We start from the raw sequence: 57,671 nt of genomic DNA, 5'->3' as shown, positions 1-57,671 counted from the left end.
CCAGCGAGCTGCGCGCGTCCACCGGTCTGTCGTTCCGCTGGCAGGCACCGGTCGGCCCGATCGTGATCAACCTGGCGCGCCCCCTGCGCAAGAAGGACGGCGATCAGACCGAGACCATCCAGTTCACGTTCGGTACCATGTTCTAAGTTCGTGGGGCGCGGGAGTGCCCGTCCGCAATGACTTGACCCGGGGGGACGGCAGGTGAGGCAGCGCGCAAATCGGTTTCTTCCGGCGCACGCGCTGCTGGCCGCATTGGCGATAGGCGCCGTCGCGGCCCAGGCCCAGGCCCCTGCTTCGCCTCCCGCCGCCGCGCGGATCGGCTATCTCGACACCAAGCGGCTGATCGACAACATGCCTCAGACCGTCGCCGCGCGCGAGAAGCTCGAGCGGGAGTTCGCCCAGCGCGATGCCGCGCTGCGCGCCGACGAGACGCGCCTGGAGGAACTGCGTTCGCGGCAGAACCGCGACGCGCCGATCCTGACGCTCGACGCCGCCGACGCGCTGCAGCGCGAGATCGACGCGCTCGAGCGGCTGATCCGGCGCAGCCGCGACAACCTGCGCAACGAGCTCAAGACGCGCACCGACCAGGAGACCGACCGCAACTGGCGCGAGATCGAGAACACGATCGTGGAGTTCGCGCGCAGCGAGAGTTACGACCTGATCGTCAGCAGCCCGGTCGTCTACGCCAACCCGCGCATCGACGTGACCGACCGCGTGCTGGAACGGCTGCGCCGCCAGTATCAGACGCGCGAGGCCGGCCGATGAGGCCGCGCTACGCGCTGGCCGAGCTGGCCGAGCGGTTCGATCTGGCGCTGCACGGCGACGGGCGGGGCTCCATCGAGGGCGTCGGCACGCTCGGCGCCGCCGGGCCCGAGCAGCTGAGCTTCCTGGCCTCGGCGCAGTACCGCGGCCAGCTCGCATCGACGCGCGCCGGCGCGGTGATCGTGCGCGAGGCCGATGCGGCGGCGTGCCCGGTGCCGGCACTGGTCGCCGCCGATCCGTACCTCGCCTACGCGCGGATCGCCGCGCTGTTCGACCATGTGCCGGCGGCGGCGCCGGGCATCCATCCCAGCGCCGTGGTCGCGGCCGAGGCGAGGATCGCCGCCGGCGCCTCGATCGGCCCGTTCTGCGTCGTCGAGGCCGGCGCCGTGGTCGAGGACGGCGCCGTCGTCGGTCCGCACTGCACGATCGGGGCCGATTGCCGCGTCGGCGCCGGCAGCCGCCTGGTCGCGCGCGTGACGCTGGTGCTGCGCGTGGAGCTCGGCCGCCGCGTGCTGGTCCATCCCGGGGCGGTGATCGGCGCGGACGGCTTCGGTCTGGCGTTCGAGCGCGACCACTGGATCAAGGTGCCGCAGCTCGGCGGCGTGCGCGTCGGCGACGACTGCGAGATCGGCGCCAACACGACGATCGACCGCGGCGCGATCGAGGACACGGTGCTCGAGGCCGACGTGCGGCTCGACAACCAGATCCAGATCGCCCACAACGTGCATATCGGCGCGCACACCGCCCTGGCCGGCTGCGCGGCCGTCGCCGGCAGTGCCCGTATCGGGCGCTACTGCCTGATCGGCGGCGGCGCTGGCATACTCGGCCACCTCGAAATCGCCGACCGGGTCACGGTCACGGCCCGCAGCCTGGTGACCCATTCGATCCGCGAGCCGGGCGAATACTCCTCCGGCACGCCGATCCAGGAGAATCGTCTCTGGCGGCGTAATGCGGCGCGCTTCAAACACCTGGACGAGCTCGCAAGGCGTGTCGCCCAGCTCGCAAACAAGGACTCGCCTCGATGAATGATGTTGTGAACACGGCCGCGGCTCCGGAGGCCCTGCCGATCGGCGTCGAACGGATCGCCGAAATCCTGCCGCACCGCTATCCGTTCCTGCTGGTGGACCGTGTGCTCGACTACACGCCCGGCAAGAAGATCACGGCGATGAAGAACGTCACGATCAACGAGCCGTTCTTCCAGGGCCATTTTCCGGGCCATCCGGTCATGCCCGGCGTGCTGATGATCGAGGCGATGGCGCAGACCTCGGGCCTGCTGGTACATCTGTCGATCAAGCACGATCCGAACCAGCCCAAGCTGTTCTACCTGGTGCGCGTCGACCAGGCCCGCTTCAGCCGCATCGTCGGCCCCGGCGACCAGCTGATCTTCCAGGTCGAGCAGAAGCGCCTGATGCGCGGCATGGGCAAGTACTGGTGCGAGGCCCTGGTCGACGGCAAGCTGGTCGCCGAGGCCGAGCTGCTGTGCGCGGAGCGGAACGGCCGATGATCCACCCGACCGCGCAGATCGATCCGTCGGCCGAACTCGGCGAGGGCGTGTCGGTCGGCGCCTACAGCATCGTCGGCGGCGGCGTCGTGATCGGCGCCGGCACCTGGATCGGTCCGCACGTCGTGATCGACGCCGGCACGCGCATCGGCCGCGACAACCGCTTCTACCAGTTCGCGTCGGTCGGCTCCGACCCGCAGGACAAGAAGTTCCACGGCGAGGACACCCGGCTCGAGATCGGCGACCGCAACCACATCCGCGAGTTCGTCACGATCAACCGCGGCACCGGCGCCGGCGGCGGCATCACGCGCCTGGGCAGCGACAACTGGATCCTCGCCTATTCGCACATCGCGCACGACTGCCAGGTCGGCAACCACGTCGTGTTCTCGAACAATGCCACGCTGGCCGGGCATGTGACGATCGGCGACCACGTCATCCTCTCGGGTTTCGCCGGCATCCACCAGTTCTGCCGGATCGGCGCGCATGCGTTCATCGGCATGGGCTGCCTCGTCAACGGCGACGTGCCGCCGTTCGTGATGATGGCCGACGACTACGGGCGCCCGCGCGGCATCAATGCCGAAGGTCTCAAGCGCCGCGGCTTCACGGCCGAGCGGATCGGCCGGATCAAGCGCGCGTATCGCACGCTGTACGTCGCCGGCACGCCGCTGGCCGAGGCGCGCCAGCAGCTGGCCGAGCAGGCCCGCGACAGCGAGGACGTCGCCGCCCTGCTCGCCTTCATCGACGCCGGCGAGCGCGGACTGGCGCGGTGATCCCGGCGTCGCCGCGGCTGCCGCGATGAAGACGCCGCCGGCCGCTCCTTCCTTCGTCCTGGTCGCCGGCGAAGCCTCCGGCGACCTGCTCGGCGCCGACCTGATCGCCGGCCTGCGCGCGCGCTTCCCCGATGCGCGCTTCGCCGGCGTCGGCGGACCGCGCATGGTCGCCGCCGGCCTGGAAGCCTGGCACCCGGCCGAGGATCTGGCCGTGATGGGCCTGGTCGAGGTGGTGCGCCATCTGCCGCGGCTGCTCGCGATCCGCCGCGACGTGCGCCGCCGCACGCTGGCGCTGCGCCCGGACGTCTTCATCGGTATCGACGCGCCGGACTTCAACCTCGGACTGGAACGCAGCCTCAAGGACGCCGGCATCCGCACCGTCCACTACGTCAGTCCGTCGGTCTGGGCCTGGCGCGAGCAACGCGCCGAAAAGATCGGCCGCAGCGCCGACCGCGTGCTGTGCCTGTTCCCGATGGAGCCGGCGATTTACGCACGGCACGGCGTGGATGCGCGCTTCGTCGGCCATCCGCTGGCCGATGCGTTCGCGATGACGCCGGACCGGGCCGCCGCGCGTGCGGCACTCGGGCTGCCTGCCGACGGCCCGGTGCTGGCCCTGCTGCCGGGCAGCCGGCTCGGCGAGATCCGCCGGCTCGGCACCGACTTCCTCGATGCGGCCGCCCTGCTCGCGCGCGAGCTGCCGGGCCTGCAGGTGCTCGCGCCGATGGCCAATGCGGCCTGCCGCGCCGCGTTCGAGGACCTCGCCGCCGCACGCGCCGGCGCGGTGAACCTGCGCATCCTCGATGGACAGGCGCATGCGGCGATGATCGCCGCCGACGCGGTACTGCTGGCCTCGGGCACCGCCGCGCTCGAAGCGCTGCTGGCCAAGCGGCCGATGACGGTCGCCTACCGGCTGGCGCCGTGGACGTACCGGCTGGTCAAGGGGCTGGGTCTGCTCAAGGTCGACCGCTACTCGCTGCCGAACCATCTGGCCGGACGCGACCTGGTACCCGAACTGATGCAGGACGCCTGCACGCCCGAGGCGCTGGCCGCCTCGCTGCGGCCGTGGCTGCTCGCCCCGGGCCTGACGCCGGAGCTGGCCGAGGCCTACGCGCGCATCCACCGCGCGCTGATCGGCGATCCGGGTCATGCGGCCGCGGCCGCGATCGCGGAGCTGATCGCAGCCCGATAGGCCATCGCGCGGGGCGGAGCCCCCGACGCACGGCGCTGCCGTCCGGTCGCGCGCGAACGGCTCGCCGGGCCGGGCCGAAGCGCGTTCCGGCCATCGGCGCAGCGGCGCGGACCGCAACGCCGCTGCGGTCTGCCGCAATGCGCATTGACGCGATGCCGCGTCCGACGCAGGATGCGCGCCCGCCATTGTGACCATTTGAAGACAGGCATGCCGCCGATCGCTCCGGGCCGCCGCCGCGCGTGGATCTGGCGCTGCTTCGCCGCGGCGGTGTTCGGCGCCGCGCTGATCCTCGGTCCGCTGACCGAGTACGGTCCGGCCGACAAGCTGTTCGCCGCCTGTCTGCTGCTGACCTGCGCCGCGGCGCTGCTGCTGGCGACCGGCCGCGTCGCGTTCTCGCTGCTGACGAGCGGCCTGGTGTTCGGCACGATCAGCCTGGCCGGCACGCTGAAGTTCGCGTATCTGACGACGCCGCTGCTGGCGCCGGATCTCAAGTATTTCGTCAACCGCGAGACGATCGAGGTCCTCGCGCGCTATCCGCCGCTGCTGGCCGCCTCGATCGCGGCGGCGGTCGCGCTTCCGCTGCTGCCGACGCTGGCACTGCTGGCCGAACGCGACGGCCTGATGCCGGACCGTCCGCGCGGCGAGCGGCGCTGCGCGCGCCTCGTCGGCACGTTCGCGGCTCTGATGCTGCTGAGCGCCTGCGCGATGCCCGAGGGGCCGTTCCGCGCGGTATTCAACAAGCCGATGTGGGTGACGATCAACGACCGCAGCTTCGTCACCAATTTCTTCACCTCGTTCAACGATACCCAGATCGCCGAGCCGGCGATTCCGGCCGGCGTCGACCGCAGCATCGACTGGCGGCTGGACCGCCCGTTGCGCGCGCCACCGCAGAAGCCCGACGTCATCGCGGTGCTCCAGGAGAGCACGTTCGATCCGCGCATCCTGCGCCTGTGCACGGTGCCGGCCTGCCGCTACCGGATGTTCGAGCGCGATCGCCGCACCCGCGCCGGCGGCCTGCTCAACGTGCACACCTTCGGCGGCGGCACCTGGACCAGCGAATTCGCGTTCCTGACCGGGCTGGCCGACAAGCTGTTCGGCAACGCCGGACTGTACGCGCCGTACAACCTCGCGCCGCGCGTCTCGTTCACGCTGCCGCGCGCGTTCGCGGCCGCCGGCTACCGGACCGTGGCGATCTATCCGGTCACCGGCGACTTCCTCAACGCGCGCAACGCCTACGCGCTGTACGGCTTCGACGCGTTCCACGACGGCAGCGACTACGGCCTGGGCTGGGAGAGCAGCGACGCGGACCTGCTGTCGGTGTTCCGCCAGGTCTACGCGAAGGAGAAGGCCGAGCATCCGGACCGCCCGCTGTTCGTCTTCATGCTGACGCTGCACCAGCACGGCCCGCATATGACGCCGCTGGCGCTGCTGCCAGCCCCGTTCGACCAGCCGCTGTTTCCGGGCGCATTCACGCCGCGCAAGCTCGACGAATGGCTGAACCTCAACATCGGCAACTATCTCGAGCGCCTGCGCCAGTCCGATGCGGTGCTGGCCGAGCTCGAGCGCTTCGTGCTGGATCGGCGCCTGCCGACCGTGCTGCTGCACTTCGGCGACCATCAGCCCTCGTTCGACGGCGCGATCCAGGTGATCCCGAAGAAGCTGCCGCGCGGTGCCGGCCCCAACAGCAGCCTGGTCACGTACTTCATGCTGAAGACCAACTACCCGATCCCGCTGCGCGCCGACCACACGGTGACCGACATCGTCTATCTGGGGTCGCTGCTGCTCGAGAGCGCCGGCGTGCCGCGCAATGCGTTCTACCAGGCCAACTCGCTGCTGCGCGAACGCTGCAAGGGACGCTATCTCGATTGCATCGACACGCGCATTCTGGCTTCCTATCACGACTACCTGTTCAACCGCCTCGACGTACTGCGCGACGAATGACGCCCGAACGACTGCTGCTGATCGCCGGTGTCGACGAAGCCGGCCGCGGACCGCTGGCCGGCCCGGTCGTGACCGCTGCGGTGATCCTCGACCCGGCGCGGCCGATCGACGGCCTGGACGACTCCAAGGTGCTGGCCGAGCCGGTCCGCGAGTCGCTGGCGGTGCTGATCCGCGCACGCGCGCTGGCATTCGCGGTCTGCGTGGTCGACCCGGTCGAGATCGACCGCATCAACATCCTGCGCGCGACCCTGGTCGGCATGACGCGCGCGCTGGCGATGCTGTCGCCGGCGCCGCTGCTGGCGCTGGTCGACGGCAACCATCTGCCCAAGGACCTGCCGTGTCCGGGCCGCGCGGTGATCGGCGGCGATGCCTCGGAGCCGGCGATCAGCGCTGCCTCGATCCTCGCCAAGACCGAGCGCGACCGCCTGATGCGCGACTGGGATGCGGTCCATCCCGGTTACGGCTTCGCGCGCCACAAGGGCTATCCGACGCCCGAGCACCTCGACGCGCTGGAGCGGCTGGGCCCCTGTCCGATCCACCGCACCAGCTTCGCGCCGGTGCGCCGGCTGATCGCGCCGGCCCTGCTGTAGCGCCGCGCCGCCCCGCGGCGCCGTCCGTCGGCCGCGGTGCAGCCAGGCGCCGGCCCGCGGCGAATTTCAAGCTTGTTGGCCCGGGGTCCGGCCGCTACCCTGGCGGACCGGATCCCGGCCCGCCGCATGTCCTCCCGATTCGTCCACCTGCACGTCCACAGCGAGTACTCGCTGGTCGACTCGACCGTTCGCATCGGCGATCTGGTCCAGGCCTGCGCGAAGCTCGGCATGCCGGCGGTCGCCGTGACCGATCAGGTCAACCTGTTCGCGCTGGTCAAGTTCCAGCAGACCGCCGAGCGCGCCGGCATCAAGCCGGTGGCCGGCAGCGACCTGTGGCTGGACGATCCGGCCGACCGCGCGCGGCCGAGCCGGCTGACGGTGCTGTGCCGCGACCGCAACGGCTACCTCAACCTCTCGCGCCTGGTCTCGCGCGCCTGGGCCGAGGGCCGTCACGGCGATCTGGCCCTGGTCGAGGCCGACTGGCTCGAGCAGGCCAATCAGGGCCTGATCGCGCTGGCCGGCCGCGACAGCGCGGTCGGCCGCCACCTGCTGGCCGGCAACGACGCCGCCGCGGCGGCGTGTCTGGCCGATCTGCGTCGCACGTTTCCGGGCCGTCTGTACCTGGAAGCGACGCGCACGCAGCGCAGCGGCGAGGACGATTTCATCGCCGGCGCGCTCGAACTGGCCGCGCGCCTGGACGTGCCGGTGGTCGCCAGCAACGACGTGCGCTTCCTCGAACGCGAGGATTTCGAGGCGCACGAGGCGCGCGTGTGCATCCACGGCGGCCGCGTGCTGGCCGACCCGAAGCGCCCGCGCGAATACTCGGCCGAGCAGTACCTGAAGTCGCCCGACGAGATGGCCGCGCTGTTCGCCGATCTGCCCGGCGCGCTCGAGAACACCGTGGAGCTGGCGCGGCGCTGCAATCTGCAGCTCTCGTTCGGCACCTACTATCTGCCGGCGTTTCCGGTGCCGGCCGAGGAGACGCTCGATTCGTGGATCCGCTCGCAGGCCCGGCGCGGCCTCGCCGCGCGCCTGGCCAAGCAGCCGCCGGCACCGGGCTTCGAGGAGGCCGACTACGTCGCGCGGCTCGAGCGCGAGGTCGACGTCATCGTGCAGATGGGCTTCCCCGGCTACTTCCTGATCGTCGCCGACTTCATCAACTGGGCCAAGGACCACGACATCCCGGTCGGCCCGGGCCGCGGCTCCGGCGCGGGCTCGCTGGTCGCCTACGCGCTGGGCATCACCGATCTGGACCCGCTGCGCTATGGCCTGCTGTTCGAGCGCTTCCTCAATCCCGAACGCGTGTCGATGCCGGACTTCGACGTCGACTTCTGCATGGACCGCCGCGACGAGGTCATCGACTACGTCGCGCGCAAGTACGGCCGCGACCGCGTCAGCCAGATCATCACCTACGGCACGATGGCGGCCAAGGCGGTGCTGCGCGACACCGGGCGCGTGCTCGGCATGCCGTACGGCCAGGTCGACCGCATCGCCAAGCTGATTCCGCCGCGGCCGCTCGACCTCTCGCTCGAGGACGCGCTCGGCCGCACCGACAAGTCGCGCATCGAGCCCGAGCGCGTCGTCGCCGACTTCTGCGCGCAGTACGCCGAGGACGAGGAAGTCCGCGAGCTGGTCGACCTGGCGCTCAAGCTCGAGGATCTGACGCGCAACGCCGGCAAGCACGCCGGCGGCGTCGTCATCGCGCCCGGTCCGCTGACCGATTTCGCGCCGCTGTACTGCGAAGACGGCGGCGCCGGCGTGGTCACGCAGTTCGACAAGGACGACGTCGAGGCGATCGGCCTGGTCAAGTTCGACTTCCTCGGCCTGCGCACGCTGACGATCATCGACTGGGCGGTCAAGGCGATCAACCAGCGCCGCGCGGCCGCCGGCGAGGCGCCGCTCGACATCACCACGCTGCCGCTCGACGACGCGGCCAGCTACGCGCTGTTCGCGCGCGGCGATACGGTCGCGGTGTTCCAGTTCGAGTCGCGCGGCATGCAGAGCCTGCTCAAGGACGCCAAGCCCGACCGCTTCGAGGACCTGATCGCGCTGGTCTCGCTGTACCGGCCGGGCCCGATGGAGCTGATCCCGAGCTTCTGCAACCGCAAGCACGGACGCGAGGAGATCGACTATCCCGACGCGCGCGTCGAGCCGATCCTGCGCGAGACCTACGGCATCATGGTCTACCAGGAACAGGTCATGCAGATGGCCCAGATCGTGGGCCACTACTCGCTCGGCGGCGCCGACCTGCTGCGCCGCGCGATGGGCAAGAAGAAGGCCGAGGAGATGGCCAAGCACCGCGCGATCTTCCGCGAGGGTGCCGCCCGGGACGGCATCGGCGAGGCCAAGGCCGACGCGATCTTCGACCTCATGGAGAAGTTCGCCGGCTACGGCTTCAACAAGTCGCACGCGGCCGCCTACGCGCTGGTCTCGTACCAGACCGCCTGGCTCAAGACGCATTACCCGGCCGAGTTCATGGCCGCGGTGCTGTCCTCGGACATGGACAATACCGACAAGGTGGTCACCTTCCTCGACGAGGCGCGCGCGCTCGGCCTGACCGTGCAGCCGCCCGACGTCAACGCCTCGCGCTACATGTTCGAGGCCGCCGACGACAAGACGATCCGCTACGGTCTGGGCGCGGTCAAGGGCGTCGGCCGCGGCGCGGTCGAGAACATCGTCGAGTCGCGCGACCGCGGCGGCGCGTTCTCCGATCTGCCCGAGTTCTGCCGCCGCGTCGATCCGCAGAAGATCAACAAGCGCGTGTTCGAGGCGCTGATCCTGTCCGGCTCGATGGACGCGCTGGCGGCCAACCGCGCCAGCCTGATGGCGCAGCTGCCCGAGGCGATCCGCGCCGCCGAGCAGCACGCGCGCGACATCGAGCACGGCCAGGGCGACATCTTCGGCTCGGCCGGACCGGCCGTGGCCGCGCCGGTCGAGCGCGTCGAAGTCGACGACTGGCCGCTCGAACAGAAGCTCGCCGGCGAGCGCGAGACGCTCGGCCACTATCTGTCGGGGCATCCGACTGACGCCTGGCGCGACCTGCTCGCCAGGATCACGACCTGCCCGATCGGCGAGATCGACAAGCACTACAAGCCACCGGCGCCCGGCGAGCGGCGCAGCCGCTTCAACGACCAGCCGTTCGTGCTGGCCGGGTCCGTGGTCGGCATCCGCAAGGCCGGCGACAGCCGCGCCTTCGTCGAGGTCGAGGACCATTCGGGCCGCTTCACGGCCAGCCTGTGGAGCGAGGTGCTGGTCCAGTACGGCGCCCTGCTGACGCGCGACGCGATCCTGGTGTTCGAGGGCGGCCTGTCGGTCGACGACTTCAGCGGCGGCTACCAGATCCGGGTGCAGCGCGTCTCGACGATCGCCTCGGCCTGCGAGGCGCAGGTGCGCCTGGTCCAGGTCCGCCTGAACGGCATCGGCCGCGATTTCGTGCCGCGCCTGCGCGCCGCGCTCGATCCGTACCGCGGCGGCACGACGCCGGTGCGGCTGACCGTCAGCACCGCGCTCGGCCAGGGCGACGTCGAGCTCGGCGCACCGTGGCGCGTCCGCGCGGGGCCGGAGCTGCAGCGTGCGCTGCAGGCGATCGACGGCGTGCTCGCGACCCAGCTCGTGCTCGGCTGAGGCCGGCGACAGGCCTGACCGACGGCCGGCGACCGGTCGAGCCGATCGGGCTATACTGCGGATCTTTTCGCTCGAACAGCGTCGAATGAACCCGAATTTCCTCGATTTCGAACAACCCATTGCCGAGCTGGACGCGAAGATCCACGAGCTTCGTCACGCCAGCCAGGGACAGGCGTTCAATATCGACGAGGAAATCAGGCGCCTGCAGGACAAGCTCAAGCTCAAGACGCACGAGATCTTCAAGGGCCTGACCTCCTGGCAGATCGCCCAGCTGGCGCGCCACCCGGCGCGTCCGTACACGCTCGACTACGTCGGCGTGATCTGCGAGGAATTCCACGAGCTCGCCGGCGACCGCGCCTATGCCGACGATGCGGCGATCGTCGGCGGCCTCGGCCGCATCGACGGCCGCAGCGTCGTCGTGATCGGCCACCAGAAGGGCCGCGACACCAAGACCAAGGTGCGCCGCAACTTCGGCATGCCGCGCCCGGAGGGTTATCGCAAGGCCTTGCGGCTGATGAAGCTGGCCGAGCGCTTTCAGCTGCCGATCCTGACGTTCATCGACACGCCCGGCGCCTACCCGGGCGTCGGTGCCGAGGAGCGCGGCCAGAGCGAGGCGATCGCGCGCAATCTGCTCGAGATGGCCGAGCTGCGCGTGCCGATCGTGTGCACGGTGATCGGCGAGGGCGGCTCCGGCGGCGCGCTGGCGATCGGCGTCGGCGACCGCACGCTGATGCTGCAGTACTCGACCTATTCGGTGATCTCGCCCGAAGGCTGCGCCTCGATCCTCTGGAAGAGCGCCGAGAAGGCGCGCGACGCCGCCGAGGCGCTCGGCCTGACCGCGCCGCGCCTGCTCGAGCTCGGCCTGATCGACAAGATCGTGCGCGAGCCGCTCGGCGGCGCGCACCGCAGCCCGCGCGCGATGGCGGTACGGCTCAAGGCCGTGCTGCTGAACGAGCTCGACGCGCTGGGCGGGATCGACGCCGACACCCTGCTCGAGAACCGCTACCAGCGCCTGCGCCGCTACGGCGCCTATACCGAGCAATAGACGCCGGACCCGCAGCGGGATCGTGCGTTCAGCGGGGCGGCGGCGCCGTCCCTGCGATGATGCGCCCACCATGCCGATGCTTCGCCGCCCGATCTCGATGGCCGTTCTGTACCGCACTGCCGTCCTGGCCTGCCTGTCGGCGCCGGTCGCCGCCGCGCACGCCGGCGAGGCGCCGCGCTACGACGAGGAACCGGTGCTCGAGGCGGCCACCCTGGTGCCGCCCGAGCGGCTGGGCGGCCCCGGCTTCACGGTCGATCCGCACGTGGAGATCCGCGGCTACATGGCGCATTTCACGCTCGACACGCCGGCCGGGCCGCTGCAGGCGCAGAGCGTGGAGATCCTCGCCGAGCGGGAGGACGAGCTGCCGGTGCTGCTGGCGCTGGAGCGGCTGACGCGATCGGACGCATTCACGCGGTCGGCCGGCGGCACGCTCGGCGGCACCGCGCGCGCGGTCGGCAACGTGATGCTGCATCCGATCCAGACCTTGCGCGGCCTGCCGGCCGGCGTCGCGCGCTTCTTCGCCGCGCCGTTCGTCAAGCTCGGGCGGCAGGCGCAGTCGCTGTCGGACCGGGTCGCGCGCGAATGGGGCACCGCCGGCAATCCGTATCCGGCGGCCGACGGTCCGATGACCGATGCGCGCCAGGCGCGCGGCGAGCGGCCCGGCCGCAGCTGGTACGCCGGCGTCGGCGCCGAGGCCGGGCGCGAACTGAAGCGGCAGGCCGAGTACGGCCAGGCCAAGCGCGAACTCGCGCGCCAGCTCGGCGTCGATCCGTACACGTCCAACCCGTATCTGCACGACCAGCTCGACCGTCTGGCCTGGGCCGGCGTCGGCGGCCGTCTGTCGGCCGCCGCCGTGCTCGGCGGCGTCGGCGGCACCGCGGCCATGGCGACGACGCTGCAGATCGACTCGGCGGTCTGGTCGCTCGACGGCGATGCGCTGCGCGCGCGCAACGAAGAGCGCTTCGGTCGCTGGTGTGCCGACGACCTGCTGGTGCGCCAGTTCCTGCGCCGCGGCACCTTCACCCCGACCTTCCACGGCCGCCTGCTCGAATCGCTCGATACGCTGCGCCCGGCCGCCGGCGGCGATGCCCTGCTCGAGCTGGCGATGAGCGCGCGCTCCGAGCTCGAGGCACGCTTCGTCGTCAACGCGCTGCGGCTGCTCGCCGCCGACCCGAGCGTCGACAGCGGCGCCGGACGCCTGCGCACGATCGGCGCCGCGCTGGCCTGGCAGCGCGCCGACGGCAGCGTGCTGCTGCCGCTGCCGGTCGACTACCTGAGCTGGACGCCGGAGGTCGAAGCCTTCTTCGACCGCGCCGAATTCCGCCTGCGCGACAAGACCGCGCTGGTCGCCGGTCAGGCGACGCCGCGCGTGCGCCGCGGCCTGACCGAGCGCGGCTGGGGCCTGGAGCTGTTCGCGCGCTGGCCCGGCGCGCCGCGGCGCGCCAGCGACAGCGAACCGGCGCCGCTGGACTGAATCGCGCCGCCGCGGCGCCGGCCGATCGGCCTGGGCGTCGTTGCAGGTCGTCGCGGCGCTCGGCCCGGCGCCGCTGGCCTTCATCCGCATGTCGCGCTGCCTGTCGATGGACCTGCGCAGGTGCGAGCGCAGGGCACGGCCGGCCGCCATCGCGAACACCCGCGCTGTGTCCGCGCAATCGGGCGGCGCGCCGTCGCGGCCGGGCGCGGCGCACCGCGCCCCGGTCAGTCGTAGTCGTTGCGGAACACCAGATCCGGCACGTGCATGACGATGCAGTGGATCGCGCCGGCCAGCTCGATGATGCCGGTGCAGTCGATCGGCACGATCTCGTGCTCGGGCAGCGCCGATCGGTAGGTCGCGATGGCCTCGGCGTTCTCGATCGGGTAGTCGTTGAACTGACAGACCAGGGCCAGGCGATTCATGATCACCGAGTTGGCATAGGTGTAGTGCGTGCCGTTGCTGTTCCAGCCCGGCGTGCGATAGACCGTATAGCCGCGCGCCTGCATCAGCGCCGCCGTGTCGTCAGTGACCGTCTTGGGCACGCCGCCGCCCTGTTCCGGCCCGTACTGGCCGATCAGCACCTTCTCGTCGGTCAGCGGCAGCATCCACATGTCGATGTGCTGGGTGCCGTCGTACCAGGACGGGAACGGATCGGTCAGCGTGACGTCCAGACCCTGATGCAGCAGGTAGTAGTCCTTGATCTGCTGCTCGCCGACGCCGGGATTGTCGCCGACGATCAGCCGCGTCATGAACGCCTCGCGGTTGCGGAACAGATGGAAGTTGCCGCCGCCGTGATAGAGCGGCAGGTCGTAGATCGCCTCGTTCCACTGCGCGGCGACCGCCTGCGGCACGCGATCGTCGTTGGGGCGGCCGGCGGCGTAGTTGTAGACGTGGTCGGAGATCGAGCGGCGGCCGGCATCGTCGATGAAGCGCGGACCGTAGTCGCGGATCCAGGCGCTGTCGGACTCGGCGGTGATGAAGTGCAGATGCGCCGGATCGGCGCCGGCACCGACCAGCACGCTGCGCGCCGAGGCTTCCTGGGTCGCGTCCGAGACGACGATCCATACGTCCGACGGCGGATCGGCCGTCGTGATCGGCACGACCATCGCCGCGTGCACGCTGTTCATCGCGCCCCAACGGATCATCATGCCCTGGCTGGCCTCGTATTCGGTCTGCGCGCGCACCGGCCCGGGCGGCGCAGCCAGCGGCGCACCGGAGCCGCCCAGCGGCGGCCGTGCGGCACGCCGCTCGTGCGCGGCACGCGCGCGCGGCAGCGGGTCGGCCTCGTCATCGACGATCGTCGCCAGATAGGCCGGATCGGCGCGCCGCGCCGGCGCGGCGTGAACGCTCGCCGCCACGGCGGCGCAGAACAGCAGGCAGCATCGGACACGGTTTCTCATCGGCATCGACTCCCCAATCCTGCCGATGCAACGGCTGCGCGGCGGCACACCCTACCCGGCGATCGCGGCCCGCGAGATCCCGCTGCGCGGCGCCGCCTCGACCGGATGCACCGCGGCACGCCGATTGCGCCGGCGCACCGCGGCTCCGCCGCCGGTGCGCCGGCAGCGCTAACTCAATCGTGATCGCTGCGGAACAGCAGGTCGGGTACGTGCATGACGATGCAGTGGATCGCGCCAGACAGGCCGATGATCGAGCTGCAGTCGACCGGTACGATCTCGTGCTCGGGCAGCGCGGACTGGAACGTGGCCACGGCCTGGGCATTCTGCGTCGCGTAGCCGTTGAACTGGCACACCAGCACCAGGCGATTCATGATCACCGAATTGGTATAGGTGTAATGCGCGCCGCCGGCGCGCCAGCCCGGCGTGCGGTAGACCGTGTAGCCGCGGTCCTGCATCTGCGCCGCGGTCGCGTCGGTGACCGTCTTGGGTACGCCGCCGCCCTCGCCGGCCGCGTATTCGCCGATCATGACCTTGCCGTCGGCCAGCGGCAGCATCCACATGTCGATGTGCTGGGTGCTGTCGTAACTCGCCGGGAACGGATCGGTCAGCGTCAGGTTCAGGCCCTGATAGGCCGCGTAATCGTCCTTGATCTGCTGCTCGCCGACGCCGGGGTTCTCGTTGACGATCAGCCGCGTCATGAACGCGTCGCGGTTGCGGAACAGATGGAAGTTGCCGCCGCCGTGCGTCAACGGCAGGTCGTACAGCGTCTCGTTCCACTGCGCGGCGATCGCCTGCGGCACGTGGTCGTCGTTGGGCCGCGGACGGTTGTAGGTATGGTCGGAAATCGCGCGGCGGCCGGCGTCGTCGATGAAGCGCGGGCCGTAGTCGCGGATCCAGACGCTGTCCGACGGCGCGATGACGAAGTGGACGTGGTCCATGTCGGCGCCGCCGCCGGCGAGCACGTCGCGCGCCGAGGTCTCCTGGTTCGCGCCCGACACCACGACCCAGACGTCCGACGGCGGATCGGCCGTCGTGATCGGCACGACCATCGAGGTGTGCAGCGCGTTGTAGGCGCCCCAGCGGATCATCAGGCCGTGATTGGCCTCGTATTCGGCCTGCGCACGCACCGGACCGGCCGGCGGTGCCAGCGGTGCGGACGGCCACTGCGGCGGCGGCCAGATCGCCCGCTCGCGCGCGCTGAGGCCGCGCGGCAGCGGGTCGGCCTCGTCGTCGACGATGCCCGCCAGATAGGCCGGATCGGCACGCCGCGCCGGTGCGGCATCGGCCACCGCGGCGGCGGCCAGGCAGGTCAGCAACACACAGAGGGATCGGAGCATCATCGCGGGCCCTGAAGGCGGTCGGAAAAGCGCCATCGTGCCATGTTCCGGCCGGCCGCGCCGCGCCAGACCGGTCCGGGTCGGCCGGCCCGGCAGCGGCCGGGCGCCGGGCCCGCGGCCGCTACTCGTCGTCGGCCGGTGCCGCGGCCGCGCCGCCGGCACCGCTCTCGAGCGCGAAGCCGTCGGCGCTCAGATCGGCCACGCGCCAGATCGCCGCGCTGCCGCCGCGGAACGCGGTCCGGTAGGCCGGCTCGGCGCGGAAGTCGAAGCGCTGCTCGAGCGCGATCACGCGGCCGTCCGGATGTGCCGCCGCCCAGGCGCGCAGGGCCTCGAGGTCCAGCACGAACGGCACCGGCCGGCTCAGCCGGCCGGCGAAGCCGTAGACGCCATGATGCCAGCCGATCTGCATCAGCGGCACGCCGCGATCCTGCAGCGCGCGCACCTCGGCCGCGATCGCACGCGGATCGTAGTGACTGCCGGTGCCCTGCACGATCGCGAGCTTGAAGATCAGCACCAGGCCGAGCATCGCCAGCGCCGGCACGGCCGCCTCGCGCAGACGTGCGCGCGCGAGCCACAGGCCCACGCCGGCGATCGCGGCGGCGATGCCCCAGCCCGGCCAGATCGCGCGCAGCCACAGCAGATGCGCTCGCGCGCCGCCCCACGACGGCAGCGCCGCGAACAGCAGGCCGGCGGCGATGATGCCGACCGCGAGCAGGCCGATGCGGACGCGCAGCCAGCCGTGCGCGAGCGCGACGCCGAGCGCGATCGCGAAACCGGGCAGCACCGGCAGCAGGTAGTGGCCCTGCTTGCCGCTGACGAACGAGAACGCGAACACTGTCGCCAGCGGCCAGACCAGGCCCAGCCGGATCGCCGGACGCGCCCAGGCCGCCCGGCAGTCGGCCCAGCGGCCACGCAAAACCAGCGGCCACGGCAGCAGCATCGGCGGCAGGATCAGCGCGTACCACCAGCCCGGCCGCCGATGCGCGAAGCTCTCGGTCACGCGTCCGAAGGTCTGCTTCAGGAAGATCGCATCGGCATAGGCCGCGCCGCCGCGCAGCGCGGCCGGTATCGCCCAGGCCAGCGCGATCGCCGCGCCGAGGCCGATCGCGAGCGCGAACGCGCCGTAATAGCGGCCCGGCCGGTCGCGCGCGGTCGCGCTCCACAGCGGCGCGCTCGCAGCGGCGAATACGATGTCGAGCAGCGCGACCGGCCCCTTCGCCAGCACGCCCAGGCCGATGCCGAATCCGGCGACCAGCACGCCGCGCGCGATCCGGCCGTCGGCCAGATCGAGCACGCCGAGCAGGGCGACCAGCACGCACGCGGCGAGCAGCACGTCGAACATGATCGCGGTCGAGAACAGCGCGAACCAGGCGATGCCGGCCATGATCCACATCGCATGGCGCGCGGCGGCTTCCGATTCGCCGAGGCGCAGCACGATGCGCCGGATCAGCACCAGGCCAAGCAGCGAACAGGCCAGCGCCAGCGCGCGCCCGGTCCAGCCCGCGACGCCGGTCACCGACCATCCGGCATTGATCAGCCAGAACAGCAGCGGCGGCTTCTGCGCGTAGAGCTCGCCGTTCAGATGCGGCACCAGGACATCGCCGCTCTGGCGCATCTCCCAGGCGACGCTCAGATAGCGCGTCTCGTCGATCGGCAGCGGCGGCAGCGCGAACACGACCGGCAGCAGCAGCAGCGCCACCGGCAGCCACGGACGGTCGAGCAGCGCGCGCACGAGCGGCTTCATGCGATGCGCGGTTCCAGCAGCAGCGGCAGCAGCTGGTCCGGCTGCGCTGCGATCGCATCGGCACCGGCCTCGCGCAGCTCCTCGACGCTGCCGAAGCCCCAGGCCGCGCCGATCGCATAGACCGCGTTGGCGCGGGCACCGAGCACGTCGAAATGGCGGTCGCCGACCATCGCGCAGGCGCTGGCGGCCACGCCGAAATCGCCGAGCGCGCGCGCAATGCGCGCGGATTTGTCGCCGCTGACCGTGCCGGGCGGCGCGCCGTAGACGGCCTCGAACGCCTCGCCGAACGGCAGGTGCGCGACGATGCGGCGCGCCTGGTCCTCGATCTTGGTCGTGACCACGGCCAGGCGGCTGCCGCCCGCGCGCAGGGCGACGATCGTCTCGGCGATGCCCGGATAGACGCTGAGCTCGCGCCAGCCCGAAGCGACGTAGCGCTCGCGATAGGCCGCAACGGCGGCGTCGACGCGCGAATCGCCGGCGCCGAGCACGGCCGCGAAGCTCTCGCGCAGCGGCGGCCCGATCCACGCGCGCAGCGCCTCGCGCGTCGGCGGCGCCAGGCCGAACCGATCGAGCGCATGCGCGACCGATGCGGCGATGCCGGGCTCCGAATCGACCAGGGTGCCGTCGAGGTCGAACAGCACCAGCGCCGGATTCACGCCGGCGCCGCTGCGGCCGCGCCGATCGCGATCAGTCACCGCGCTCGAGCAGTGCGGCGACGGCCGGCAGCGTCCTGCCTTCGAGAAACTCGAGGAACGCGCCGCCACCGGTCGAGATGTAGGACACGCGGTCGGCGATGCCGTACTTGTCGACCGCAGCCAGCGTGTCGCCGCCGCCGGCGATCGAGAACGCCGGCGAGTCGGCGATCGCCTGCGCCAGCGTGCGCGTGCCGTTGCCGAACGCGTCGAACTCGAACACGCCGACCGGACCGTTCCAGACCACGGTGCCGGCCGCGGCGATCAGCGCCGCGTAGCGCGCGGCGGTCTGCGGGCCGATGTCGAGCACCATGTCCTCCGCGGCGATCGCCTCGATCGGCTTGACGGTCGCCGGCGCGTCGGCCGCGAAGCGCGGTGCGACGACGACGTCGACCGGCAGCGGAATCGCCGTGCCGCGCGTCGCCGCGGCCGCGACGATGCGCTGTGCGGTCTCGATCAGGTCGGGCTCGTACAACGACTGGCCGACCGCGTGGCCGGCCGCCGCCAGGAAGGTGTTGGCGATGCCGCCGCCGACGATCAGCTGGTCGACCTTGCCGAGCAGGTTCTCGAGCAGGGTCAGCTTGGTCGAGACCTTGGAGCCGGCGACGATCGCCAGCAGCGGCCGCGCCGGCTGCTCCAGCGCCTTGGCCAGCGCGTCGAGCTCGGCCATCAGCAGCGGGCCGCCGGCGGCGACCTTGGCGTAGCGGATCACGCCATGCGTGGAGGCCTGGGCGCGGTGCGCGGTGCCGAACGCGTCCATCACGAACACGTCGCACAGCGCGGCATAGCGACGTGCCAGCGATTCCTCGTCCTTGGCCTCGCCGACGTTCATGCGACAGTTCTCGAGCAGCACGATGTCGCCCGGCGCGACGTCGACGCCGTCGACCCAGTCGCGGACCAGCGGTACCTCGCGGCCGAGCAGCTCGCCGAGCCGCGCGGCGACCGGCGCCAGCGAATCCTCGGCGCTCCACTGGCCTTCCTTCGGCCGCCCCAGGTGCGACATCACCAGCACCGCCGCGCCGCGCTCCAGCGCCAGGCGCAGGGTCGGCAGCGAGGCGGTGATGCGCTGCTCGGAGGTGATGCGGCCGTCCTCGACCGGCACGTTGAGATCCTGGCGGATCAGCACGCGCTTGCCGGACAGGTCGAGATCGCTCATGCGGACGATGGACATGCAACACTCCTGCGGGAATTCCGGAAAAGGACAGCGGGACGGCGGCCGCTCGTGGCCGGTCCGGGCGCGCCATTACAGCGACTGGCCGGCGCCTTTGCAAACCGCCGCCGCGTGCCCGGCACGCGCTGCGGCGAAGCCGGTGCCGCGGCCGGCGACGGTGCCGTCGCGGTATCCGGCGAGCACTGCGAACACCGTTCGGAACGCGTGCGCACGGGCACGTGGATGCCGCTTCGGAGATCCCGCTCAGACCTCGAACGTCAGCGCCAGCAGCAGGCCCTCGCCGACGTCGCGCGCGAGCGAAGGTTCGGTCGCGACGTACGGCTGCGCCGCCACGGCCTGCGCGAGGATCCAGTCCGCCAGCCAGGCAATCGCCTCGGGCGAGCGGATCAGCAGCATCGACTCGTAATTCAGCAGCAGGCTGCGCGTATCGAGATTGACCGAACCGGCCAGCGCGAGCCCGGCATCGAAGACGATCGCCTTGGCGTGCACCATGCCGGCGCTCAGATGGATGCGCGCACCGGCCGCGGCCAGACTGCGCAGCGCACGGCTGCGCGCGAGATCGGCGATGCGGTGATTGGAGCGCGCCGGCACGACCAGATCGAGCGTCACGCCGCGCAGACAGGCCAGCCGCAGCGCCTGCAGCAGGCCGGGATCGGGCACGAAGTACGGTGTCACCGCGACGATGCGCTGCCGCGCGCGCGAACAGGCCGCCTCGAGCAGGGCCAGCACGGTGTCCTCGGCCTGGTCGGGGCCGCTCGGCACGAACAGCAGGCCGGCCGCGCCGGCATCGGATGCGATCGCGCCGGACCCGATGGAAGCCGATCCGGTCCGATCGGCCGGGACGTCGGCGGACACGCTCCCGCCAGGCCCGGCGGTCTGTGCTGCCGGCCCACGCGGAACGCGCGCGCTCGAACCGGCAGCGGCCAGGTTCGCATCGGAAGCGGTCGCCGCCACCACGGCCGGTTCGCCTCGCGATGCAGCCGCGACCGCGCCGCCACCGCCGCGCGCCCAGTCGCGCTCGAACTGGCGCGCGACGACCGCACCGATCGCACCGTCGAGCTCGAACGTCAGATCGATCCACGGCGGGCCGCCGCGGTCGCTCGAGAAATACTCCGCGGCCAGATTGCGCCCGCCCATCCAGACGCGCTCGCCGTCGGCGATCGTCCATTTGCGATGGTTGCGCAGGTTGCGCGCCTGCCCCAGGCGCGGCACCCACGGCGGCTGGAACACGCGCACGCCGACACCGGCCCGGCGCAGCCGCGCGACGATGCCGCGCCGCGCCAGCAGCAGGCCGGCACCGTCGATCAGCACGCGTACGCGCACGCCGGCATGCTGCCGTTCGATCAGCGCCGCGGCGACGCGCTCGCCGTCGGCATCGGCCGCGAATACGAACGTCGCCAGATCCAGCGTCGAGCGCGCGCTGCCGATCAGCGCGATCAGCGCGCGCAGCGAAGCCGTACTGTCGGCATGGAAGCGAACCGCGCCGGTCGCGGGTCCGGCCAGGCCGAAGCCGCGCGCATAGGCCGCGGTCCAGTGCTCATCGGCCGGTACGGACCGCGCCGGCCGCGGCGTGACGGGCCGCTGCTTGCGGCCGCCGAAGATCAGATACAGCGGCAGGGCCAGGTACGGCGCAAGCAGCAGCGCCAGCACCCAGGCGATCGCCGCGACCGGAGGGCGCCGGTCGCGGCGCAGCCGCGTCACCATGACGTAGACCAGCAGAGCGCCGATCACGGCCAGCGCGTGCCAGGACAGCCACGGTGTCGCCATTGCGCCCCGCCCTTCCGCACCGGCGGTCGCCGGCGCGTGCAGCGTCCCAGCCGTCGGCCGGCCGGTCAACCGGGGCGCGCGGCCGCCACACCCGGCCGGACGCCGGAGCGCGGCGTGCTGCATGCCATTTCCGCGCGCGTCAAGCGCGATCGAAGACCGCCCGGAATATCCGGACGCAGCGCCGGGAACGCGCCTACAGCCGAACGATCAGCACCACCAGCGCCAGCAGCAGCCCCCACTTCAATGCGTAGTACAGCGTCTTGTTGCGCTTGCGCAGCTCCTTGGCACGCAGACGCAGCGCATAGAACGAGCCGAACGCGCGATTCAGCGCGCCGGTGCGGTCGCCGGTCTCGTTCGGCGAGGCCGCGGCCGCGACGAAATGACGGCCGACCCAGCGGTTGAGCGCCTGCGCCCAGCGATAACGCATCGGCCGCTCGACGTCGCAGAACAGGATGACGCGCTGCTCGCGCGTCTCGTTCTTCGCCGTATGGATGTAGGTCTCGTCGAACATCACGCTCTGGCCGTCGCGCCAGCTGTAGCGCGTGCCGTCGACCTCGATCCAGCAGCCGTCGTCGTTCGGCGTCTGCAGGCCGATGTGCAGCCGCAGCGAACCGGCGAACGGATCGCGGTGCGGATGCAGGTGGCCGTCCGGCGGCAGCTCGGCGAACATCGCGGCCTTGACGCTGGGGATCTCGCGCAGCAGCGCCGTGGTGACCGGGCACAGCGTACTCGCCGACGGATGCGCCTCGTCGTACCACTTGAGGTAGAAGCGCTTCCAGCCGCGGCGGAAGAACGAGTTGAAGCCGACGTCGTTGTAGCCGTCGGCGGCCTTGATCTTCTGCAGGTCGCGCAGGTGCAGCGCCTCGTCGCGGATCTCGCGCCAACGCGCGCGCAGCGGGGCGAGCTCCGGGAACAGATCCGGATCGACGAACGGCGTGGTCGGCACGCGCGAGAACGCGTACATCACGACGTTGATCGGCGCCATGAAGGTCGAATGGTCGGTGATCTGCCGCGACAGGCGATGGCGCACGCGGCCGCGCAGATGCACGTAGAGCGCCGCGGCGAGAAACGCGGCGATGAGGGTCCACTTGATCACGAGCGCTCCATCGGGGGCGGCCCGCGAAGGGAATGGCGCGGGCTCGATACACGATAACGCATCCGCGGCCGCCCGCCGATGACCGCGGCCGCGCAATACGGGCCCGATCATGGCACCCCGCGGCCCGTCCCCCGGCCGGAGGCCGCGCTCAGAGCGATGCGACGACGCGGGCGGCGGTCGCCGCGCCGTCGTAGCCGGCCAGCAGCCGCGCGAAGCGCGCGGCGCGCTCGCGATAGCCGGCATCGTCGATCACCGCGGTCACGGCCTCGGCGAACGCCGCGTAGCCGTCGCGCCGCGTCGACAGCCGGCGGCCGAGGCCGAGCCGCTCGATCGCCGCGAGGTTCCACTCCTGCTCGCCCTGGTTCGGCAGGCCGATCAGCGGCACGCCGTGGCCGAGCGCCGAGTAGATCGAGCCGCGGCCGCCATGCGTGACCATCGCCGCGCAGCCGTCGGCGAGCACGGCGCTGGCCGGCACGTAGTCGGTCACGACGACGTTGCCCGGCAGCGGCGCCCCTGCGTAGCCGTACAGGCCGCCGGTCGCCGCGATCACCCGATAGTCATCGCGGCCGCCGAACAGGTGTGCCAGATAGCCGACGACGCGCGTGAACTGCTCGCCGTACGAACCCAGATAGACGAACAGCGTGCGCCGGCCGGCCGCGGCGCCGATCGCCGCCGGCCGCGCCGCCGCCGACTCGTGCAGCAGCGGCCCGACCGCGTGGACGTGTGCGGGCAGACCGTCCACCGGCATCAGCTCGCGCGCGTCCATCAGGATCGTCGCGTCGCCCTCGAACAGGTCCTGCAGCGAATCGATCGGCGCCTGCCCCCGCGCGCGCAGGACGGCGTTGTACGGCCGCGCCCAGGCGCGGAACAGCTGGCGCTCGGCCCAATGGCTGAGCGGCCGCAGCCAGCGCTGCGGCAGCGGCCGGGCCCAGGCCGCCAGCGGGTGCGACTCGGGCAGCAGGCGCTCGCCGCGGTAGTAGCGCGTCAGCACGGTGTTGCAGAGCACCGCGCGCGGCGTGCGCGTCAGCCGCGCCGACAGGCCGAGCGTCGGCCGGTGCAGGTCGACCACCGCATCCGGCGCGAAGCGGCCGATCAGCGCGCACTCGGCGTCGACGAAGGCGGCGACGCTCTCGGGCGTGTGGTAGTCGAGATTGGAACGGTTGAAATGGGCGACCGCCCGGCACGAGTCCAGCTCGATCAGGTCCTCGGCGTCGAAGCCGGCGGCCTCGACGAAGGACAGGCAGCGGCCGCGCCCGGCGAACACGACGCGGTGACCGGCCGCGCGCAATCCCTCGCCGATCGCGATCAGCGGCTGCGTGCCGCCGAGGTGATGGGCGTACGGAAACATCAGGATCGTCTTCATCGGCGGCCGCCCCCTTCCCCGGCCTCGTGACGGCCGTCCCCCGACGGCGCGGCGCACTGTACCGGAACGCGGCCGGGCGCAGCGGTGCGCTGCGGCATCGCGACGGCGCGCGCACGCGGCCCGGCCTGCGACAGATGTCGCAGGCGCCCCTCGACACCTGTCGCCGCTGTCGCTGCTGTCGCAGCGCCCGCGCTCTGCGGCATCGCACCACATTCCCAACCGAACCGGACCCGTATCAGACGCTTGCCATTCGCGGCTGCGCACCACGGACGAAGCTGGCACGGCGTGGAACGGGACTTGCACTTCATCAGCGCGTCAGCCGAACGGCGCCCTCGGGACCGCTCGCCGACCAAGACAAGCCGACGCTCGGATCGCGCCCTCGGGGCCGTCGAGAGCGCCGGCACACAAAAACCGGGAGGACAATCATGAATCCGATCCAAGGGACGCCGCGCGCGCCCCGCCGCCATCTGGCCCTTCGCATCGCCTGCGTGCTGGCGCTGGTCCACGCCGGCCATGCCGCCGCGCAGATCACGTTCGACGTGATCGGTCCGCACGAATACGACCTGCCGGTCGACTTCGATCCGTTCAACGTGTTCGTGCAGTACGGCATGGTCCAGGAGGACGACCGTTTCTTCAATCGCGACGGCGACCGCATCGACGGCTCCGGCGCCCAGCGCATCGTCGGCATGTCCAAGTACGTGCGCTTCTGGTCGCCGGAGTCCAACCGCAACATCGGCGTGGCCTGGGAGGTGATCGTGCCGGAAGTGGCGATCCGCAACCGCAGCCTGGCCGACGGCGACCGCCACGTCAGCGGCATCGGCGACCCGTTGACCGGCTTTGCGATCTGGTACAAGCCCAGCGCCAACGCGACCCTCGGCTTCCAGTCGTTCCTGCAGATTCCGGTCGGCACCGATCGCGTCAGCGACACCAACTGGAAGAACCTCTCGAGCTTCTTCTGGGATTGGCGCATCGGCGAGAAGTTCGGCTGGACCGGCGACGCCGGCATCGTCTACCAGACGCGGCGCGACGACGGCACCCGGCCCGGCATGGTCTGGCACACCAACAACCGCTTCGGCTGGCGCGCGTCCAAGCGCCTGGAGCCGTTCCTGGCGATCGACGCGGAATACCTCGAATCGCGCGACGGCGCGCCGAGCGCGCACGTGGTCGACGCCGGCCCGGGCCTGATGTTCCACACCTTCGACAACCAGTCGATCACGCTGCGCTACTCGACCTCGGTCGACGGCCGCAACCACAGCGTCAACGACAGCTTCAACATCAAGTACGCCTACGTCTGGTAAGCGGCCGCGCACGATCCGCGCAGCCTCGCGCTGCGCGGATCCGCGGCTCCCGATCCCTCAACGAGAGAGGCTGACATGAAACCCTTGATTGCTCTGGCCGTATCGATCGCCGTGCTGGTCGCGGTGTGGGTGTATCTGAGCATCGGCCTGCCGGCGCTCAAGCTGATCCCGTGGATCGGCTTCGTCGCCTGGGCGACCTTCTTCGCCGCCGGCGGCGGCAGGGCCGCGATCGCACGCACGCTGCCGCCAGCGATCGCCGCGGTGCTGCTGACCGCGCTGACGATGTTCGCGGTCGGCCACGCCGGCGGCGGACTGGCCGCGCTGATCGTGCTGATCGCGGTCCTGGCTTTCGTGCTGGTCTTCATGGCCGGCCATCGCTTCCTGGCCTATACGCCGGCCGCCTTCCTGGGCGCGGCGACCTACTTCGGCACCGGCGGCAAGATCGACGACAGCATCGGCTTCGTCATCGTGTCGTGGATCGTCGGCGTGGCCTTCGGCTATGTATCGGAGCGGTTCGGAGCCCGGCTCAGCAAGCCGGCCGCCGCGAACGGATAACTGCAAGAACGTCATCTCGAGGAAACGCAATGACCACCGAGTACACCAACTACATCGACGGCGCCTTCACCGCGCGCTCCGCGGCGACGCTGGAGGTGACCAATCCGGCGACCGGCGCGCTGCTGGCCCTGGTCCCCGACAGCGATGCGACCGCGGTCGACGCGGCGGTCGCCGCCGCCAAGCGCGCCCAGCCGGCCTGGGAGAAGCTGCCGGCGATCCAGCGCGCCGGCTACCTGCGCGCGATCGCGGCCAAGCTGCGCGAGCACCGCACCGAACTGGCGCGCATCATCGTGCGCGAGCAGGGCAAGGTGCAGGGCCTAGCGCAGGTCGAGGTCGACTTCACCGCCGACTACATGGACTACATGGCCGAGTGGGCGCGCCGCCTCGAAGGCGAGGTGCTGACCAGCGACCGTCCGAACGAGAGCATCTTCCTGCTGCGCAAGCCGGTCGGCGTGGTCGCCGGCATCCTGCCGTGGAACTTCCCGTTCTTCCTGATCGCGCGCAAGCTGGCGCCGGCTTTGGTGACCGGCAATACGATCGTCATCAAGCCCAGCGAAGAAACGCCGATCAATGCCTACGAGTTCGCCAGGCTGGTCGCCGAGACCGACCTGCCGGCGGGCGTGTTCAACCTGGTCGGCGGCCGCGGCGCGATCGCCGGCGACGCGCTGGTCTCGCATCCGGACGTCAACCTGATCACGTTCACCGGCTCGGTCGCGACCGGCAGCCGCATCATGCAGACCGCCGGCAAGAACCTCACGCGCGTCAATCTCGAGCTCGGCGGCAAGGCGCCGGCGATCGTGCTGGCCGACGCCGACCTCGATCTTGCGGCCAAGGCCATCTACGATTCGCGCGTGATCAACACCGGACAGGTCTGCAACTGCGCCGAGCGCGTCTATGTCGAACGCAGCGTGCACGACGCCTTCGTCGAGCGCCTGACCGCGCTGTTCAAGGCCACCCGCTACGGCGACCCGTCGGTCGACGCCGACCTGCATATGGGTCCGCTGGTCAATCAGATCGGCCTGGACAAGGTCGAGGCGATGGTCGAGCAGGCCAAGCGCGACGGCGCCACCGTCGTGACCGGCGGCAAGCGCGCCGACCTCGGCCAGGGCTTCCACTACGAGCCGACCCTGATCACCGGCGCGCGTGCCGAGATGGACATCATGCGCAAGGAGATCTTCGGACCGGTGCTGCCGATCCAGGCGGTCGACAGCCTGGACGAGGCGATCGCGCTGGCCAACGATTCGGACTATGGTCTGACTTCCTCGATCTTCACGCGCAACATCAATTCGGCGATGAAGGCCGTACGCGAGCTGCGCTTCGGCGAGACCTACATCAACCGCGAGCACTTCGAGGCGATGCAGGGCTTCCATGCCGGCCGCAAGAAATCGGGCATCGGCGGCGCGGACGGCAAGCACGGCCTGTACGAGTTCACCGAAACCCACGTGGTCTATCTGCAGACGCCCTGACCGCGCCCCCGTCACCCCCAAGCCCCAACGAACCACCGGCCCCACGCGCGCCGCCCGTCCCCCGGACGGCCGCCAGGCACCGCGAGATACCGCATGACCGACAAGACTCCACCGTGCGCCTGTGCGTGCGCGACCCACGACCCGGCCCGGCGCAGCGTGCTGACCGGCGCCCTCGCCCTGGCCCTGGCCCCGCTCGGCGCACCCGCGCTCGCGCAGGCTCCGGGCCGCACCCAGAAGCCCGAGCCGGGCGACCGCCTGGCCTACATGATGGGCGACAAGAAGGATCAGGAGATCAAGCCCGGCGACCTCCTCGCCGGTGAGGCGCCGACGCTGGCCTATCCCCTCGATCCGGCGACCGGCAAGGTCCTGGTCTCGCGCGTCAACCTGCTGACCGTGGTCAAGCTCAAGGCAGAGGACCTCAAGCCGGCCAGCCAGAAGAACGCCGCCGACGGCATCGTGGCGTTCTCGGCGATCTGCACGCACTACGGCTGTCCGATCACGACGCTGCACCCGAGCCAGAGCCAGATCGTCTGCAACTGCCACGGGTCGGTGTTCAACGCGGCCGATCGCGGCGTCGTCACCAACGGGCCGGCCACGCGCCGGCTCGCGATGCTGCCGCTGGCGATCAAGGACGGGGCGCTGGTGGTGGCAGGCAAGTTCGACGGCCCGCTCGGGCCACCGACGTGACCGGCGCGGCATATGCCGTACCGGCCCATAACCACAAGAAACCTACGAGACACCGGGAGGAGACATCCATGAAGCTGCAAACGATCGTCGTCGCACTGACCGCGGCACTCGCCTCGGGCATCGGCGCCGCCGCCGAGTACAAGCCGGTCACCGCCGAGCGCCTGGCCAATCCGGAACCGGAGAACTGGCTGCTGACCAAGGGCAACTACGCCGGCTGGAGCTACAGCACGCTGAACCAGATCACCACGTCCAACGTCACCAAGCTGCGTCCGGTCTGGTCGGCCGCGACCGGCGTCAACTCCGGCCACGAGGCGCCGGCCATCGTCAACGGCGAGTACATGTTCGTCGCCACGCCGCACAACCACGTGTTCGCGTACAACGCCAAGACCGGCAAGCCGCTGTGGCACTTCCAGCGCGAAGTGCCCGAGGGCATCGGCGCGCTCCACCGCACCAACCGCGGCGTCGCGCTATGGAACGACAAGGTCTACGTCGGCAGCGTCGACTGCATGCTGAGCGCGCTCGACGCCAAGACCGGTAAGCTGATCTGGGAAGCGCAGGTCTGCGACTGGGAGACCGAGAGCGCGTACATCACCTCCGCGCCGCTGGTCGTCAAGGGCAAGGTCATGATCGGCCCGTCCGGCGGCGAGTTCGGCGTGCGCGGCTTCCTCAAGGCGTTCGACGCCGAGACCGGCAAGCTGGCCTGGACGCGCTACAGCGTGCCGGCGCCGGGCGAGCCGGGTTCGGAGACCTGGCCGCAGACCGGCGAGTGGAAGGACGCGTGGAAGAACGGCGGCGGCACGATGTGGATGCCCGGCAACTACGACGCCAAGAACGACGTGATCTACTGGGGCGTCGGCAACGGCGCGCCGTGGCTCGGCGACCAGCGCCCCGGCGACAACCTGTACCTGGCCTCGGTGCTCTCGCTCAATCCGGCCAACGGCAACATCATTGGCCACTTCCAGTACCACTGGAACGACTCGTGGGACTGGGCCGGCATGAACGCGCCGACCCTGGTCGAGTTCGACCGCGGCGGCAAGAAGGTCAGCGGCCTGATCAGCGCGCAGCGCAACGGCCGCCTGTACTGGCTGGACCGTGACGCCAAGGGCAAGATCACCTACAACAAGTCCGAGCCGTACGTCACCAACACGGTCTTCACGAGCATCGACCCGAAGACCGGCCGTCCGACCTACGACGAGAACGCCAAGCCGGCCACCGGCAAGACGCGCACCTACTGCCCGAGCCTGTGGGGCGGCAAGGACTGGCCGTACGAGGCCTACAACCCGCAGACCGGGATGCTCTACATCCCGTACAACGACAACCACTGCCTGACCCTGACCGGCATGGTCCAGGAGCGCATCCCGGGCCAGTGGTCGGCCGGCGTGGACATCAACCGCCTCGATCTCTCGGTCAAGGAAGGCTTCGACCACATCGGCGGCATCCAGGCCTGGGACATCAACACCGGCAAGGAAGTGTGGCGCGAGAAGTATCCGCACTCGTGGAACTGGGGCTCGATCATGACCACGGCCGGCGGCGTGCTGTTCGCCGGCGGCACCAACGACAAGATGTTCCGCGCCTACGACGCCAAGAGCGGCAAGCTGCTGTGGGAGTTCCCGACCCCGTCGGGCATCATCTCGCCGCCGTCCACGTTCTCGATCGACGGCAAGCAGTACGTCGCGATCGTGTCCGGCTACGGTGTCGACGCCCAGTGGATCCAGGGCAAGATGCACACGCTGGCCGGCTGGGACGAGAAGGTGCCCGAAGGCGGTTCGGTCTGGGTGTTCGCACTCGGCGACTGATCCCTCGCTTCAAGACGGCGGCCGCGCCCGCCGCCGTCGCTCCACTTCGATCCGCGCCGTCGGCATGAGGCGCGGATCTGTTTTTTGGGATGTCGCGCTCCTTGGGTCGCTCGCTGAGTTCGGCCTTCAGCCGGGCATGAGCCGGCGCGGCAACGGCTGGATGCGCGCGCCCCTTGCTGGGGCACAATGCAATTGCCGAGTCGTTCTTCAGCAGCTTGGCGAAGGAGCGCAGCCGCAAGCGCGTCTATAAGACCCGAGAATGGGCGCGCGCCGACGTCTTCGACGACGTCCAGGCCTTCTGCAATCGAACCCGCCGTTACAGCCCTCTGGGCGGCATCAGTCCCGAGGCTTTCGAACAGGCCGGGGGGGTGAGGCTGGAAAGTGTCTTTGAGACTCGGAGCAACCCAGGACATTTCGTACCGAGAAGAAGGGACTCGCGACTGCATGCGCGGCGCACTCGGAAGCGCCACGGCGGGCAGACATGGAGCGAGCCGGCCGGAACTGCCGTATCGGCCAAAGCCGCCGGACGATCCGACGAAACCGCACGGGCCGCCGCTCCTTTCCGTGGATCGAGGCGCGGACGAGCGCCGCGCCGAGCCGGGCTCAGGCCATGTCCAGCGGCGAGACGATGCCGTAGCGCTTCATGCGCCGGTAGATCGTCGCGCGGCACAGGCCGAGGTCGCGGGCCGCGTCGCTGACGTTCCAGCGGCGGCGGCGCAGCGCCTCGAGCAGGACGCCGGCGTCGCCACGCGCGCTGCCGATCGGCACGACCGTCGCGCCGCGCGCAGCGGCCGACGCCTCGTCCGTGCCGAACGGAATCTCTGCACCGGCATCGGCGATCTCCGGCGGCAGATGGCCGACGTCGACACACTCGCCGTCGGCGATCGACAGCGCGAAGCGGATCACGTTGCGCAGCTGGCGCACGTTGCCGGGCCAGTCGTGGCCGAGCAGCAGCGCCTGCGCCGCCTCGCTGATCGCCGGCGCGGTGTCCTGCGCGGCGGCTTCCTCGCGCAGGATCAGGTCGATCAGATAGGTCTGGTCCTGACGCTCGCGCAGCGGCGGCAGCAGCAGCGTCGCGCCGCAGAGCCGGTAGTACAGATCCTCGCGGAACGTGCCGGCGACGATCTGCTTGCGCAGGTCGCGGTGCGAGGCGGCGATCACGTTGAGATCGACGCGGATCGGCCGGTCGGCGCCGAGCGGCAGGATTTCGCGCTCGGACAGGACGCGCAGCAGTCGCGTCTGCAGCGTCAGCGGCATGTCGCCGATCTCGTCGAGGAACAGCGTGCCGCCGTCGGAGCGCTGGATCAGGCCCTTCATGCCCTTGCTGCGCGCGCCGGTGAACGTGCCGGGCGTGTAGCCGAACAGCTCGCTCTCGATCAGCGATTCGGGGATCGACGCGCAGTTGACCGCGACGAAGGCGTTGCCGGCGCGGCGGCTCGACTCGTGCAGCGCACGCGCCAGCACTTCCTTGCCGGTACCGGTCTCGCCCTGGATCAGGATGCTGACCGGCTTGTCGACGAGGCGCGCGGCGCGGTCGAGCAGCTGACCCATGCGCGGGTCGTTGCCGGCCAGCCGCGCCAGCACCTCGCCGCGGGCCGGGACGGGTTCGGCCTCGGCGGCGATGCGCGCCGCCGGTGCGATCCGCGGCGCGATCACCGAGGCGTGATAGCCGTGGCCGTCCCAGGTGGTCACGATCGCCGGATCGTCGCGGCCGCCGCCGCGCGTCAGGCGCCAGATGTCGTCGATGCGCGTGCCGAATACGCCGCTGAGATGGCTGCCGACCAGCTTCGCGCGCTGCGCCTCGTCGAGCCGCGCGCAGTCGAGCAGGCGCAGATGGCGGCGCGCACCGGCGTTGGCGCCGACGATGACGCCGTCGCGATCGAACGCGAGCATCAGCTCGCCGCTGACGTCGACCAGCGGACCGACCGTGCCGAGCCGCAGGATCCAGCGGTCGCGGAACTGCTGCATGAAGTTCGCGTCCTCGATCATGCGGCCGTAGAGCATGGTGAGATGGCGCACCAGGTGCTGGCTCTCGCGCTCGGCCGGCGAGGACAGCGCCGAGACGTCGAGCGCGCCGAGCAGGTTGCCGTGCGGATCGTACAGCGGCGTGGTCGTGCAGCTCAGGCCGACGTTGCCGATGTAGAAGTGGTCGTCGCGATGGCAGGTCAGCGTGGTGCGCTCGGCCAGGCAGGTGCCGATGCCGTTGGTGCCGGCGTAGAGCTCGCTCCAGTTCGCGCCGAGCGTCAGGCCGGCGCGACGCAGCGCGATGTCCCAGGTGTCGTTGCCGATGTAGTCCACGCCGATGCCTTCGGCGTCGGTCAGCAGCAGCACGTAGCCCAGATCGGACACGTGCTTGTAGAGCTGCTCCATGCCGGCGCGCGCGACGCGCAGGTATTCCTCGTTCTGCTGGATGCACTCGCGAACCCGGCTCGGGTTCTCGATGCGGATATCCGGCCGGCGCGCGGGGTCGAGGCCGTAGCGCTCGACGCAGCGCAGCCACGAGCGCTGAATCAGGGACGTGCCTTCGCCGCCGGCGGCCGGCAGCGTGCCGGCGACGACGCCCAGAACGGTGTCGACATGGTGCTGCGACAGGGTCATCGGGTTACCTCCTGCGTATCCGCCCGCCTTCAGCATGCGGCGGCATTCGTTGTAGGGGGGCCGGCATCACCGGTCCGGCGGCGCCAGCGCCGCGTACACACTGCCGCCGGCCCTCCGGCGACACTCCGATCGTCCCTGTCAGCGCGACGTTCCCGTTGCCGGCCACCGCCGCTGCTCACGGCCTGCGCGATGTCCGCCCGGCCCGCCGCTGCGCCAGCTGCTCGCGCAGCGAACGGCGCGCCGGCCGCAGCGGCGCGCGCGACCGGGTCCATCCTGCCTGGTTGCGGGGGGCCAGACCGCGCAGACGGGGCGCGATCCATGCAAAAAAACGATACAGCGCGGGGTGCGCGTAGAGCAGCCGCCAGCCTTTCCAGGCCAGCGTCTCGCCGATCGTACGCGCTGCGCCCTGCCCCTTCAACGCGGGCGCGCCGGCCGCCGACGGCGCCTCGTGCCGCGCCGCCTCGCGCAGCCGCATCAGCATGTCCGGAATCGGGATCCGCACCGGGCAGACCTCGCCGCAGGCGCCGCACAGGCTGGAGGCGGTCGGCAGGTCGCGGGTGGAGGCCAGCCCGAGCAGGTGCGGCTCGATGATCGCGCCGATCGGGCCGGGATAGGTCGTGCCGTAGGACAGGCCGCCGACGCGCGCGTAGACCGGGCAGTGATTCATGCAGGCGCCGCAGCGGATGCACTGCAGCGTCGCGCGGAAGCGCTCGTCGCGGTAGGCCTGGGTGCGCCCGTTGTCGAGCAGGATCAGGTGCACCTCGCGCGGGCCGTCCTTCTCGCCGCTGCGGCGCGGGCCGGAGATCACGTTGAGATAGGTCGTCACCGCCTGCCCGGTCGCCGAGCGCGTCAGCAGCGCGAACAGCGGTACCACGTGCTCGAGCTTCTCGACGACCTTCTCCAGGCCGGTGATCGCGATGTGCACGTCCGGCACGGTCGTGCTCATGCGGCCGTTGCCCTCATTCTCGACCAGCACCAGCGAACCGGTCTCGGCGACCAGGAAATTGACGCCGGAGACGCCGATCGGCGTGTCGCGGAACAGATTGCGCAGCGCCTGGCGGCCGATCGCGATCAGCGCGTTGACGTCCTCGGTGTACGGCGCGCCGTCGATGCGGTCGGCGAAGATCCGCGCCACGTCCTCCTTGGTCTTGTGGATCGCCGGCATGATGATGTGGCTGGGCCGGTCGTCGTCGAGCTGCAGGATGTACTCGCCCATGTCGGTCTCGACGCACTCGACGCCGGCCTCGGCCATGCGGTGGTTGAGCTCGATCTCCTCGCTGACCATCGACTTGCCCTTGACCATGCGTGTGGCGCCGTGGCTGCGCGCGATCGACAGGAAGATCCGGTTGGCGTCCTCGGCGTTCTCGGCCCAGTGCACGCGGATGCCGTTGGCGGTCAGGTTGGCTTCCAGCCGTTCGAGCAGGTCCGGCAGCTGCGCCAGCGCGTGCTGGCGCACGCGCTCGCCGAGGCCGCGCAGCCGCTCGAACGCCTCGGTGTCCGGAAATTGCGCGCTGCGCTTGTCCATCAGGAAGTCCATCGCGCCGCGGAAGCTGCGGCGCAGCACCGGATCGGCCAGCACGAGGCGCGCGTTGTCCTTGAAGGCGGTCGGATCGGCGACCGGGCGTGTCGCGCTCACGGGCTCACCTCGTCGCGGATCAGCACGATGATCAGCTCCTTGGGTCCGTGCGCGCCGTAGACCAGCAGGCGCTGGATGTCGGCGGTCTTGGACGGGCCGGTCACCAGCAGCGCATTGGTCGGCAGGCTGCCGGCCCAGCGCTGGGCGTCCATCGCGGCGAACAGGTCCGCAAACAATGTGCTCGCACGCAGCACCGCGATGTGCACCGGCGGCACCAGCGACAGCGTGCGCGGCTCGTGCCGGTCGGGCCAGACGATCAGCGTGCCGGTCTCGACGATGCCGCCGCGCGTCGTGGTGATGCCCGCGTCGACGCCGTCGAACAGCATTTCGCGGCAGCGCTCGATCGGCGCGTCGTACCAGGCCAGCCGCGCCGCATCGATGCGCGCGGCGAGTCCAGCCGAGAGTGCGGTGTCGCGCCCGGCCAGCACGCGGCGCAGGCCCTTGGCGCGGACCACCTCGGCCACCGCATCGGCCCAGTCGTCGGGACCGGTCTCGACGACCTCGGCGCGCCAGCCGCGCGCGCGCTCGGCGAACGTCGCGGCCAGTCCGGCCGCATCGGCATTCGCGAGGCGGACGCGGAAATGCGTGGCGACGTCCGGCACCGGCGGCACCGCGGCCGGGCCGGCCGCGCGCAGGCGGCCAAAGATCGCGGCACGCGCGCGCCGGCTGGCCTCGTCGATCGTCGCGTTCATCGTGCCGGCTCCTCGCCGGCCGCGAGCCGGCGCAGCAGGAAGCTCGCGATGTGCTCGCCGCGCACCGCCGCGCCACGTTTCTCGAGCGTCAGATTGAGATTCATCAGGCAGCCGCAGTCGGCGCTGACGAAGCGGTCGCAGCCGGTCGCGAGGATCGCCTCGACCTTGTCGGCGGCCATCGCCGCGGAGATGTCCGGCTGCTTGACCGAGAACGTGCCGCCGAAGCCGCAGCATTCCGGCTCGTGGTCGTGGACCGCCAGCGTCACGCCGGGCAGGCGCGCCAGCAGGTCGCGACCGACCATGTGCGTGCCCATCTCGCGGCGGGCGCTGCACGAGGTATGCAGGCACAGCGTCTCTTCGGTTCCAGCGGATGCGATCTCCTCGCCGAGCAGACCGGCGACGAACTCGGTGAACTCGACCGTGCGTGCGGCGATCGCGGCGGCCTTCGCCGAGCGCAGCGGATCGCCGGCGAACAGCCGCGGCCAGTGGTGGCGGATCATGCCGGCGCAGGAGCCGGACGGTACGACGATCGGCCAGGGCTGCGGAAAGAGGTCGAGCTGCGCCGCCGCGACCGCGCGCGCATCGTCCGGAAAGCCGCTGGTATAGGCCGGCTGGCCGCAGCAGGTCTGGCCTTCGGGAAAGCTCACGCGCACGCCGAGCCGCTCGATCACCTCGATCGCGTCGAGTCCGGCCTGCGGCGCGAACAGGTCGAGCAGGCAGGTCGCGAACAGGTAGACGTCCGCCGGGGGCGCCGGGTCGGGCTGCGTCGCTGGGGCCGGGATCGTTGCCATGTGCATCCGGTGACCTTGAGTGCGCGCCGGAGTGTGCGCGCGGTCACGCCGGCCGGTATATTGGTCAGACCAATTTTGCGGATCAGGCCATGTCGCGCCGCGTCGAAACGGTGGTCGACCATCTGGAGTCGGCGATCGTCCAGGGTGTCTATGCGCCGGGCACGCGCCTGCCCGGCGAACGCGCGCTCGGCACTGCGCTCGGCGTCTCGCGCGCGACCGTGCGCGATGCGCTGGCCGCCCTGGTCAGCCGCGGCCTGCTGCAGCGCCGCCACGGTGACGGCACCTACGTCAACGACCAGGCCGAGCGGCAGATGGCCGAGGTCTGGGTCGACATGGCCGAGCGCCATCCGGCGCTGCAGGGCGATCTGATCGAATTTCGCGAGATGCTCGAGAGCCGCGCCGCCGAGCTGGCCGCGACGCGCCACGACGCGGCCGACCGCGAGCGATTGCTGGCGGCGCTCGCCGCGGTCGACGCGGCCTACAACGGCGAGGATCGCGCCGCGCAGATCCGCAGCGACGTGGCGTTCCATCGCGCGATCGCCGAGGCGACGCACAATCCGCTGTTCGCATACCTGATGAACTCGCTGCTGCGCCTGCTGCACGAGCATGTGCAGCTGAGCCTGGCCGGCGTCGCACCGCATTCGGACACGGCGCGCCAGCTGCGCGTGCAGCACCGCGCGCTGGCCGAGGCGATCCTCGCGCGCGACGCCGAGCGCGCCCGCCGCCAGGCCGGCGGCCACATCGACTTCGTCGGCGTGCGCCTCAACGCGATGCGCCGGCCGCCGGCGCGGCGCTGATGGCGCCCCGCAGCGGCCGGCGCGTGCGGCAAGGCGCGCGATGGAACGGCGAGTACGCCGCCGATCAGGCCGGCAGCGCGGCCGCAGTGCCGGGCCGCAGATAGCGCGCGCGCTTGCGCGCCCTCAGGCGATCCAGATCGAGCAGGATCAGGCCGTCGACGCTGTTGCGGAACGCCGGATCGACGCCGAACGCGAGAAAGCGCGCACCGCCGGGATCACACAGCTCGGTGTACTGGCGATACAGGATCGGCAGCCGCGCACCGGCCTGGTCGAGCCGGGCGCGCAGCAGCACCATCGCCTGGTCGGCATCGCAGTCGCCGAACGACGGCGCGTCGCCGGCGTAGCGGAACGGATGATGCGCGCGCGCCAGACCGCCGGCATCGCCGAAGTAGCGCTGGTAGTACGCGACGATCTGCTCGCGCGCGGGCAGCGGCAGCTCGGCGCTGATCGAGACCGGGCCATACAGATGGCGCACCTGCGGATGCGTGCGCAGCCAGGCCCCGATGCCCTGCCACAGCCAGTCCAGGCTGCGCGTGTTGCGGTAGCGCGGCTGGACGAAGCTGCGGCCGAGCTCGGCGCTGGATTCGAGGACCGGCCGCAGCCGTTCGTCGAGGTCGAACAGGCTGCGCACGTAGAGGCCGGCCGGTCCGCGCTCGGCCAGCACGCGTGCGCAGTCGGCGATCCGGTAGGCGCCGGCCACCTCGCCGGCCGCGCCGTCCCAGACCACGATGTGGTCGTACCAGCTGTCGTAGACGTCGGTGTCGAGCCGCCGGCCGGTGCCCTCGCCGACGCTGCGGAAGGTCAGCTCGCGCAGGCGTGCGATCTCGCGCAGCAGCGGCGAGTCGCTGACCAGGCGGCCGGCATGGATGCGCAGGCCCTCGGCGTTCTCGCCGATCAGCGGCAGCCGTTCCAGGTCCCTGCGGATCGCCGCCGGCGCCGGCCGGTGCGCGAGCGGCGCCTGCAGCGCCGACCAGCGGTCGCCGCGGCGGCCGATCGCGTAGACGGCGCGGCGCACCTCGCGCGAGATGCGCCGCCGATCGGCGAAGCCCTGCATGACCTCGCCGATCGGACGCGGCGCCCCGACGCGGATCACCAGGCGGCTGCGCTGGCGCGCGAACATCTCGCGCGGCAGCAGGCCGGTGCCGAGCGGCCGGAACAAGGCCGACATGCCGTAGAACAGCGCCGAGTTGCGGCCCTCGATGCGCACCGGCACCACCGGTGCGGCGGCCTGTTCGGCGAAGCGCAGGAAGCCGTGCCGCCAGGCCGCGTCGCGCACACCGATCGGCGTCAGCCGCGACACCTCGCCGGCCGGGAACACGATCACCGCCTGCTCGGCGTCGAGCGCCCGGTCGACCTGGCGCAGGCTGTCGGCACCGGCGCGCCCGCCGAACACGCGCAGCGGAATCAGCAAGTCCGACAGACCCTCGAACGCGGACAGGAAATCGTTGGCGACGACGCGCACGTCGCGGCGCACGCTGCCGACGAAGGCCAGCAGCGCCAGCGCGTCGAGCGCGCCCATCGGATGATTGGCGACGATCACCACGCGCCCGGTCTCGGGGATGCGTTCGCGTTCGACCTGATCGACCAGGAAGCGGCAGTCGAGCCGCTCGAGCGCGGCCTCGACGAACGCGAATCCGCGCAGATGCGCATGTTCGCGCATGAAGGCGTCGATGTCGTCGAGGCGCGCGATGCGCGCGAGCGAACGGATCAGCTGGCGCGAGAACGGCGCGCGGCGGCCGGTGAACCACTGCGGGAATCGCGCCTCGATCCTGCCTTCCAGATCGAGCATGGACACGGCCTCCTGGTCGCCTGAGTGCCGGCACGCTAGGACCGGCTCGTTGCAGGCACGTGACGACGGGCATCACGCCGGTGTCATCTGCGCCGGCCACGATGGCGGCGAACGATCGGACCGGACTTCCGGAATGCCCGCCATCCAGCCCGCCCACCGGACCGCCACGCGGCCGAGCCTGCGCGATCGCGTCGACCAGCGGATCTTCGACGCGATCTGGTCGCGCAGCCTGGTCTACAACACCTGCTGGGAAGACCCGGCGGTCGACCGCGTCGTGCTCGGCCTCGGTGCCGACGACCATGTACTGGTCATCACCAGCGCCGGCTGCAATGCGCTGGACTATGCGCTGGCCGGCCCGCGCCGCATCGACTGCGTCGACGCCAATCCGCGCCAGAACGCGCTGCTCGAACTCAAGCTCGCCGGCATCGCCGCGCTCGGATTCGAGGACTTCTACGCGATCTTCGGCGACGGCCACCATCCGGACTTCGCGCGGCTGTACCGGACGCATCTGCGCGAGCGGCTGTCGCCGTTCGCGCGCGAATGGTGGGACCGCCATACGCAGTGGTTCGCCAGCGCGCGCGGCAGCTTCTACTTCCACGGCCTCTCCGGCCTGGTCGCGCGCGGCGTGCGCACCTGGTTCCGCGCGCAGCCGCGCCTGCGCGTGGCGATGTTCGACCTGCTCGCGGCCGGCGACCTGGAAAGCCAGCGCCACATCTACGACCGGCAGGTCGCGCCGCTGCTGTGGAACCGCGCGGTCAACTGGACGATCTCGCGGCAGCTGGTCATGAACCTGCTCGGCGTGCCGCATCCGCAGCGGCGGCTGGTCCAGGCCGAGCATGCCGACGGCGTGTCCGGATTCATCCGGGCAGCGCTGGAATACGTGTTCCGCGAGCTGCCGCTGGCCGACAACTATTTCTATCGCGTCTATCTGACCGGCCGCTACGCGCCGGACTGCTGTCCGGAATACCTCAAGCGCGAGAACTTCCTGCGCCTCAAGGGCGGCCTCGCCGAGTCGATCCGCGTGCACACAGGGACCGTCACCGCATTCCTGCAGAGCGGCCACGCGCCGATCTCGCGCTTCGTGCTGCTCGACCACATGGACTGGATGGGCTCCTACCATCCGGCGGCGCTCGACGCGGAGTGGCAGGCGATCCTGAAGCGGGCCGCGCCGCGGGCGCGGATCCTGCTGCGCAGCGCGCAGACGCGGCCGGCCTGGCTCGATCAGGTCCGCCTGGCCGACGGCGCGACGCTGCAGCAGCGTCTGCGCTTCGACGGCGCACTGGCCGCGGCGCTGCAGCCGCGCGACCGCGTGCATACCTATCCCGGCCTGGTGATCGCCGATGCACCGGCTTGAGACGCTGCGTGCCGACTTCTCCGTGCTGCGCGCGATGACGCGCGGCATGCCGACCGGCGACAGCGCAGCGGCGCGGCTGGCCGCGTTCTATGCCCCGCAGGCCGAGCACTACGACCGCTTCCGCGAGCGGCTGCTGCATGGACGCCAGGCGCTGATCGACATGATTCCGCTGCCGCGCCGCGCCCGCGTCGTCGATCTCGGCGGCGGCACCGGCCGCAACCTCGAACACTTCGGCGCGCGCGCCGCCGACATCGCACGCTACGAGGTCGTCGATCTGTGCGCGCCGCTGCTCGAACGGGCACGGGCGCGGGCGGCGCGCTTTGCGCAGCTGCGCGCGATCGAGGCCGACGCGACGCAATGGCGGCCGGACCGTCCGGTCGACGTCGTGATCCTGTCCTACGCGCTGACGATGATGCCCGACTGGCGCGCCGCGATTCGCTCGGCGATCGCGATGCTCGCTTCCGGCGGCACGCTGGCCGTGGTCGATTTCTACGTCTCGGCCGAGTCCCCGCCCGACGGCTGCCAGCGTCACGGCTGGGCGACGCGGCGCTTCTGGCCGGCCTGGTTCGGCCACGACGGGGTCCGGCTCGATCCGGAGCACCTGCCGACGCTGTGCAGCGTCCTGCCCGACCACGTGCGGGTCGAGTCGCGCGGCCAGGTGCCATACCTGCCGCTGCTGCGCGTGCCCTATTACCGCTTCTTGGGGACCAAGCCGTGAACGTCCATCGGGTGCGCTCGGTCTTCATCTCGGACGTGCACCTGGGCACGCGTGCCTGCCAGGCCGAGCGCCTGCTCGCGTTCCTGCGCGCCTATCCGGCCGAATATCTCTATCTGGTCGGCGACATCGTCGACTTCTGGGCGATGCGGCGCGACGTGCGCTGGACGCCGGCGCAGAACACCGTCGTGCAGAAGATCCTGCGCCGTGCGCGCCACGGCGAGCAGGTGGTCTTCATCCCCGGCAACCACGACGAGGCACTGCGCGAATACACCGGCATCCGCTTCGGCGACATCCGGCTCGAACGCGAATGGGTTCACACCACCGCCGAAGGCAAGCGCTATCTGGTGCTGCACGGCGACGAGTTCGATCAGGTCACGCGCTACCACCGCTGGCTCGCGGTGCTCGGCGACGTCGGCTACACCTGGCTCGTACACGCCAACGGCTGGCTGTCGTGGCTGCGCCGCAAGCTCGGCATCGCCGGCTACTGGTCGCTGGCCGGCTATGCCAAGCGCAAGGTCAAGGTGGCGGTCAGCTTCGTCGGCGACTTCGAAGGTTCGGTCGCGCGCGCGGTGCGCGAGCGCGGCCTGGACGGCGTGATCTGCGGGCACATCCACGTCGCCGCGATGCACGACATCGAGGGCATTCGCTACGTCAACTGCGGCGACTGGGTCGACAGCTGCACGGCGATCGTCGAGCACCACGACGGCCAGCTCGAACTGATCCACTGGAGCGCCGAGGAAGCCGACGCGCATACGGCCGAGGCATTCGCCGAGGACATGCTGCTGCGGCCGCGCGCGCCCGGCCGCAAGATCGCCGCCTGATCGAACGACGGCGCGGCGCGATCGGCCCGGCCGCCGGCGCGGCGTGCCGGGCGGTGCCGCTGTCCCGTCCCTGCCGCTGCGCGCCCGCGCGGAACGCTCAGGCCGTGCCGGGCACGTCGGGCTGATTCTCCGGCCGCGCCGCATCGAATGCCGGCAGCGCCAGACAGGCCTGCTCGATCCGGGCGATCGTCGGATACGGTGCCAGATCGACGCGGAAGCGATGCGCGTTGTAGACCTGCGGAATCAGGCAGGCGTCGGCGAGGCCGGGCTGGTCGCCTTCGCAATAGCGGCCGGTCGACGGATGCTCGGCGAGCATCTCCTCGAATGCGCGCAGGCCTTCGCGTATCCAGTGCTGGGTCCAGCGCTGGCGCTGCTCGGCATCGACCGCGAGCTCGCGCTCCAGATACTGCATGACGCGCAGATTGTTCAGCGGATGCACGTCGCAGCCGATCAGCTGCGCGAGCGCGCGCACGCGCGCACGGTCGCGGATCATCGCCGGCAGCAGCTTGATCGCGCCGTCGTAAGCCTCGTCGAGGTATTCGATGATCGCCATCGACTGGCGCACCACGCGGCGGCCGTCGATCAGCACCGGCACCAGCTCCTGCGGATTGAGCTCGTGGTAGATCGGGTCGTGCTGCTCGCCGCCGTTGTTGACCAGATGGACCGGTACCTGGTCGTACGGCAGCATCTTGAGATTGAGCGCGATGCGCACGCGATAGGCCGCGCTCGATCGCCAGTAGCTGTAGAGGGTCAAACGCTCGCTCATGACGGTGCCTCCCCTGCGCCCTTCACGTGAACGGCCGGCCCGATTATCTCAGCGAATCGCCGCGATGTTGAGCGCCGGCCCTCGTCCGGCCGCGGTCCGGTCCGCGTCGGCGCCGCAGCGGCGGCCGTGCGGCCGAGGGCCGTCCGGGTTGCGACGGCTGCCCCGGAGGGTCATGGGCTCGGTGGCCGCCGGGGGCCGCAGCGGCGACGGCCCGCGCCTGCACGCCGCTGCGCCGCGCCCCCTCAGCCCTGCGGCCGATAGCGCTCGATGCGCTGCTCGATCGCGCCGAAGAGGCTGGCGCCCTGCGCGTCGGTCATCTCGATGCGGACCGTGTCGCCGAACGCCAGGAACGGCGTCGCCGGCTTGCCGTCACGCAGCGTCTCGACCGTGCGCTGCTCGGCCAGGCAGGAGGCGCCCTTGGCAGTGTCCTCGTTGGCGATCGTGCCCGAGCCGACCAGGGTGCCGGCGGTCAGCGGCCGCGTCTTGGCCGCGTGCGCGATCAGCTCGGCGAAGCTGAACTGCATGTCGACGCCGGCCTCGGCCTCGCCGAACCAGCGGCCGTTGATCCAGGTGCGCATCGGCAGGTGCAGCTTGCTGTCCCGCCAGGCGTCGCCGAGCTCGTCGGGCGTGACCAGCACCGGCGACAGCGCCGAGCGCGGCTTGCTCTGCAGGAAGCCGAAGCCCTTGGCCAGTTCCGGCGGAATCAGCCCGCGCAGCGAGACGTCGTTGACCAGGCCGACCAGCTGGATGTGACGCGCGGCCTCGGCCGGCGTGACGCCCATCGGCACGTCGTCGGTCACGACCAGAACCTCGGCCTCGAGGTCGATGCCGTAGTCCTCGCTGGCGACCAGGACCGGATCGCGCGGCGCAAGGAAGCCGGCGCTGGTCGCCTGGTACATCAGCGGATCGGTGTAGAAGCTGGCCGGCACTTCGGCGCCGCGCGCGCGCCGCACGCGCTCGACGTGCGGCAGATAGGCGCTGCCGTCGACGAACTCGTAGGCGCGCGGCAGCGGCGCGGCGAGCGCGTCGACGTCGAGGTCGAACGCATCGGCGGCGCGGCCGTCCGAGAGCGCCTCGTACAGCGCGTTGAGTCGCGGTGCGACCGCTTCCCAGCCGTCGAGCGCGGCCTGCAGCGTGGCGGCGATGCCGGTCGCGCGCACGGCGCGGGTCAACGCGCGGTCGACGACGATCAGCGTGCCGTCGCGGCCGCCTTCCTTGAGACTTGCAAGCTTCATGTGGGTCGCTTCCGGTTGAGTGGTCGGCCGGCGCTCAGCGCCGGCCCGGGTCGAAATGCTTGGCCAGGCCCTGCCAGCAGGCATAGTAGTCGCGCTGCAGCTGCGGCGATTCGAGCGCCTGCCGGGTCGGATGGATGACCGCGCGGGTCTCGAACATGAAGGCCATGGTATCGACGATGTGGTCGGGCCTGGACGTGTCGGCCGCCGAGGCCTTCTCGAAACTGGCCGCATCGGGTCCGTGGCCGCTCATGCAGTTGTGCAGGCTGCTGCCGCCGGGCACGAAGCCGCCGGCCTTGGCGTCGTAGGCGCCGTGCACGAGGCCCATGAACTCGCTGGCGACGTTGCGGTGGAACCACGGCGGACGGAACGTGTCCTCGGCGCACAGCCAGCGCGGCGGAAAGATCACGAAATCCAGATTCGCAGTGCCCGGCGTGTCGCTCGGCGAGGTCAGCACCGTGAAGATCGAGGGATCGGGATGGTCGTAGCTGATCGAGCCGATCGTGTTGAAGCGGCGCAGATCGTAACGGTACGGCGCATGGTTGCCGTGCCAGGCGACCACGTCCAGCGGCGAATGGCCGATCGCGGCGCGCCACAGCCGGCCCTGGAACTTGGCGATCAGCTCGAACGCGCCTTCGACGTCTTCGTAGGCCGCGTGCGGCGTTTCGAAGTCGCGCGGATTGGCCAGGCCGTTGGAGCCGATCGGGCCCAGATCGGGCAGGCGCAGCGCAGCGCCGAAATTCTCGGCGACGTAGCCGCGCGCCTCGCCGTCCGGCAGGTCGACGCGGAAGCGAATGCCGCGCGGAATCACTGCGATTTGCTGCGGCTCGACCTCGACGACGCCGAGTTCGGTCGCGATGTGGAGCCGTCCGCGCTCGGGCACGATCAGCAGCTCGCCGTCGGCGCTGTAGAAATAGCGCCCCTGCATCGACCGGTTGGCCGCGTAGAGATAGATGCCGATGCCGGCCTGCGAAGCGGCGCCGCCGTTGCCGGCGACCGAGACCAGGCCGTCGACGAAGTCGGTCGGCGCATCCGGCAGCGGCAGCGGATCCCAGCGCAGCTGGTTCGGCGTCGCCGGCACCTCGTCGAAGCGGTTGTGGAAATGCGGATGCGCCAGCGCCTCGAACGGCCGGTGCATCGACGCGGGCCGGATCCGGTACAGCCAGCTGCGCCGGTTGGCATGGCGCGGCGCGGTGAACGCGGTACCGGAGATCTGTTCGGCGTACAGCCCGTACGCGGCGCGCTGCGGCGAATTGCGCGCCTCGGGCAGCGCGCCCGGCAGGGCCTCGCTCGCGAACTCGTTGCCGAAGCCGGTCTGGTAGCCGCTGGATCGAGAAGAAGACATGCCGACACCTCGGAGCGCCGCGACCGCGGCGCACTGCCGTTGAACGGCGGGCCGGACATCAGTGCCGGCCCGCCTCCTGGATCGTCCGCCGTGGAGCGGTCAGAGCACGCCGCGGCGCATCTGGTCGCGTTCGATGCTCTCGAACAGCGCCTGGAAGTTGCCGTTGCCGAAGCCCTCGTTGCCCTTGCGCTGGATGATCTCGAAGAAGATCGGACCGATGCAGTTCTGCGTGAAGATCTGCAGCAGCAGCTTCTTCTTGGTCTCCGGGTCGGCGTCGATCAGCAGCTTGTTGCGCTGCATGCGCGGCAGATCCTCGCCGTGGCCGGGGATGCGCTGATCGACGACCTCGTAGTAGGTCTCCGGCGTGTCGAGGAAGGCCACGCCGCGCGCGCGCATCGCCTCGACCGTGGCGTAGATGTCGTCGGTGAAGCAGGCGATGTGCTGGATGCCCTCGCCCTTGTACTCGTCCAGATACTCGTTGATCTGCGACTTGGCGTCCGAGGACTCGTTGAGCGGGATGCGCACCATGCCGTCCGGCGCGGTCATCGCCTTGGACACCAGGCCGGTCTTGGCGCCCTTGATGTCGAAGTAGCGGATCTCGCGGAAGTTGAACAGCCGCTCGTAATAGTCCGCCCAGCGCTCCATGTTGCCGAAATAGAGATTGTGGGTCAGGTGGTCGATGAAGGTCAGACCGAAGCCCTTCGGGTGGCGGTCCACGCCCGGCAGCCAGTCGAAGTCGGCGTCGTAGACCGAGCCGCCGGCGCCGTACCGATCGACCAGATACAGCATGCAGTCGCCGATGCCCTTGATGACCGGCACATCGACGGCGCCGGTGTCGGCCTTGTGCGTGAGCTTCTCGGCGCCGTTGGCGAGCGTGGCGGCGAGCACCTCGTCGGCCGGCTTGCGGAAGCGGATCGCGAAGCCGCAGGCGCTCGGGCCGTGCTGGGCCGCGAAGTCGGCCGCGAACGAATCGGGCTCCTCATTGACGAGGAAGTTGCAGTCGCCCTGGCGGTACAGCGTCACCTTGCGCGTGCGATGACGGGCGACCGCGGTAAAGCCGAGATTGCCGAACAGCTCGTGCAGCAGCTGCGGATCGGGCGCGGCGAATTCGACGAACTCGAAGCCGTCCACGCCCATCGGGTTCTCGAACGTGGTGACCTCGATGCCGGTATTGGGTACGGTCGGATGGGGCTGGGCGTTCATGGCGGCTCCGTGGGAACGAGGCGCCGTGCGGGCGGCGCAATCGGCGTGTTATAGTTTCATATGAAACCAATTGCAAGAGGCAGTGCAGCATGCCCGGACGCGTCCTGTTGGAGCTGGAGGCCTTTCTCCCGTACCGGCTTTCGGTGTTGTCGAACACCGTCAGCCAGGCGATCGCCCGCATCTACGAGGCGCGCTTCGACCTGTCGGTGACCGAATGGCGTGCGATGGCCGTGCTCGGCCGCTACAGCGGCATCTCGGCACGCGAGGTCGCGCTGCGCACGGCGATGGACAAGGTGGCGGTCAGCCGCGCAGTCGCGCGCCTGCTCGACAAGGGCCTGATCGAACGCGATACCGCCGAGCACGACCGCCGCCAGTCGGTGCTGCAGCTGTCCGAGGCCGGCTGGACGATCTACGACCAGGTCGCGCCGCTCGCGCTCGAGCACGAGCAGCGGCTGCTCGATCATCTCGACGCCGAGGAGAAGCAGTGGCTGGCACGCATCCTCGACAAGCTCTGGCAGGTCGAGCGCAGCGCGCTGGAATCCTGACGCTAACATCGCCGCATCCGCCGCGGGCGCGACGCCGGTCCGGATCGGGCATGGCATCGTCTGCGCCGGCAGCGCCGGCGCAGACGAGCGAAGCCTTACTTGACGCCGTGCATCAGCCGCTGGATCAGCGGCGCGATCACGAACAGCAGCACGCCCGGGATCACCAGGGCCCAGAAGCCGAACGTGTAGCCGCTGAGCGCGGACTCCACATTCATGCCGCCCTCGCCGCTGACGTGGCTGGCGAAGATGCCCGACAGGTTGTTGCCGATCGCGGTCGACAGGAACCAGCCGCCCATGCCGAAGCCGACCAGGCGCACCGGCGCCAGCTTGGTCACCATCGACAGGCCGATCGGCGACAGGCACAGCTCGCCGACCGACTGGATCACGTAAACCATGAACAGCGTCCAGAACGGGATCTTCAGCGACTGCGGATCGACCAGGCTCGACAGCGCGAAGATCAGCAGCAGAAACGCCAGCGCATTGAAGATCAGGCCGAGGCCGAACTTGCGCGGGATCGACGGATTGTGGCGGCCCATCTTGACCCACAGCCAGGCCAGCAGCGGCGCCAGCGTGATGATCGACAGCGAGTTGACCGACTGGAACCAGCCGACCGGGAAGATCCAGCCGCTGAAGTCGCGGTCGATGATGTTCTGCGCGAGGAAATTGAACGAGCTGCCGGCCTGCTCGAAGAAGCACCAGAACAGCACGTTGAAGACGAAGATGATCAGCATCGCGACGGCCATGTCGCGCCGGATCGCGCCGTCCTTGAAGCCCTCCTTGAGGATCAGCACGCACAGTCCGACGAACAGCGCGCTCAGAATCCACTGCAGCGCACCGGCGCCGATCGAGAGCAGGAAGTAGAACACCGGAATCGCGACCAGCGCGCAGATCGCCGTCGCCAGCACGCGACCGCCGCCCTCGGCGCCTTCCGGCGGCCGGCCGATGCCGAGCAGCTGCCGGCGGCCGAACCAGAACCACACCAGGCTGATCAGCATGCCGATGCCCGAAACCAGGAATACTACCTTGTAGGCCGGCATCTGCGGCGTGCCGCCCATGACGCGCTCGGCGAGGATGCCGGTCAGCCACGGCGCCAGCATCGCGCCGAGATTGATGCCCATGTAGAACAGCGTGAAGCCCGAGTCGCGACGCTCGTCGCCGGTCGCGTAGAGCTTGCCGACCATCGTCGAGATGTTCGGCTTGAACAGGCCGTTGCCGACGATCACGGTCGCCAGGCCGAGTTTGAACAGTGCCTCGTTCGGCATCATGATCAGGAACAGGCCGGCCGCCATGATCACCGCGCCGAGCAGGATCGAGCGCTGATAGCCGATCACGCGGTCGGCCACGTAACCGCCGAACAGCGCCGCCGCATAGACCAGCGCCAGATAGGCGCCGTAGAGCCGGCTGGCCGGCGCCTCGCCGGCGGCATCGCCCGCATAGAACTGCGCCACGATGTACAGGGCCAGCGCCCAGCGCATGCCGTAGAACGCGAAGCGTTCCCAGAACTCGGTCATGAACAGCATCCACAACGGACGCGGATGCCCCATCGTCTGCGGAAACTGTGGAAGCGCGTCGCCCGCGGGCGACGTGGCGGTACCGCTCATAGGCGGATTCTCCTGCTGGAAAGGGTGGAAGAAAGCGAAGCGCGCGAGCGGACGACCGGTCCCTGCCCCGGCCGACAGGTTTAACCGCAGATGAATGCGGCGTCAAATCGCGCCGCGTCAAATCCGGGCCGGCGCGTTCAGCGCGTGCCGATAACGGTGCGCACCTCGAACAGCTCCGGGAAGAACGTCAGATCCAGCGCCTTGCGCAGGAAGCCGACGCCCGACGAGCCGCCGGTGCCGCGGCGGAAACCGATGATCCGCTCGACGGTCTTCATGTGGCGGAAACGCCACAGCTGGAAGCTCTCCTCGACGTCGACCAGCTTCTCGCAGAGGTTGTAGGCACGCCAGTGCGCATCGGCGTTCTCGTAGATGCGCCGGAACACCGCGACCAGCTCCGGGTGGCGCTGGTACGGCTGCGACCAGTCGCGCTCGATGCAGGCGTGCGGCACCTCGTGGCCATGGCGGGCCAGATGGCGCAGGAACTCGTCGTAGAGGCTCGGCGCCTCCAGCACCTGGCGCAACGCCTGCTGGCGTTCGGGGTCGTAGTCGAACACCGCCAGCATCTGTGCGTTCTTGTTGCCGAGCAGGAACTCGATCGTGCGGTACTGGTGCGACTGGAAGCCCGAGGCCGGGCCGAGCACGTCGCGAAACTGCAGATACTCCGACGGCGTCAGCGTCTCGAGCACGGCCCACTGCTCGAACAACTGGCGCTGGATCTGCTTGACCCGGGCGAGGATTTTCAGGCACGAATCGATTTCGTCGCGGGAAAGATTGGCGACCGCGGCGCGCAGCTCGTGGATGATCAGCTTCATCCACAGTTCCGAGACGTGATGCTGGACGATGAACAGCATCTCGTCGTGATGCGGCGGGTCGGAGAGGGGCTGCTGCGCCGACAGCAGCGTGTCGAGCTGCAGGTAGCCGCCGTAGGTGAGGCGGTCGGCCAGATCGAGTTCGATCCCGGCTTCGAGGTCACGCTTGTTGTCGCTGGATGTCATTGCCGATCCACGGAAAAGCGGCCCGCCCGGCTGTGTCCCGAGCGCGGCGGGACGCGCAGTGTACTGGGGCCGGGGCCGCCGTTTCGAGGAAAACCTGCGCACCGCGCCGCGCCTCGAGCCGCGCCCGGCCGGCAGCGGCGCGCGACGGCCGCCAGCGGTCCGGCCGCCGTTGCGATTTGGACGGCCAAATCGGCGCCGCCCGCCTCGCCGCGCATGCGCCGCAGCGGCGGCGCGTGCTGCGCCGGTCCTTGCGCCTCCGGCACAGGCTTGCTATCTAGCCGCCAACGCCGTCGACCCGGGCTCACCTCCGACCGCAGCGTTGCGCACGCCGGCACTGGATCCGAGCTTCCGCGCAGCGTTCCGCGGCAGCCCGCGAGCTTTCCAGCCAGCCTCGAGATCGACGGGCCTCCATCCGTTCGCCGAACCGACTTAGGGCCACCGTGAGCGTCGTCGCCACTTTCGAAATCGAATATCTCCAGTACCTCGACACCGAGGGCCGTCTGATCCGCGAGGATCTCCCCGCGTTCGCGCGCGACATCCGGCAGTTGGTGGACATCTACAAGCTGATGACCTACCTGCGCGTGTTCGACGGCAAGGCCGTCGCGCTGCAGCGCACCGGCAAGCTCGGCACCTATGCGTCCTGCCTCGGCCACGAAGCGGCGCATGTCGCGATCGGCAGCGCGATGCAGGAGGACGACAGCCTCGCCGTCAGCTACCGCGAATACGGTGCACAGTTCTTCCGCGGCGTGCGCGCCCGCGACGTGCTGATGTACTGGGGCGGCGACGAGCGCGGCAGCGACTTCGCCGGCCCCGCGCACGACTTCCCGTGGTGCGTGCCGATCGCCACGCAGTGCCTGCACGCGGCCGGTTCGGCGCTGGCATTCAAGCTGCGCAAGGAACCACGCGTGGCGGTCTGCACGGTCGGCGACGGCGGTTCGTCGAAGGCCGACTTCAACAGCGCGATCAACGTCGCCGGCGCGATGCAGCTGCCGCTGGTCGCCGTCATCGTCAACAACCAGTGGGCGATCTCGGTACCGCGCAGCGCGCAGACCGGCGCCAAGACGCTGGCGCAGAAGGGCATCGCCGCCGGCCTGGACTGCATCCAGGTTGACGGCAACGACCTGATCGCGATGCGCGCCGCGCTCGATCACGCGATCAAGCGCGCCCGTCACGGCCACGGCGGCACCGTCATCGAGGCCGTCACCTATCGCCTGTCCGACCACACCACGGCCGACGACGCGCGCCGTTACCGGCCCGAGGCCGAGGTCAAGGACGCCTGGGAGCGCGAGCCGCTCAAGCGCATCCGCGCGTACCTCTCGTCGCTGAACGCCTGGAGCGAGGACGAGGAGGCGGCCTGGAAGGCGCAGTGCGCCGATCTGGTCGACGCCGAGGTCAACGCCTACCTGGAGACCAAGTCGCAGCCGGTCGAGGCGATGTTCGACTACACCTATGCCGAGCTGCCGCCCGACCTCGCCGCCCAGCGCGCCGAAGCGATCGCACGCGAGCACGGCGGCTGAGGCCGCGGTTCGCCCGTCCACGCAATCCGACGATTTTCCAATGGCACAAATCACCTTGATCGAAGCCGTCACCCAGGCCCTGGCTTGGGAGATGAAGCACGACAGCAGCGTCCTCGTCCTCGGCGAGGACGTCGGCGTCAACGGCGGCGTGTTCCGCGCCACGCAGGGCCTGCTGCAGCAGTTCGGCGAAGGACGCGTCCTCGACACGCCGCTGGACGAGACCACGATCGCCGGCCTCACCGTCGGCCTGGCCGCGCAGGGCATGAAACCGGTCGCCGAGGCGCAGTTCGAGGGCTTCATCTACGCGATGCTCGAGCAGATCATCTGCCACGCCGCGCGCCTGCGTAACCGCACGCGTGGCCGCATGAGCGTGCCGGCCGTGTTCCGTGCACCGTGGGGCGGCGGCATCCGCGCGCCCGAACACCATTCCGAAGCCAATGAGGCGCTGTTCACGAACGTGCCGGGCCTGCGCGTCGTGCTGCCGTCCTCGCCGGCGCGCGCCTACGGCCTGCTGCTGGCGGCGATCCGCGATCCCGATCCGGTCATCTTCTTCGAGCCCAAGCGCATCTACCGCCAGTACAAGGAAGAAGTGCCCGACGACGGCGAAGCGTTGCCGCTGGACGTGTGCTTCGTGCTCCGCGACGGCAGTGACGTCACCCTGGTGACCTGGGGCGCCCAGGTCAAGGAGACGCTGGAGGCCGCCGAGGCGCTCGCCGCCGACGGCATCAGCGCCGAGGTCATCGACGTCGCCACGCTCAAGCCGCTCGACTTCGACACGATCGCCGAGTCGGTCGCCAAGACCGGTCGCTGCGTGATCGTGCACGAGGCGCCGCGCACCGCCGGCTTCGGCGCCGAGATCGCCGCGCGCCTGGCCGAGCATTCGATGTACGACCTGCTCGCGCCGGTCGAGCGCGTCACCGGCTACGACACCCACATCCCGCTGTTCCGGCTCGAGATGAAGTACCTGCCCGGCGTCGACAAGATCGTCGCCGCCGCCAAGCGCACGCTCGCGGCCAGCTGATCGACGACGGAATCCAAGTCCCATGAGCGAAACCAAGACCTTTCATCTTCCGGATCTCGGCGAGGGCCTGCCCGACGCGACGATCGTCGAATGGTTCGTCAAGCAGGGCGACACGGTCCGGCTCGACGCGCCGCTGGTCTCGATGGAAACCGCCAAGGCGGTCGTCGAGGTGCCGTCGCCGTACTCCGGCACCGTGGCGCGGCTTTACGGCGGCAACGGCGACGTCATCGTGACCGGCGCGCCGCTGGTCGACATCGCGATCGACCCGGCCGCGCCGCAGCGCGCCGACGCCGAGGCGACCGGACATCATCACGGCCCGCCACCGGCCAAGCCGGCCACCGGTGCGCCGGCGCCGGCCGCACCGGGCAAGGTGGTGGCCTCCGACGAAGGCGGCGAGATCCGCGAGGGCGGCGCGGCACCGAGGGCCGATTCGGGCACCGTCGTCGGCGCGATGGAGGCTGGCGACCGCGTCCACAGCGAGGCGCTGACCCAGGTCGGCGGCGTCAAGGCCGTGCCGGCGGTGCGCGCGCTGGCGCGCAAACTCGGCGTCGATCTGGCGCGGGTGTCGCCGAGCGGCGCCGACGGCGTGGTCACCGCCCAGGACGTCAAGCAGGCCGCCGCGGCCGGGACCGCACGCGCCGGCGGCGCAGCGTCCCCGGCACGCGCCGCCACCCAGCCGGCGCAGGCTGCGCCTGCCGCTACCACACCGGTTCCGCCCACCGCACCGGCGCAGCGCACGACGCTGTCGGCCGCCGGCAAGCCGATCCGCACCACGCCGCCGTCGGTCGCTGCGACCGGCCAGCCCGAGCAGCTCAAGGGGGTGCGCCGCAACATGGCGCGTGTCATGGCCGACGCGCACGCCAAGGTGGTTCCGACCACGCTGGCCGACGATGCCGACATCCACGCCTGGCTGCCCGGCAACGACATCACGGTGCGCTTGATCCGTGCCCTGGTCCGGGCCTGCAAGACCGTACCGGCGCTCAATGCCTGGTTTGACGGCGAGAACCTGACGCGCACGCTGCATCCGCACGTCGACATCGGCATCGCGGTCGACACCGACGACGGCCTGTTCGTGCCGGCGCTGCGCAATGCCGACGCGCTCGACGCCGCCGGCCTGCGCACCGCGATCAACCGGCTGCGTACCCAGGTCGAGGATCGCAGCATTCCGCCGTCGGAGCTCTCCGGCTATACGATCAGCCTGTCGAACTTCGGCGTGTTCGCCGGCCGCTACGCGACGCCGATCGTGGTGCCGCCGTGCGTCGCGATCGTCGCGGCCGGCAAGGGCCGCCACCAGATGACGCCGGTCATGGGCGGCTTCGAGTCGCACCGCGTGATCCCGCTGTCGCTGACCTTCGATCACCGCGCCGCGACCGGCGGCGAGGCGGCGCGCTTCCTGAAGGCGATGCTGGACGATCTGGCGCTGGCCAGCTGACGAGTAGCCTGCATCCTCGCACGGCCAGAGTCCCGGAACGGTCGTTCTGTGCAAATGTGCCGATTCAATCCGGCGCGGCATGCAACGGCGGTCCATCGATATCAGCCCGCTCTCCGAAACCCGGCATGGTTACGGGTCCGATGAGGGAGGGCGCCGGAATAGTTTCGGGCACTCCAGAATGCTGGGGTATAGCGGCAAGGCTCGATCTTGTGCCGCGAGAGCAGTCCAGGCCGCTCAACCGCTTACTGACAGGCTGGATCTGGCCGAGATCGGCGTTGCCGATCCCCCGCGATGTTGCGCGCTATCATTGCCGTTTCGACCCCATCGAGGACTTGCCGTGTTCAAATCGTTCCTGTTAACCGCCTCGCTGCTGCTGCCGACGCTCGGCTTCGCGCAGTCGGATGCCTCCAGTTCCAAGCAGACCACCGACGCCAAGACGACCGCCGCAGCACAGAAGCCGGCCGCGCCCCAGGTCCTGTTCAAGACCACGCTCGGCGACATCACGGTGGAGCTGTATCCGGACAAGGCGCCCAAGACCGTCGAGAACATTCTCGATTACGTGCGCAGCGGCTTCTACGACGGCACGATCTTCCATCGCGTGATCGGCAACTTCATGATCCAGGGCGGCGGCTTCACGGCAGATCTGCGCCAGAAGCAGACCAAGGCACCGGTCGCCAACGAGGCCAACAACGGCCTCAGCAACACGCGCGGCACGATCGCGATGGCGCGTACCGGCGACCCGCACTCGGCCACCGCGCAGTTCTTCATCAACGTCGTCGACAATCGCAATCTCGACTACGTCAGCGACCAGAGCCCGATGACCTGGGGCTACACCGTGTTCGGCAAGGTCGTCGCCGGCATGGACGTGGTCGATAAGATCAAGGCCGTGCAGACCGGACCGCAAGGACCGTTCCGCAGCGACGTGCCGACGACGGCGGTCGTGATCGAGAAAGCCGAAGTCGTCCAGTAACGCAGCGTTACGATTGGTCCGGCGAGCGGCTGGGTTTCCACCGCTCGCCGGATACCGCATCTTTCCGCACGATCGCCGCGTGTAGGACGTGCAAGGCGACGCGGCATTGCGCTCCCCTATCGCCCCTGGTACGTCGCGATACGCGTGCCGACGGACGGAGCGACGCTCGAGAGGTCCCGATGGCCACCGTGTTCATTTCCGATCTGCATCTGGATGCGGCGCGCCCCGGCATTATCGACCTGTTCGCCGACTTCATCGAGAGCCAGGCAAAAGCAGTCCGTGCGCTCTACATCCTCGGCGATCTCTTCGAGGCCTGGATCGGCGACGACGATGACGACGAAACCGGCGCTCGAGTCGCGACGGTCCTGAGTGGGTTGAGGCGGTCAGGCGTCCCTTGCTTCTTCATCGCCGGCAATCGCGACTTCCTGCTCGGCGACGCCTGGGCCAGGCGCGCCGGCGTGACGCTGCTGGACGACCCGTCGTTGATCGACGTGGAAGGCGTACCGACATTGCTGATGCACGGCGACACGCTCTGCACGGACGATGCGCGCTACCAGGCGATCAGAACGATGCTGCGCGCGCGGGACTGGCAGCGCAGCTTCCTCGAGAAGCCGCTCGCCGAACGCCGTGCATTCGCAGCGGAGGCGCGTGCGGAGAGCCGGCGCTACACGACCGACCCTGCGAACAACGCGATCATGGACGTCAATGAAGAGCAGGTCCGCGCGACCCTGCAACGCTTCGGAGCGCGCAGGCTCATCCATGGGCATACGCATCGCCCCTGCATTCACACCTTCGACTTGGCCGGGGCGCCGGCACAACGAATCGTGCTCGGCGACTGGTACGAGCAAGGCAGCGTTCTGAGAATCGATTCCGACGCGATCACGCTCCGCGCACTTCCGGCCCCCTGACGCAGCGACGTGCCACGGATGCTTTGGCATCGCCTCGACAGCTGAAGCGTCTGCGTGGAAGCCCTTTGTTCCGGCTTCCGAAGCATCGATCGCACCAGGGCTCGTCGCGAACAGCCTGCATGACGGGCGGCTCGTTCATGGCCGGGGATACCGAGTTGTCCACGGTCTACGAGTCTGCGGATCCACATTGCTGTCGCACCGAGCTTACGGCGGCTCCCGACGGAACACCATCGGGAGGCGCGTGCTCGAACACGGACCTCTACTTTGCGACGACGCGCTGCGGCCCCGTCAGGCTGTCCTTGGTCCCGTCCTTGTTGATCAGGCCAATCGAATACCAGTAGGTCTGACCGACCACGGCCGAAGTGTCACGCCACTGATAGGCGTTCGCATAACCTTCCTCGAACGTGCCCGCCGGAATGGTGTCCCTGTTGATCCGCTCGAAGGGGCCGGCCTCGCTGTCGCCGCGCAGGATGACGTAGCCGTATACGGCCTCCTCGTTGGCGACCGACCACTTCAGCAGAGGGCCACGCCCGGCCGGCGGCGGCCCCTGGATCTCCCGCACCTTCGCCTTGAGCACCTCGCGGATGTCGTTGGCGCCGCGCGCCTTCGGATCGGCCATCAGGCGCTTCTGCTCCGCGGTCGGCGCCTGATCGGAGGGTTCTTCTGCGGGCTCGACGCCGGGCGGCAACGCCGTGGCGGTCAGCCGCACCGGGAGCACCTGGCCGTAGTCCGGCAGCTCGACACGCAGCATGCCCTCCAAGGGCCCGAATCCGATGCCTTTGCCGCCTTTGATGCGAATGCGCTTGCAGCCGTCCGCGGCGGGCGAACAATCGACCACATCCGTCTTCGCGCCCTTAAAAGCTTCGAGCTCGACCTTGCCGACGCGAAACGGCTTGCCGCTGCGGCTTCGCAGCGGAACGAAGTACTCACGGTCTGCGTCGGTACGCACGACGCCCAGCGAAACCGGCTGGCGCTCGGGCGCGACGTCGCCGACGATGTGCGCGTTCAACACGATCGCGACCTTCTTCTGCTGCGGCGTATCGAGCGACACGACGATACGATCATCCGAACGCTGTCCCCAAGGCGCAGAGGCCTTGTACGCGACCCGCACCGTACGCCCGTCATTCTCGAGCTTGGCATCGACGAAGTCGGGAGACTCGACGATACCGGTCGCGCGCAAGCTGCCGTGATCACGACTCGTCAGCTCGATCTGACGCGATGGCAGAACGCCGCCGATGACGACCTCGCCGAGATCGATCGTCGGACGCGGATCGTCCAGCACGCTGCCGACGAAGCCCTGCGCATACGCATAGGTCGGAACCGATTTCGACTCGCCGGTATCGAGCAGGAACATCCGGTTGGTCAGACCGACCGCCACTTCGGGCTTGATCACCGCCTTCAGCTTGGCGGTCTCGCCCGGCGCCAAAGACAGACTGGACGGCTCGATCGTATCGGTCGGCTGGCTCGGGAGGATTTTGCCGATACGGACCTTCTCGCGCCCTGCATTCTTGACCTCGATCTCGCACTGCGCCGTCGAGAAAACGAATACCTCGCCGAACTGGCAGCTCTGGACGGACAGTTGGGGTGCGGGCGTGGCGGCCGACGCGACCGTCAATAGGGCGGGGGCAAGCGAAGTGAGCAGCATGGTCTCGTACGTTTGGAAGTGATCAAGAAATGCTAGCGGGAACATGCGACCGCGCCAACTGCCGGCATGCCGACAGCCGCGACCGACGAGAACGAAAAAAGCCCACCCGTTGCCGGGTGGGCTTCTGACTTCTTCTCTCTGCCTGCGGCAGAGGATCCCGTCTTACTCGACCGAGAAGCTCTGCAGTGCCACCGGCAGCGCCGTGTAGCCCCACGAGAACTCGCCACAACGCGGCGGCGTGGTGGTCGGTAGACCGGAGTCTGACGTGACGATCAGCAGGTAGTTCTGGCCATTGGTGATGCCCGGAACACCCTGCAGGTTCAGCGTACCCCCCGGTGCAACGCCCGTCAGCGGAGCGCTGGTGCAGTTGGCTGCGATGACGATCTCGCGCTCCGCACCGGTCAGCGTAATATTGCCCGCTTCGCTGTTGTTGTAGGTGAACTGGTAGACGACGCTGGGATGGGCAGCAACGGCACCACCGAGCGGGATGCCAGACTGACCACCACAGGTCGTGCCGGTGAAGGTCCCACCGAGCTGCGGGTGCAGGCTGGTCGGACTCTCACAGGTCTGAGCAAAAGCAGCCACCGGAAGAGCAGCCATTACGATGGCCGCGAGCAGAGCGCGCTTCATTGTCAAGTTCCTCATTTTGTTATGTGACTTCAATCTTCAGGTCGTCGGTTACGGCGAGCCGATGAACGTCGAACGACGCGAATCGAACTGGTCGAAGCTGACGATGCGGTTGGCCTGGACCGTACGGAAGGCCGGCGAGGCTTGAGCGAGACCCAGGGCTGCCGAATCGACACCACCCGTCCATGCCGTATTGTCTGCGGAGACGATCTGGCTCGGCGTAGCCTCGGTCGTGTTGTTGACCCACACCTTCACGCCGCCCGAACCCGAACCGTCACCGGCGAGACCCGAGCCCTTCGACCAATCGATCTCGACACGATGCACGCCCGCCGTACCACCGGTCAGCGGAACCGCCGACGACACGAAACCGCCGATCGCGGTCGGGTTGGAAGCGGCCACGAGAATGCCCAGCGACTTCGAGGTACCGGCAGCATTGCCGAACACGGTCAGCTTTACGAGCTCGGAGACGCCGGACGCCGGCACATCGGTGATCGCCGCGAACACGCGCACCGGCTGCGCCGAGCTCAGGCTAGCCAGCGCATCGACGTTGATCAGGAACTGAGCGCGGTAGCGCTCTTCGGCCGCCGGCGTGTCATCACGCACGAACGCGGACGCCGAGCCGAGGTTGGCCGTGATCTGAGCATCGAGCTTGCAGTTGGTGCCGGAAAAACCCGGGGTCGAGGTCACGAGCGAACCGCCCGCCGACACTTGGCCCGACCACGCACCCGGAAGCGCCGGGCACTGCGCCAGCGCGCTGCCGGCAAAAGCGAAACCGACCAGACCCGCGACGGCCAGCGACAGCGACTTCATCTTCGCATTGACTTTCATTTGGAGTCTCCAAGGAGTTGTCGGGCGGGGCCCACGCCCCTTCCCCTGATTGATAAGAAACCGTCAACCAAGCCCGATCGCTCGCGAGAATAGGTGTTCAGCCCATGCTGCGTCAAGCGCTCGAACGTGGGTCCGGCAAGTCCTGACCGGTGTTTGTGGCGACTAGAAGGGTTTCCCCTGCTCCCCGCCCCACGGCAACCCCGCAAGGTTCGCCTCCGGCCCACGTGTATCAGTAACGCAGCACAAGTCAGCGAGCGGACACGTTTGCGGAACTTTTTTTCGAAGGCGCGCGCCCTGCCCGCAAGTCATTGTTCTGAGGGTGCTCAGGGGAAGACGATCCGCCTGATGCCTGCGCAACGACGCAATTGCTGCTCCACTGATCCGCGGCGCGCTACGCCCATGCAGTACGGGAGATAGCTCGGCAAGGGGATTGGCAGCGGGGAAGCAGAAAGATAGCAGTTCGCGCCGGTCCGAGGGCTTGGGGAGGAGTGGAGCGGCAGGCCGGGTTGGGGGCGGCAGGGGTGGTGGCTGCGGCAGGCCGGGCGGCGAGGCAACAAAAAACCCCCGCCTTT

Annotated in this window: 48 protein-coding genes and 1 pseudogene (1 of these 49 running past the window's edge); 27 read left to right on the top strand and 22 right to left on the bottom strand. The window is 70.0% G+C overall.

Annotation, left to right across the window (positions count from 1 at the left end):
• From bamA to VMR06_RS09520, 11 genes are all read left to right on the top strand, one after another.
• A protein-coding gene (gene bamA / locus VMR06_RS09570; RefSeq protein ID WP_325375592.1) for an outer membrane protein assembly factor BamA crosses the window boundary here: on the top strand, window positions 1-146 show its end. Its footprint begins 2,248 nt before the window's first position; the window shows 146 of its 2,394 coding nt (coding positions 2,249-2,394); the start codon falls outside the window, past its left edge; it ends in the stop codon at window positions 144-146.
• Window positions 147-201: 55 nt separating this feature from the next.
• Entirely contained in the window at window positions 202-765 is a 564-nt protein-coding gene (locus tag VMR06_RS09565; protein WP_325375590.1) for an OmpH family outer membrane protein, read from the top strand.
• Window positions 762-1,787, top strand: a complete 1,026-nt coding sequence (gene lpxD, locus VMR06_RS09560; protein ID WP_325375588.1) for a UDP-3-O-(3-hydroxymyristoyl)glucosamine N-acyltransferase — start codon at window positions 762-764, stop codon at window positions 1,785-1,787. Before VMR06_RS09565 ends, lpxD begins: the two co-directional genes overlap by 4 nt.
• Complete coding sequence (gene fabZ, locus VMR06_RS09555; RefSeq protein ID WP_325375586.1) at window positions 1,784-2,266, top strand: 3-hydroxyacyl-ACP dehydratase FabZ; 483 nt, start codon at window positions 1,784-1,786, stop codon at window positions 2,264-2,266. The genes lpxD and fabZ overlap by 4 nt, the downstream gene beginning before the upstream one ends.
• Window positions 2,263-3,033 (top strand): acyl-ACP--UDP-N-acetylglucosamine O-acyltransferase, encoded by a 771-nt coding sequence (lpxA, locus tag VMR06_RS09550; RefSeq protein WP_325375584.1) that lies wholly within the window; start codon window positions 2,263-2,265, stop codon window positions 3,031-3,033. The genes fabZ and lpxA overlap by 4 nt, the downstream gene beginning before the upstream one ends.
• A gap of 25 nt (window positions 3,034-3,058) precedes the next feature.
• Complete coding sequence (gene lpxB / locus VMR06_RS09545) at window positions 3,059-4,222, top strand: lipid-A-disaccharide synthase (protein ID WP_325375582.1); 1,164 nt, start codon at window positions 3,059-3,061, stop codon at window positions 4,220-4,222.
• A 207-nt stretch (window positions 4,223-4,429) separates the two neighbouring features.
• Window positions 4,430-6,163, top strand: coding sequence for a sulfatase-like hydrolase/transferase (locus VMR06_RS09540; RefSeq protein ID WP_325375580.1), 1,734 nt, complete (start codon window positions 4,430-4,432; stop codon window positions 6,161-6,163).
• Window positions 6,160-6,753, top strand: a complete 594-nt coding sequence (locus tag VMR06_RS09535) for a ribonuclease HII (RefSeq protein ID WP_325375578.1) — start codon at window positions 6,160-6,162, stop codon at window positions 6,751-6,753. Before VMR06_RS09540 ends, VMR06_RS09535 begins: the two co-directional genes overlap by 4 nt.
• Window positions 6,754-6,879: 126 nt before the next feature.
• Window positions 6,880-10,377, top strand: a complete 3,498-nt coding sequence (dnaE, locus tag VMR06_RS09530; protein ID WP_325375576.1) for a DNA polymerase III subunit alpha — start codon at window positions 6,880-6,882, stop codon at window positions 10,375-10,377.
• 85 nt (window positions 10,378-10,462) lie between these two features.
• Window positions 10,463-11,422, top strand: a complete 960-nt coding sequence (locus VMR06_RS09525) for an acetyl-CoA carboxylase carboxyltransferase subunit alpha (protein ID WP_325375574.1) — start codon at window positions 10,463-10,465, stop codon at window positions 11,420-11,422.
• Window positions 11,423-11,498: 76 nt separating this feature from the next.
• On the top strand, window positions 11,499-12,896 hold the full coding sequence (locus VMR06_RS09520) for a hypothetical protein (RefSeq protein ID WP_325375573.1): 1,398 nt from the start codon (window positions 11,499-11,501) through the stop codon (window positions 12,894-12,896).
• 224 nt (window positions 12,897-13,120) lie between these two features.
• Here the strand turns inward: VMR06_RS09520 and VMR06_RS09515 are convergent, their stop codons facing one another.
• The 8 genes from VMR06_RS09515 to VMR06_RS09480 form a co-directional block, all read right to left on the bottom strand.
• Entirely contained in the window at window positions 13,121-14,296 is a 1,176-nt protein-coding gene (locus VMR06_RS09515) for an agmatine deiminase family protein (protein ID WP_325375571.1), read from the bottom strand.
• Between the two features lie 173 nt (window positions 14,297-14,469).
• The gene (locus tag VMR06_RS09510) at window positions 14,470-15,636 is read right to left on the bottom strand and encodes an agmatine deiminase family protein (RefSeq protein WP_325375569.1); all 1,167 of its coding nucleotides are present in this window, start codon (window positions 15,634-15,636) and stop codon (window positions 14,470-14,472) included.
• A 118-nt stretch (window positions 15,637-15,754) separates the two neighbouring features.
• Window positions 15,755-17,377, bottom strand: a complete 1,623-nt coding sequence (locus VMR06_RS09505) for an ArnT family glycosyltransferase (RefSeq protein WP_325375567.1) — start codon at window positions 17,375-17,377, stop codon at window positions 15,755-15,757.
• A complete protein-coding gene (locus VMR06_RS09500; protein WP_325375714.1) occupies window positions 17,374-18,033 on the bottom strand; it encodes an HAD hydrolase-like protein in 660 nt (219 codons plus the stop codon). The genes VMR06_RS09505 and VMR06_RS09500 overlap by 4 nt, the downstream gene beginning before the upstream one ends.
• 31 nt (window positions 18,034-18,064) lie before the next feature.
• The gene (locus tag VMR06_RS09495) at window positions 18,065-19,240 is read right to left on the bottom strand and encodes a phosphoglycerate kinase (RefSeq protein ID WP_325375565.1); all 1,176 of its coding nucleotides are present in this window, start codon (window positions 19,238-19,240) and stop codon (window positions 18,065-18,067) included.
• 243 nt (window positions 19,241-19,483) lie between these two features.
• Window positions 19,484-21,007, bottom strand: coding sequence for a phospholipase D-like domain-containing protein (locus tag VMR06_RS09490; protein ID WP_325375563.1), 1,524 nt, complete (start codon window positions 21,005-21,007; stop codon window positions 19,484-19,486).
• A 193-nt stretch (window positions 21,008-21,200) separates the two neighbouring features.
• On the bottom strand, window positions 21,201-22,103 hold the full coding sequence (gene lpxO / locus VMR06_RS09485) for a lipid A hydroxylase LpxO (RefSeq protein ID WP_325375561.1): 903 nt from the start codon (window positions 22,101-22,103) through the stop codon (window positions 21,201-21,203).
• Between the two features lie 148 nt (window positions 22,104-22,251).
• On the bottom strand, window positions 22,252-23,466 hold the full coding sequence (locus VMR06_RS09480; protein WP_325375559.1) for a glycosyltransferase: 1,215 nt from the start codon (window positions 23,464-23,466) through the stop codon (window positions 22,252-22,254).
• A 425-nt stretch (window positions 23,467-23,891) separates the two neighbouring features.
• On the opposite strand from VMR06_RS09480, the gene VMR06_RS09475 reads away from it, so the two are divergent.
• The 6 genes and pseudogenes from VMR06_RS09475 to VMR06_RS09450 all read left to right on the top strand — a co-directional run.
• Window positions 23,892-24,764: a transporter gene (locus tag VMR06_RS09475; protein WP_325375557.1), complete on the top strand. Its 873-nt coding sequence runs from the start codon at window positions 23,892-23,894 to the stop codon at window positions 24,762-24,764.
• A gap of 75 nt (window positions 24,765-24,839) precedes the next feature.
• Window positions 24,840-25,319, top strand: a complete 480-nt coding sequence (locus VMR06_RS09470; protein ID WP_325375555.1) for a DUF1097 domain-containing protein — start codon at window positions 24,840-24,842, stop codon at window positions 25,317-25,319.
• Window positions 25,320-25,348: 29 nt separating this feature from the next.
• Entirely contained in the window at window positions 25,349-26,785 is a 1,437-nt protein-coding gene (gene aldA, locus VMR06_RS09465; protein WP_325375553.1) for an aldehyde dehydrogenase, read from the top strand.
• 93 nt (window positions 26,786-26,878) lie between these two features.
• Complete coding sequence (locus VMR06_RS09460) at window positions 26,879-27,472, top strand: Rieske (2Fe-2S) protein (RefSeq protein ID WP_325375551.1); 594 nt, start codon at window positions 26,879-26,881, stop codon at window positions 27,470-27,472.
• Between the two features lie 68 nt (window positions 27,473-27,540).
• Window positions 27,541-29,268, top strand: a complete 1,728-nt coding sequence (locus tag VMR06_RS09455) for a PQQ-dependent dehydrogenase, methanol/ethanol family (RefSeq protein ID WP_325375548.1) — start codon at window positions 27,541-27,543, stop codon at window positions 29,266-29,268.
• Between the two features lie 124 nt (window positions 29,269-29,392).
• A pseudogene (locus VMR06_RS09450) lies at window positions 29,393-29,630 on the top strand (IS3 family transposase); the annotation flags it as partial.
• A gap of 241 nt (window positions 29,631-29,871) precedes the next feature.
• Here the strand turns inward: VMR06_RS09450 and VMR06_RS09445 are convergent.
• The 4 genes from VMR06_RS09445 to VMR06_RS09430 all read right to left on the bottom strand — a co-directional run bounded on the left by VMR06_RS09445 (window position 29,872) and on the right by VMR06_RS09430 (window position 34,985).
• On the bottom strand, window positions 29,872-31,866 hold the full coding sequence (locus tag VMR06_RS09445; protein ID WP_325375546.1) for a sigma-54-dependent Fis family transcriptional regulator: 1,995 nt from the start codon (window positions 31,864-31,866) through the stop codon (window positions 29,872-29,874).
• 175 nt (window positions 31,867-32,041) lie between these two features.
• Window positions 32,042-33,502, bottom strand: coding sequence for a LutB/LldF family L-lactate oxidation iron-sulfur protein (locus VMR06_RS09440; protein ID WP_325375544.1), 1,461 nt, complete (start codon window positions 33,500-33,502; stop codon window positions 32,042-32,044).
• Entirely contained in the window at window positions 33,499-34,194 is a 696-nt protein-coding gene (locus tag VMR06_RS09435) for a lactate utilization protein C (RefSeq protein WP_325375540.1), read from the bottom strand. The genes VMR06_RS09440 and VMR06_RS09435 overlap by 4 nt, the downstream gene beginning before the upstream one ends.
• Window positions 34,191-34,985 (bottom strand): (Fe-S)-binding protein, encoded by a 795-nt coding sequence (locus tag VMR06_RS09430; protein WP_325375538.1) that lies wholly within the window; start codon window positions 34,983-34,985, stop codon window positions 34,191-34,193. Before VMR06_RS09430 ends, VMR06_RS09435 begins: the two co-directional genes overlap by 4 nt.
• 89 nt (window positions 34,986-35,074) lie before the next feature.
• On the opposite strand from VMR06_RS09430, the gene VMR06_RS09425 reads away from it, so the two are divergent.
• A complete protein-coding gene (locus VMR06_RS09425) occupies window positions 35,075-35,782 on the top strand; it encodes a FadR/GntR family transcriptional regulator (protein WP_325375536.1) in 708 nt (235 codons plus the stop codon).
• A 64-nt stretch (window positions 35,783-35,846) separates the two neighbouring features.
• Here VMR06_RS09425 and VMR06_RS09420 read toward each other — a convergent pair whose 3' ends face one another.
• On the bottom strand, window positions 35,847-37,571 hold the full coding sequence (locus VMR06_RS09420) for a lysophospholipid acyltransferase family protein (protein WP_325375534.1): 1,725 nt from the start codon (window positions 37,569-37,571) through the stop codon (window positions 35,847-35,849).
• A gap of 133 nt (window positions 37,572-37,704) precedes the next feature.
• Here VMR06_RS09420 and VMR06_RS09415 point away from each other — a divergent pair, with 133 nt between their 5' ends.
• Genes VMR06_RS09415 through VMR06_RS09405 form a run of 3 tightly spaced genes read left to right on the top strand, consistent with a single transcriptional unit; the run spans window position 37,705 to window position 40,464 of the window.
• Window positions 37,705-38,925 carry a BtaA family protein gene (locus tag VMR06_RS09415; RefSeq protein WP_325375531.1) on the top strand — a complete coding sequence of 407 codons (1,221 nt, stop codon included), beginning with the start codon at window positions 37,705-37,707 and terminating at the stop codon, window positions 38,923-38,925.
• The gene (locus tag VMR06_RS09410) at window positions 38,912-39,643 is read left to right on the top strand and encodes a class I SAM-dependent methyltransferase (protein ID WP_325375527.1); all 732 of its coding nucleotides are present in this window, start codon (window positions 38,912-38,914) and stop codon (window positions 39,641-39,643) included. The genes VMR06_RS09415 and VMR06_RS09410 overlap by 14 nt, the downstream gene beginning before the upstream one ends.
• Window positions 39,640-40,464: a UDP-2,3-diacylglucosamine diphosphatase gene (locus VMR06_RS09405; RefSeq protein ID WP_325375524.1), complete on the top strand. Its 825-nt coding sequence runs from the start codon at window positions 39,640-39,642 to the stop codon at window positions 40,462-40,464. The genes VMR06_RS09410 and VMR06_RS09405 overlap by 4 nt, the downstream gene beginning before the upstream one ends.
• A gap of 97 nt (window positions 40,465-40,561) precedes the next feature.
• Here VMR06_RS09405 and maiA read toward each other — a convergent pair whose 3' ends face one another.
• The 4 genes from maiA to hppD form a co-directional block, all read right to left on the bottom strand.
• Window positions 40,562-41,230, bottom strand: coding sequence for a maleylacetoacetate isomerase (gene maiA / locus VMR06_RS09400; protein ID WP_325375521.1), 669 nt, complete (start codon window positions 41,228-41,230; stop codon window positions 40,562-40,564).
• Between the two features lie 242 nt (window positions 41,231-41,472).
• On the bottom strand, window positions 41,473-42,465 hold the full coding sequence (locus VMR06_RS09395) for a fumarylacetoacetate hydrolase family protein (RefSeq protein WP_325375518.1): 993 nt from the start codon (window positions 42,463-42,465) through the stop codon (window positions 41,473-41,475).
• A gap of 34 nt (window positions 42,466-42,499) precedes the next feature.
• Entirely contained in the window at window positions 42,500-43,807 is a 1,308-nt protein-coding gene (gene hmgA, locus VMR06_RS09390) for a homogentisate 1,2-dioxygenase (protein WP_325375516.1), read from the bottom strand.
• A 99-nt stretch (window positions 43,808-43,906) separates the two neighbouring features.
• A complete protein-coding gene (hppD, locus tag VMR06_RS09385) occupies window positions 43,907-45,010 on the bottom strand; it encodes a 4-hydroxyphenylpyruvate dioxygenase (protein ID WP_325375514.1) in 1,104 nt (367 codons plus the stop codon).
• A gap of 89 nt (window positions 45,011-45,099) precedes the next feature.
• On the opposite strand from hppD, the gene VMR06_RS09380 reads away from it, so the two are divergent.
• On the top strand, window positions 45,100-45,555 hold the full coding sequence (locus VMR06_RS09380; RefSeq protein ID WP_325375512.1) for a MarR family winged helix-turn-helix transcriptional regulator: 456 nt from the start codon (window positions 45,100-45,102) through the stop codon (window positions 45,553-45,555).
• Window positions 45,556-45,650: 95 nt separating this feature from the next.
• Here VMR06_RS09380 and VMR06_RS09375 read toward each other — a convergent pair whose 3' ends face one another.
• Together VMR06_RS09375 and kynA are read right to left on the bottom strand one after the other, a co-directional pair.
• Window positions 45,651-47,156, bottom strand: coding sequence for an oligopeptide:H+ symporter (locus VMR06_RS09375; RefSeq protein ID WP_325375510.1), 1,506 nt, complete (start codon window positions 47,154-47,156; stop codon window positions 45,651-45,653).
• A 137-nt stretch (window positions 47,157-47,293) separates the two neighbouring features.
• Complete coding sequence (gene kynA / locus VMR06_RS09370; protein ID WP_325375508.1) at window positions 47,294-48,151, bottom strand: tryptophan 2,3-dioxygenase; 858 nt, start codon at window positions 48,149-48,151, stop codon at window positions 47,294-47,296.
• Window positions 48,152-48,591: 440 nt separating this feature from the next.
• On the opposite strand from kynA, the gene pdhA reads away from it, so the two are divergent.
• The 5 genes from pdhA (at window position 48,592) to VMR06_RS09345 (ending at window position 53,999) form a co-directional block, all read left to right on the top strand.
• Complete coding sequence (gene pdhA / locus VMR06_RS09365) at window positions 48,592-49,668, top strand: pyruvate dehydrogenase (acetyl-transferring) E1 component subunit alpha (protein WP_325375506.1); 1,077 nt, start codon at window positions 48,592-48,594, stop codon at window positions 49,666-49,668.
• Between the two features lie 40 nt (window positions 49,669-49,708).
• Window positions 49,709-50,689 carry an alpha-ketoacid dehydrogenase subunit beta gene (locus VMR06_RS09360; protein ID WP_325375504.1) on the top strand — a complete coding sequence of 327 codons (981 nt, stop codon included), beginning with the start codon at window positions 49,709-49,711 and terminating at the stop codon, window positions 50,687-50,689.
• 22 nt (window positions 50,690-50,711) lie between these two features.
• Complete coding sequence (locus tag VMR06_RS09355; protein WP_325375502.1) at window positions 50,712-52,121, top strand: dihydrolipoamide acetyltransferase family protein; 1,410 nt, start codon at window positions 50,712-50,714, stop codon at window positions 52,119-52,121.
• 475 nt (window positions 52,122-52,596) lie between these two features.
• The gene (locus tag VMR06_RS09350; protein ID WP_325375712.1) at window positions 52,597-53,091 is read left to right on the top strand and encodes a peptidylprolyl isomerase; all 495 of its coding nucleotides are present in this window, start codon (window positions 52,597-52,599) and stop codon (window positions 53,089-53,091) included.
• Window positions 53,092-53,270: 179 nt separating this feature from the next.
• On the top strand, window positions 53,271-53,999 hold the full coding sequence (locus VMR06_RS09345) for a UDP-2,3-diacylglucosamine diphosphatase (RefSeq protein ID WP_325375500.1): 729 nt from the start codon (window positions 53,271-53,273) through the stop codon (window positions 53,997-53,999).
• Between the two features lie 259 nt (window positions 54,000-54,258).
• On the opposite strand, the gene VMR06_RS09340 is transcribed toward VMR06_RS09345, so the two are convergent.
• From VMR06_RS09340 to VMR06_RS09330, 3 genes are all read right to left on the bottom strand, one after another.
• Entirely contained in the window at window positions 54,259-55,644 is a 1,386-nt protein-coding gene (locus VMR06_RS09340) for a hypothetical protein (RefSeq protein WP_325375498.1), read from the bottom strand.
• 162 nt (window positions 55,645-55,806) lie between these two features.
• Window positions 55,807-56,274, bottom strand: coding sequence for a hypothetical protein (locus VMR06_RS09335; RefSeq protein WP_325375496.1), 468 nt, complete (start codon window positions 56,272-56,274; stop codon window positions 55,807-55,809).
• A gap of 48 nt (window positions 56,275-56,322) precedes the next feature.
• Window positions 56,323-57,099, bottom strand: coding sequence for a hypothetical protein (locus tag VMR06_RS09330; RefSeq protein ID WP_325375494.1), 777 nt, complete (start codon window positions 57,097-57,099; stop codon window positions 56,323-56,325).
• Between the last annotated feature and the right edge of the window lie 572 nt (window positions 57,100-57,671).

It is taken from the genome of Dokdonella sp. (assembly GCF_035511235.1).
GTDB lineage: Bacteria > Pseudomonadota > Gammaproteobacteria > Xanthomonadales > Rhodanobacteraceae > Dokdonella.
This window is presented reverse-complemented; position numbering and strand designations above follow the sequence as displayed.

Excerpts from the sequence above, each read along its gene's own strand:
- lpxD (WP_325375588.1), top strand. The coding sequence starts at position 762 with ATGAGGCCGCGCTACGCGCTGGCCGAGCTGGCCGAGCGGTTCGATCTG.
- fabZ (WP_325375586.1), top strand. The coding sequence starts at position 1,784 with ATGAATGATGTTGTGAACACGGCCGCGGCTCCGGAGGCCCTGCCGATC.
- lpxA (WP_325375584.1), top strand. The coding sequence starts at position 2,263 with ATGATCCACCCGACCGCGCAGATCGATCCGTCGGCCGAACTCGGCGAG.
- lpxB (WP_325375582.1), top strand. The coding sequence starts at position 3,059 with ATGAAGACGCCGCCGGCCGCTCCTTCCTTCGTCCTGGTCGCCGGCGAA.
- VMR06_RS09540 (WP_325375580.1), top strand. The coding sequence starts at position 4,430 with ATGCCGCCGATCGCTCCGGGCCGCCGCCGCGCGTGGATCTGGCGCTGC.
- VMR06_RS09535 (WP_325375578.1), top strand. The coding sequence starts at position 6,160 with ATGACGCCCGAACGACTGCTGCTGATCGCCGGTGTCGACGAAGCCGGC.
- dnaE (WP_325375576.1), top strand. The coding sequence starts at position 6,880 with ATGTCCTCCCGATTCGTCCACCTGCACGTCCACAGCGAGTACTCGCTG.
- VMR06_RS09525 (WP_325375574.1), top strand. The coding sequence starts at position 10,463 with ATGAACCCGAATTTCCTCGATTTCGAACAACCCATTGCCGAGCTGGAC.
- VMR06_RS09520 (WP_325375573.1), top strand. The coding sequence starts at position 11,499 with ATGCTTCGCCGCCCGATCTCGATGGCCGTTCTGTACCGCACTGCCGTC.
- VMR06_RS09515 (WP_325375571.1), bottom strand. The coding sequence starts at position 14,296 with ATGAGAAACCGTGTCCGATGCTGCCTGCTGTTCTGCGCCGCCGTGGCG.
- VMR06_RS09510 (WP_325375569.1), bottom strand. The coding sequence starts at position 15,636 with ATGATGCTCCGATCCCTCTGTGTGTTGCTGACCTGCCTGGCCGCCGCC.
- VMR06_RS09505 (WP_325375567.1), bottom strand. The coding sequence starts at position 17,377 with ATGAAGCCGCTCGTGCGCGCGCTGCTCGACCGTCCGTGGCTGCCGGTG.
- VMR06_RS09495 (WP_325375565.1), bottom strand. The coding sequence starts at position 19,240 with ATGTCCATCGTCCGCATGAGCGATCTCGACCTGTCCGGCAAGCGCGTG.
- VMR06_RS09490 (WP_325375563.1), bottom strand. The coding sequence starts at position 21,007 with ATGGCGACACCGTGGCTGTCCTGGCACGCGCTGGCCGTGATCGGCGCT.
- VMR06_RS09480 (WP_325375559.1), bottom strand. The coding sequence starts at position 23,466 with ATGAAGACGATCCTGATGTTTCCGTACGCCCATCACCTCGGCGGCACG.
- VMR06_RS09475 (WP_325375557.1), top strand. The coding sequence starts at position 23,892 with ATGAATCCGATCCAAGGGACGCCGCGCGCGCCCCGCCGCCATCTGGCC.
- VMR06_RS09470 (WP_325375555.1), top strand. The coding sequence starts at position 24,840 with ATGAAACCCTTGATTGCTCTGGCCGTATCGATCGCCGTGCTGGTCGCG.
- aldA (WP_325375553.1), top strand. The coding sequence starts at position 25,349 with ATGACCACCGAGTACACCAACTACATCGACGGCGCCTTCACCGCGCGC.
- VMR06_RS09460 (WP_325375551.1), top strand. The coding sequence starts at position 26,879 with ATGACCGACAAGACTCCACCGTGCGCCTGTGCGTGCGCGACCCACGAC.
- VMR06_RS09455 (WP_325375548.1), top strand. The coding sequence starts at position 27,541 with ATGAAGCTGCAAACGATCGTCGTCGCACTGACCGCGGCACTCGCCTCG.
- VMR06_RS09445 (WP_325375546.1), bottom strand. The coding sequence starts at position 31,866 with ATGACCCTGTCGCAGCACCATGTCGACACCGTTCTGGGCGTCGTCGCC.
- VMR06_RS09435 (WP_325375540.1), bottom strand. The coding sequence starts at position 34,194 with ATGAACGCGACGATCGACGAGGCCAGCCGGCGCGCGCGTGCCGCGATC.
- VMR06_RS09430 (WP_325375538.1), bottom strand. The coding sequence starts at position 34,985 with ATGGCAACGATCCCGGCCCCAGCGACGCAGCCCGACCCGGCGCCCCCG.
- VMR06_RS09425 (WP_325375536.1), top strand. The coding sequence starts at position 35,075 with ATGTCGCGCCGCGTCGAAACGGTGGTCGACCATCTGGAGTCGGCGATC.
- VMR06_RS09420 (WP_325375534.1), bottom strand. The coding sequence starts at position 37,571 with ATGCTCGATCTGGAAGGCAGGATCGAGGCGCGATTCCCGCAGTGGTTC.
- VMR06_RS09415 (WP_325375531.1), top strand. The coding sequence starts at position 37,705 with ATGCCCGCCATCCAGCCCGCCCACCGGACCGCCACGCGGCCGAGCCTG.
- VMR06_RS09410 (WP_325375527.1), top strand. The coding sequence starts at position 38,912 with ATGCACCGGCTTGAGACGCTGCGTGCCGACTTCTCCGTGCTGCGCGCG.
- maiA (WP_325375521.1), bottom strand. The coding sequence starts at position 41,230 with ATGAGCGAGCGTTTGACCCTCTACAGCTACTGGCGATCGAGCGCGGCC.
- VMR06_RS09395 (WP_325375518.1), bottom strand. The coding sequence starts at position 42,465 with ATGAAGCTTGCAAGTCTCAAGGAAGGCGGCCGCGACGGCACGCTGATC.
- hmgA (WP_325375516.1), bottom strand. The coding sequence starts at position 43,807 with ATGTCTTCTTCTCGATCCAGCGGCTACCAGACCGGCTTCGGCAACGAG.
- hppD (WP_325375514.1), bottom strand. The coding sequence starts at position 45,010 with ATGAACGCCCAGCCCCATCCGACCGTACCCAATACCGGCATCGAGGTC.
- VMR06_RS09380 (WP_325375512.1), top strand. The coding sequence starts at position 45,100 with ATGCCCGGACGCGTCCTGTTGGAGCTGGAGGCCTTTCTCCCGTACCGG.
- VMR06_RS09375 (WP_325375510.1), bottom strand. The coding sequence starts at position 47,156 with ATGAGCGGTACCGCCACGTCGCCCGCGGGCGACGCGCTTCCACAGTTT.
- kynA (WP_325375508.1), bottom strand. The coding sequence starts at position 48,151 with ATGACATCCAGCGACAACAAGCGTGACCTCGAAGCCGGGATCGAACTC.
- VMR06_RS09360 (WP_325375504.1), top strand. The coding sequence starts at position 49,709 with ATGGCACAAATCACCTTGATCGAAGCCGTCACCCAGGCCCTGGCTTGG.
- VMR06_RS09355 (WP_325375502.1), top strand. The coding sequence starts at position 50,712 with ATGAGCGAAACCAAGACCTTTCATCTTCCGGATCTCGGCGAGGGCCTG.
- VMR06_RS09345 (WP_325375500.1), top strand. The coding sequence starts at position 53,271 with ATGGCCACCGTGTTCATTTCCGATCTGCATCTGGATGCGGCGCGCCCC.
- VMR06_RS09340 (WP_325375498.1), bottom strand. The coding sequence starts at position 55,644 with ATGCTGCTCACTTCGCTTGCCCCCGCCCTATTGACGGTCGCGTCGGCC.
- VMR06_RS09335 (WP_325375496.1), bottom strand. The coding sequence starts at position 56,274 with ATGAAGCGCGCTCTGCTCGCGGCCATCGTAATGGCTGCTCTTCCGGTG.
- VMR06_RS09330 (WP_325375494.1), bottom strand. The coding sequence starts at position 57,099 with ATGAAAGTCAATGCGAAGATGAAGTCGCTGTCGCTGGCCGTCGCGGGT.